Source organism: Streptomyces sp. F63 (genome assembly GCF_018070345.1).
In the GTDB taxonomy this organism is placed as follows: Bacteria; Actinomycetota; Actinomycetes; order Streptomycetales; family Streptomycetaceae; genus Streptomyces.
The window spans coordinates 57,672-107,910 of the sequence record NZ_JAGPXX010000019.1; the positions used below are offsets into that span (position 1 = coordinate 57,672).

Sequence of the window (50,239 nt, forward strand, 5' to 3'; positions counted from 1 at the left end):
ACCGCGGGTCGCGGCCGGGCTCGCCGTACGCCCGGCGGCGCCGGTCGGCGTATCGCACAATGGGCCCATGCCCGTCCCCCTTCTCGACCGCTGGACCGGACTGCTGCGCCGCTGCCAGGAGGGCGCCGGCCCGCATCCGGACCCGCGTCCGTACGGCGAGAACCTGCTCGCCCGCTGGGCCGAGCCGCAGCGGCGCCACCACACCACCGGCCATCTGGCGGCCGTCCTGGACCGGATCGACGAGCTGGCCGGCCACTGCGCGGACCCGGACGCGGTGCGGCTGGCCGCCTGGTTCCACGACGCCGTCTACCGCCCGGACCGCTCGGAGAACGAGGAGCGCAGCGCCCGGCTCGCCGAACTCGCCCTGCCCGAGGCCGGAGTCTCCGCGGCCCGGACGGCGGAGACGGCCCGGCTCGTCCGCCTCACCGTCACCCACGACCCGGCGCCCGGCGACACCAACGGCGAGGTGCTGTGCGACGCGGACCTGGCCGTCCTCGCGGGCCCGCCCGAGCAGTACGCGGCCTACGCGGCGGCCGTCCGCGAGGAGTACGGATTCGTGCCGGACGAGGAGTTCCGTGAGGGGCGCGCCGAGGTGCTGCGGTCCCTGCTCGCGCTGCCGCGCTTGTTCCGCACCCCCGCCGGCGACCGGTGGGAGCGGACCGCCCGGCACAACATGGCCACCGAGCTGGGCCTGCTCACGGGGTGACGGGCGGGCGGGGCACGGCCGGGTCCTCCGGCGGGCCGGCCGTGCCCGTCCCGGGACCCGCGCCGACACCGGTGGTGTCGTCCCGTTCCTCCGCGCGCCGGCTGATCGGCCGTCATGCGCGCACGTCTCCTCGGCGTGTACGTCCCGGGTCCGCCGGTCCCGGCGCCGGGGACGTCCGCGTTCGTGCTCACGGGGTTGACGGTCGGGTCCCGGGGCGCGGGCCTCTCACCGCCTCCACGGGTCGTGGCCGAAGGCCGGGGGCCGGTGGGCAGGGCCGGTGGGCAGCCGGTGGACGGGCCGGTGGACGGGGGCGATGGACCGGGGCGATGGACCGGGGCGGGGCACCCCGTACGGAGCGGAGGGAACGGACCCGAGTGGGGAGCCGCTCACGGGGTGGGACAGCCCCCGGGGAGACCTGCGACACCCGCGTTCCGGGAATGGCACGACCGCCGGCGCTGTTGGTCCGAGTCATGCCAGCCGATCGCTCCCGCATGCCCCTCGCCGTGTACGTCCTGGGACTCTCGGTCTTCGCCCTGGGGACATCCGAGTTCATGCTCACGGGGCTGCTGCCGCCGATCGCGGAGGACATGGACGTCAGCATTCCGAGGGCCGGGCTGCTGATCTCGGCGTTCGCCGTCGGCATGGTCGTCGGCGCGCCACTGCTCGCCATGGCGACGCTCCGGCTCCCCCGCCGGGCCACGCTCATCGCCCTGATCTCCGTCTTCGGACTCGGACAGGTCGCGGGCGCCCTGGCGCCCTCCTACGCATGGCTGTTCGTGTCCCGGGTCGTCAGTGCCCTGGCATGCGCGGGCTTCTGGGCCGTGGGCGCGGCGGTGGCCGTGGCGACCGTCCCGGTGACCGCGCGGGCCCGTGCCATGGCCGTCATGCTCGGCGGGCTGAGCATCGCCAACGTCCTCGGTGTACCGGCCGGGGCGTTCCTGGGCGAGCACTTCGGCTGGCGCTCGGCGTTCTGGGCGGTCGGCGCGGCCTCCGCGGTCGCCCTGGCCGGCGTGATCGCGCTGATCCCCCGCATCCCGCGCCCCCGCGAACTGCCGAGGCTCGGCAGGGAACTGCGCGTCTACCGCGACGGGCAGGTCTGGCTGGCGGTCGTCACCACCGCGCTCGTGGGCGGCGGCGTCTTCTGCTTCTTCAGCTATCTGGCGCCGCTGCTGACGGACGTCGCCGGGCTGGACGCCGGCTGGGTGCCCACGGTGCTCATGCTGTTCGGCTTCGGCGCCCTGCTGGGTACGGCGCTGGGCGGCCGGTTCGCGGACGCCCATCTGTTCGGGGTGCTGCTCAGCGGCGCGGGGGCCTCGCTGGTGCTGCTGACCGCCCTGGGACTCGCCGCGAGCGTGCCGTTCGCGGCGGTGGCCCTCTCGTTCCTGCTGGGCGTCTCGGCCTTCTACACGGCGCCCGCTCTGAACGCCCGGATGTTCGAGGTGGCGGGAGCGGCGCCGACCCTGGCCGGTGCCACCGTCACGGCTGCCTTCAACCTCGGCAACACGGGCGGCCCCTGGCTCGGCGGGACGGTCATCGACGCGGGCTTCGGCTACACGTCGACGGCGTGGGCGGGGGCCGGGCTGACGCTGCTGGCGATCCCGGCGATCGTCCTCGCCGCCCGTACGCGGCGCCGCGGGCCGAGCGCGGTCGTCGCCGGATCCAGCCGGGCCACGGGCGAGGTGAGCCGGGCCCGCTGAACGCGGCGCGGCACCCGCCGGGCGGGCCCGCGCCGCCGCGGCGTGCCACCGCTCACGGCCTGCGGCTCACCTCCCGCCGGCTCACTGTCTGCGGCTTGCTGCCGCGGCACGCTGTCCGCGGCTCGCCTCGTGCGTGTTCGCCGTCTGTCGGGGCTCGGCTCACCTCCTGCCGGCTCACTGTCTGCGGCTGTCTGCGGCCACTGTCTGCGGCTGTCTGCGGCTGTCTGCGGCTCACTGTCTTCTTCTCCGGCGGCTCACCGCCCCGACCGGCCGCCGTGGCTCACCGCCGGGGAGAGGTTCCGTGTGCCCGGGGCGTCGCCTCGGCGGGCCGCCCCTTGGGGCGGCGCAGCCCGGCGGCCGTGAGCCGCCGCACCAGTTCCTTCGAGCCGACCTCCACGGCCCCGAGCGCCACCGCGGCCGGGTAGCGCTCGCTCGGCACGTCGTAGTGGTCACGGTCGAAGGCCCGCCGCGGCGCGCCCAGGCGCTCGGCGAAGGCATGGAGTTCCTCGTAGGACACGTCACTGACCAGGTGCGACCACATCCGCCCGTGCCCCGGCCAGATCGGCGGGTCGATGTAGACGGTCATGCCGCGCGCCCGGCGGTGCCCCGCGCCGGCGGCCGTTCCGCCGGCCGTTCCGCCGGCCGCCCCTCCGGTCCTCCCGCCGTCACCGCCCCGCGCCCCGCTCTCCGTACCGTCACGCCCCGCTCTCCGTACCGTCCTGCTGCCCGCGGCGGGGCCTCCGCCCGCTCCGCCGTCCGGCCCGGCCTCATCTCCCCAGCACCGAGCCGAGCTTGCCGACCGCCGCGACCGAGACCGCCGTCTTGGGGCAGACCCAGTGCGGGTCCGTGCCGAGCTCCGGCTCGATGTCGAGGGCGTGCGGGTCTCCGCTCTGCGTGCAGACGGGGCAGAGCGGCCACCGCCCGTACCGCTCCAGCAGCGCGTCCTGGACGTCCTGGGCGACCAGGCCGATGACGAAACCGGCGCCCTCCGGCCACTGCTCCACCCACCAGCGCCGGTGTGTCACCGAGTCCTCGACGAGGGAGACGACGTCCGCGTCGGCGACCTCGCCGGCCGCCAGGTCGGCGATCACCAGGGCCCGCGCGGCGTGCAGTGCGTGTTCGAGGTCCATGGACTCCATTGTCCCGCCTCCGGCGGTTCGCGCACCGCCACGGCGGGATCCCGCGCCGGAGGTGCCCCCGCGCGCCCCGGGCCGGGGGTTGACGGCACCGAAGCGCTGAAAATACCTTTCAGGAGTGAGCAGTCGCGTGAAGGAAACTTTCACCACTCCGGCGTCCGCCGCGTCCGCCGCGTCCGGCGGGCCCGGCGGGCCCGGCGGGCCCGTCCCCGGGCCCCGCCCGGCGCCCGTGCCGCCCGCTCCGGCCGCGCTCGCCGCGAAGGTCAGGATGCTCGGCCCGACGATGACCCGCTCCATGCAGCGGGTCGCCGAGGCCGTCGCCGGGGACCCGGCCGGCTGCGCCGCGCTCACCGTCACCGGCCTCGCCGAGCGCACCGGCACCAGCGAGGCCACGGTCGTCCGCACGGCCCGCTCCCTCGGCTACCCCGGCTACCGGGACCTGCGCCTGGCCCTCGCCGGCCTCGCCGCCCAGCAGGAGTCCGGTGCCGCCCCGGCCGTCACGGCCGACATCGCCGTGGACGACCCGCTGCCTGACGTCGTCGCCAAACTGGCCCGCGAGGAGCAGCAGTGCCTCGCCGACACCGCGGCCGGGCTCGACGTCACACAGCTCGGCGCGGCCGTCACCGCCCTGGCCGGCGCCCGCCGGATCGACGTCTACGGCATCGGGGCCTCCAACCTCGTCGCACAGGACCTGGCGCAGAAGCTGCTCCGGATCGGGCTGCCGGCCCACGCGCACGCCGATCCGCACCTCGCCATGACGGGCGCGGTGCAACTGCGCGCCGGGGACGCCGCCGTGGCCATCAGCCACTCCGGCCGCACGGTCGACGTCATCGAACCGCTCCGCACCGCCTTCGACCGCGGCGCGACGACCGTCGCCGTCACCGGCCGCCCGGACGGGGAGATCACCCAGTACGCCGACCATGTGCTGACGACCTCCCCGGCCCGGGAGAGCGAGCTGCGCCCGGCGGCGATGTCCAGCCGCACCAGCCAACTGCTGGTCGTGGACTGCCTGTTCATAGGCGTGGCGCAGCGGACCCACGACACCGCCGCGCCCGCTCTGGCCGCCTCGTACGAGGCCCTGGCCCACCGCCACCGCCCCCGCGGCTGACCGGCGGCGGGCCCGGCCCCGCCGCCCTGCGTCCCGCCCGTCCCGCCCGTCCCGTCCGTCCCGCCCGTCCCGTCCGTCCCGCCCGCAGCGTCCGTCCCGCCCGCCGCGCCGTCTCGCTCACCGGCCGCGACTCCAGCCGCACCCGGCGGCCGCACCACCGCATCGTCCGCCCCCCGAGAGAGTGGCAGCCATGCCCCCCACCTCCCCGCCCGGCCCGCCCGGTGCGTCCGGCGCCTCCCGGCCCCCCGAAGACCTCCGCGCCCAGCTCGACACGCTGGCCACCGAGGCGTTCCGCGGTGAACTGGCCGAGATCGACCGGCTGTCCACCCGCGAGATCGCCGAGCTCATGAACCGCGAGGACGCCGGTGTCCCCGCCGCCGTGGCCGCACAGCTCCCGCGGATCGCCGCGGTGGTCGACGCCATCGCCGCGCGGATGGCCCGCGGCGGCCGGCTGGTCTACGCGGGCGCGGGCACGGCCGGGCGCCTCGGTGTCCTGGACGCCAGTGAGTGCCCGCCGACGTTCAACACCGCGCCCGGCCGGGTCGTCGGGCTGATCGCGGGCGGCCCGTCCGCCCTGGTGCACTCCGCCGAGGGTGCCGAGGACGACGCCGGGCGGGCGGCCGCGGACCTCGACGCCCTCGCCCTGACCCCGGAGGACACGGTGGTCGGCGTCTCCGCCTCGGGCCGCACCCCGTACGCCGTCGGCGCCGTGCGGCACGCCCGCTCCCGGGGGGCGCTGACCGTCGGGCTGTCCTGCAACCCGGGCTCGGCCCTCGCGGCCGCCGCCGAGCACGGCATCGAGGTGGTCACCGGGCCGGAGCTGCTGACGGGTTCGACCCGGCTCAAGGCCGGCACCGCGCAGAAGCTGGTCCTCAACATGCTGTCGACGATCACCATGATCCGGCTGGGCAAGACCTACGGAAATCTGATGGTCGACGTCCGGGCCTCGAACGAGAAGCTGCGCGCCCGCTCACGGCGGATCGTGGCGCTCGCCACGGGCGCCGGCGAGGAGGAGATCGAGGCCGCGCTGGCCGCCGCGGACGGTGAGGTGAAGAACGCCGTCCTGATGCTGCTCGGCGGCGTGGACGCCCCCACGGCGGCACGTCTCCTGGCGGATGCGGGCGGGCATCTCCGCACCGCCCTGGAGGCGGCCGCCCGCCTCTGAACCGGCCCCGCCCCGGAGCCCGGAGACGGCGGCAACGCCGGAGGCCCCGCGGTGGCCCGGAAGCTCCGCGGGGCCCGGAGACTCCGCGGGGCCCGGAAACGCCGAAAGGGCGGCACCCCGCGAGGAGTGCCGCCCTCCGTACCGGAGGATCGACGTGACCGGCCGGGGCCGATCAGAAGTCCATGTCACCGCCGGGCATACCGCCCGGAGCGGCCGCGGCGGCCTTCTCCGGCTTGTCGGCGATGACGGCCTCGGTGGTGAGGAACAGCGCGGCGATCGACGCGGCGTTCTGCAGCGCGGAGCGCGTGACCTTCGCCGGGTCGATGACGCCCTCGGCCACCAGGTCGGTGTACTCGCCGGTCGCGGCGTTCAGGCCGTGACCCGGGGTGAGGTTCCGCACCTTCTCGACCACGACGCCGCCCTCGAGACCGGCGTTGACCGCGATCTGCTTGAGCGGGGCCTCCAGCGCCAGCTTGACGGCCTGCGCACCGGTGGCCTCGTCGCCGTCCAGGTCCAGCTTGTCGAAGACGGAGACGGTCTGCAGCAGGGCCACGCCACCACCGGCGACGATGCCCTCCTCGACGGCGGCCTTGGCGTTCCGCACCGCGTCCTCGATGCGGTGCTTGCGCTCCTTCAGCTCGACCTCGGTGGCGGCACCGGCCTTGATGACGGCCACGCCGCCGGCCAGCTTCGCCAGCCGCTCCTGGAGCTTCTCGCGGTCGTAGTCCGAGTCGGAGTTCTCGATCTCGGCGCGGATCTGGTTGACGCGGCCCTGGACCTGCTCGCTGTCGCCGGAGCCGTCGACGATCGTGGTCTCGTCCTTGGTGATGACGACCTTGCGGGCGCGGCCCAGCAGCTCCAGACCGGCGCTCTCCAGCTTGAGGCCGACCTCCTCGGAGATGACGGTGCCACCGGTGAGGATGGCGATGTCGCCGAGCATGGCCTTGCGGCGGTCACCGAAGCCGGGCGCCTTGACCGCGACGGACTTGAAGGTGCCGCGGATCTTGTTGACGACCAGGGTGGAGAGGGCCTCGCCCTCCACGTCCTCGGCGATGATCAGCAGCGGCTTGCCCGACTGCATGACCTTCTCCAGCAGCGGGAGGAGGTCCTTCACCGCGCTGATCTTGGAGTTGACGATCAGGATGTACGGGTCGTCGAGCGACGCCTCCATCCGCTCCATGTCGGTGGCGAAGTAGGCGGAGATGTAGCCCTTGTCGAAGCGCATGCCCTCGGTGAGCTCCAGCTCCAGCCCGAAGGTCTGCGACTCCTCGACGGTGATGACGCCTTCCTTGCCGACCTTGTCCATGGCCTCGGCGATGAGCTCACCGATCTGGGGGTCGCCGGCGGAGATGGAGGCCGTGGAGGCGATCTGCTCCTTGGTCTCGACGTCCTTCGCCTGCTCCAGCAGGGCGGCGGAGACGGCCTCGACGGCCTTCTCGATGCCGCGCTTCAGGGCCATCGGGTTGGCGCCGGCGGCGACGTTGCGGAGGCCCTCGCGGACCAGCGCCTGGGCCAGGACGGTCGCGGTCGTCGTGCCGTCACCGGCGACGTCGTCCGTCTTCTTCGCGACCTCCTTGACCAGCTCGGCGCCGATCTTCTCGTACGGGTCCTCGAGCTCGATCTCCTTGGCGATGGAGACACCGTCGTTGGTGATCGTGGGCGCGCCCCACTTCTTCTCGAGGACGACGTTCCGGCCCTTGGGGCCGAGAGTGACCTTGACGGCGTCGGCGAGCTGGTTCATTCCGCGCTCGAGGCCGCGCCGCGCCTCCTCGTCGAACGCGATGGTCTTGGCCATGTGAAGTGGTCCTCCCAGGACTTCGGGGTCCCCCCGGCCTGCGGCTGGGGGAGGATTTCTCCGGACCGCGCTGGCGCCCGCGACGGACGGCCTGCCGGCCTCGCGGTTCCTTGCCCCGCTTGGCCCGCGGGCCTCACCGACCCGGTCCTTCTGTCACTCTCCGGGGGAGAGTGCTAACGCCAATGATTAGCACTCTCCCCCTTCGAGTGCTAGCGCCCACCGGAGCCGCGGGGCGCGTACGGCTCCCCGCGGCCGGGGCGGGGCGGAGGGGGACGGAGGGGGACGGAGGGGGACGGAGGGGGACGGAGGCGGCGCGGGCACGGCGAAGGGCCCGCGCCCCCCGGTGACGGGGGCGCGGGCCCTTCGCGAGGTTTCGGCCGGTCGGCGCTCAGCCGGCGACGCGGACCATGTCCGCCTGCGGCCCCTTCTGGCCCTGCGAGATCTCGAACTCCACCCGCTGGCCTTCTTCGAGGGTGCGGTAGCCGTCCATCTGGATCGCGCTGTAGTGCACGAAGACGTCCGCACCACCGTCGACCGCGATGAAGCCGTATCCCTTCTCCGCGTTGAACCACTTGACGGTGCCCTGAGCCATTCCTAACTCCCCTATTACTGGCCCTTGCGCAGGACCGCACTCCGCGGACCCGGGTCAGACCTCACGACCCGGCGATCCCTTGGCCGTCGGCATGGGGGGACCACCGGGACGTGTGCGCCGGAACGCGTCGACCGCGGCCGAATGTATCTGCCCAACTGCCCTCTGCAACAGGTCAATCGGACGAGAATTCAGCCGCTACCGGAAAGGAGGTTTCGGAAATTAGCGGATCATCCGGGGCATCTCGGGCCGGACATGGCGGGCCAACGCGACAAATCGCCCCCGTCCTTCGGACACAGGTTGTCGCGTTCTCGTATGCAGTCGGCAGGCGCCGGAAGGGAATCGGACCAACTCTACCGCGCTCAGCGACACGGAATTACCCCCTCCGTTTCTTTGACGGAGGGGGTAATCGCGATGACACAGGGTGGGTCCCACCGGGTGATCCGCTTCCGGATCCCCGGGCGGCCGGCCCCTCAGCCGCCGGCGACCGCCGGGATGATGGAGATGCCCGCGCCGTCCGGCGTGGCCGTCTCCAGGCCCTCGGCGAAGCGGACGTCGTCGTCGTTGACGTAGACGTTGACGAAGCGGCGCAACTTGCCGGTGTCGTCCAGCACGCGGGCGCCGATGCCCTGGTGGTTCTTCTCCAGGTCGGCGAGCACCTCGGCGAGCGTCGCGCCCTCCGCCTCCACCTCGGCCTTACCGCCGGTGTAGGTCCGCAGGATGGTCGGGATTCGGACGGTGACGCTCATGCGAGACCTGCCTCTCGGAACGATGCCAGGGTGGGACGGATGGTGGCGGACGGGCCGGTGGTGGGGGCCACCGCGTCCAGGGTCTTGAGGCCGTCACCGGTGTTGAGCACGACGGTCTCACCGGCCGGGTCGAGCTGACCGGTCTCGATGAGCTTCTTCAGCACGCCGACGGTGACACCGCCCGCGGTCTCCGCGAAGACGCCCTCGGTGCGGGCCAGCAGCTTGATGGCGTCGACGATCTGCTCGTCGTTCACATCCTCGACGGCGCCGCCCGTGCGGCGGGCGATGTCCAGGACGTACGGGCCGTCGGCCGGGTTCCCGATCGCCAGGGACTTGGCGATGGTGTCCGGCTTCACGGGGCGGACCACGTCGTGCCCGTCCTTGAAGGCGCGGGACACCGGGGAGCAGCCCTCGGCCTGGGCGCCGAAGATCTTGTACGGCTTCTCCTCGACCAGGCCGAGGGCGATCAGCTCCTTCAGCCCCTTGTCGATCTTCGTGAGCTGGGAGCCGGAGGCAATCGGAACGACGAGGTTGTCCGGCAGCCGCCAGCCGAGCTGCTCGCAGATCTCGTAGGCCAGGGTCTTGGAACCCTCGCCGTAGTACGGGCGGAGGTTGACGTTGACGAAGCCCCAGCCCTCGCCGGCCGGGTCCCCGATCAGCTCCGAGCAGAAGCGGTTCACGTCGTCGTAGGTGCCCTCGATGCCGACGAGGTCACCGCCGTAGACCGCGGCCATGACGACCTTGCCGGCCTCCAGGTCGTGCGGGATGAAGACGCAGGAGCGGAAGCCGGAGCGGGCCGCCGCGGCGCCCACCGCGCCGGCGAGGTTGCCGGTGGAGGAGCAGGAGAGGGTGGTGAAGCCGAAGGCGCGCGCGGCCTCGACGGCGATGGCCACCACCCGGTCCTTGAAGGAGTGCGTGGGGTTGCCGGAGTCGTCCTTGACGTGCAGCCCGCCGGTGACGCCCAGCTCGCGGGCGAGCCGGTCGGCCTTGATCAGCTTGGTGAAGCCGGGGTTGAGGTTGGGCTTGTCCGCGACGTCCGCCGGCACGGGCAGAAGCGGGGCGTAGCGCCAGATGCTGCCGGGGCCGGCCTCGATCCGCTTGCGCAGCCCCTCCGGGTCACCGGTGGGCAGCTCGTACGCGACCTCCAGCGGGCCGAAACACTCGGCGCAGGCGAAGACGGGGCCGAGCGGGGTGCGGTGGCCGCACTCGCGGCAGGAGAGGGCGGCGGCGGGGCCCAGGTCGACCCCCTCGGACCGCTGGGGATGTCCGGGATTCCCGGTGGCGGAGTCCGCGTTCTCGGTGGTGTCCGTTGTTCCAACGGTGTGCACAGCCATGCAGGCGAGGCCCTTTCTCCTCATCTTCCTCACGACGTACCTCGCCGCGAGCCGGAATTGGCACCTTCCCCACCGGGAGCCTCGCTCCGGACGCTGTGCGTCGGAGACCGAGACCGGCGGGAGGGTTGCCGGGGCTTCAACGGGCCGTTCCCTCTGCCCCTCTGGATGAGCGGTATGGCACCGGGCGGAACCCGGGCGTTTGTGGGCGCCGACCACCCCCGAGATGCGGTGGTCACGCGTGTTGTTCAAGACTGTAACCGAAGGCTCGGACTGTGGAGGAAGGCGTCCGAACCGCGAGATGCGGCACCGCGGGGCGGTGGCATCCCCGATCACGCAGGGAGACGATCACGTGCTGGAAGAGGTGGAGCTCTGGCTGGACCGGCACTCCTGGTCCGCCTCCGAACGTCCGCTCGACACGCTCCGCGCCGCGAAACAGGCGGCCGGAGCCTCCGGGACGGTCAGCGTCGTTCTCCCCGCCCTCAACGAGGCGGCCACGGTCGGGGCAATCGTCGAGACGATACGCGGCGAACTGATGTCCGGGGAGACCCCACTCGTCGACGAGCTCGTCGTCATGGACTCCGGGTCGACGGACGCGACCTCCCGGGTCGCCGCGGAGGCCGGGGCCCGGGTCGTGCACCGCGACTCCGTCCTGCCCCGGATACCGGTCGCGGCCGGCAAGGGAGAGGTGCTGTGGCGGTCACTGCTGGTGACCGAGGGGGAGATCGTCTGCTTCATCGACGCGGACCTGCGGGAGTTCCGCTCCCGGTTCGTCTCCGGCATCGTCGGGCCGCTGCTGACCGATCCCGGCCTGCACCTGGTCAAGGCCATGTACGACCGGCCGATGAGCGGCGGCGGCGAGCGCGGCGGCCGGGTCACGGAGCTGGTGGCGCGCCCGCTGCTCAATCTGCACTGGCCGCAGCTCGCCGGCTTCGTCCAGCCCCTCGGCGGCGAGTACGCGGCCCGCAGGGCACTGCTGGAACGGCTCCCGTTCCCGGTCGGCTACGGCGTCGAGCTGGGCATGCTCGTCGACACGCTGGAGCTGGCCGGGCTCCAGGCGCTCGCCCAGGTCGACGTGGGCGAACGGCACCACCGCAACCAGGACGGCCAGGCGCTCGGGCGGATGGCCGCCACGATCTACAGCACCGCGCAGCGGCGGCTGGAGCGCGGCCATCTCGTGCGCCCCGTGCTGACCCAGTTCGACCGCGGCGCGGACCGGCTCTTCAGCCCCACCGTGCACGAGGTGACGACGGAGGAGCGGCCTCCCATGTGCTCCATCCCCGAGTACACGGCCCGGCGGCGGAGGAGGGCGGCGTGAGGCCCCCGCGGAACCGTGCGCGGGGCGGGCGGCACGGCACACCCGCCGCCGGAACCCGGGCCGCCGGGGAACCGGGCCGAGCGCCGCGGGGCCCGGAGGGCCCCGGACCCGCGCCGGTACGGCCGGCCCCGGGCGCGGGCGTGGGTGCGGGCGTGGGTGCGGGCGTGGCCGTGGGTGCGGCCGTGGCCGTGGCCGTGGGTGCGGGTGCGGGCGTGGGCGGCCCCGGCCCGGTGGTGGCGGCCCGGGTGCGGCGGGCCCCGGTGGCGCCGGTTCCGGTGCCCGTGCCCGTACCGCCCGTGCCCGTACCGCCCGTGCCGGTACCGCCCGTGCCGGTACCGGTGCGCCCCGTACCGGTCCCCGTGCCCGTACCGCCCGCCCGCTCCGGTGCGGCCCGTGCCCGTGCCGCCGGTCCCCCCGGCCCCGGTGCGGCCGGCCCCGCGGCGCTCGGCCGGGGTGCGGGTGCGGCAGGAGCGGGTGGGAGGGGCGGCTTCCGGCCGGACCCGGCCGGGGTGCGGAAACGCACGTTTGAGCGGATCAGTGGCGGGCTAGGCTCGCGTCATGGTCGCTGAGCAGGCAGCCCGCATACTCGTCGCGTCCAACCGCGGCCCCGTTTCGTACACCCTCACCGAGCAGGAACCGCCAGGTCACGGCGGTGACGGCGGGTCGGGGGCGGTGGGTGCCCGGGACCTCGTCGCCAAACGCGGCGGCGGCGGACTCGTGTCCGGGCTCTCGGCGGTCGAGGGCGACGCCGTCTGGGTCTGCGCGGCCCTGGGGGACGGCGACCGCGAGGCCGTCCGCCGCACCGGCGGGCATCTCGACCCGGCCGACACCGGCGGCCAGACGGTACGGATGCTGGACATCGCCCCGGACGTCTTCGCCACCGCGTACAACGGCGTGGCCAACTCGGTGCTGTGGTTCGTGCACCACATGCTGTACCAGACGCCCCTTGAACCGGTGTTCGACGCCGGGTTCCGCCGTCAGTGGGCCGCCTACGAGGCGTACAACGCGGCCTTCGCCGACGCCCTGGCCGAGGAGGCCGCCGAGGGCGCCGCCGTCCTCGTGCAGGACTACCACCTCTGCCTCGTGCCCGGAATGCTCCGCGAACGCCGGCCCGATCTGCGGATCGGCCACTTCTCGCACACCCCCTGGGCCCCGCCGGAGTACTTCCGGCTGCTGCCCGACGACATCGCGCGGCAGTTGCTGCGCGGCATCCTCGGCGCCGACCGCGCCGCCTTCCTCACCCGCCGCTGGGCCGACGCCTTCACCGCCTGCTGCGCCGACCTCCTCGGCGAACCGCCCGCCACCCGGATCGGGGTGCACGGCCTCGGCGCGGACGCCGACTTCCTGCGCGAACGCTCGCGCCGGCCGGACGTCGACGAGCGGCTGGCGGCCCTGCGGGAGCAGATCGGCCCCGGCCGGAAAGTGATCGTCCGCGTCGACCGGACGGAGCTGTCGAAGAACATCGTCCGCGGCCTGCTCGCCTACCGCGAGCTGCTGGCGGAGCACCCCGAGTGGCGCGGGCGCGTGGTGCACGTCGCGTTCGCCTATCCGTCCCGGCAGGATCTCGCCGTCTACCGCGACTACACGGCCGAGGTCGCCCGGGTCGCCGAGGAGATCAACGACACCTTCGGCACGGACGGCTGGCGGCCGGTGATCCTCCACGTCGAGGACGACTTCGCCCGCTCCCTGGCCGCGTACCGGCTCGCGGACGTGGCGCTGGTCAACCCGATCCGGGACGGCATGAACCTCGTCGCCAAGGAGATCCCGCTCGTCTCGGACAAGGGCTGCGCGCTGGTGCTCTCGCGGGAGGCGGGGGCGTACGAGGAGCTCGGCGAGGACGCGGTGACGGTCAACCCGTACGACGTGTCGGGGACGGCGCGGGCACTGGACACCGCGCTGGGCATGAGCACGGCGGAGCGCGCCGAACGCACCAAGCGGCTGGCCGCCGCGGCGTCGTCGCTCCCGCCGCAGCGGTGGTTCCTGGACCAGCTCAACGCGCTGTAGCGCGGGGTGCGCGGGGTGCGCGGGGTGCGCGGGGTTCCGCGCGGCCCGGGTGGCGGTTGTCCGGCATCCGCGGCGCCGTTGTCCCGCGCTGCGCGCGGGTGCGTGCCCTCCCACCCGCCCGTTACCGTCCACCCGCCCGGCAGGCGGAGCAGGGGCGCCCGGCCCGCTGCCCGGGCCACTGGGCACCTGCCGCCCGGGGTCCACCGGTCACCCGCCGGCCGGGACGGCGTCAGCCCTGCTGCCCGGCCAGCGCGGCGGCCAGGGCGTCGAGGAGGTGCACGACCCCCTCCGGACCGTCGACGACCACATCGGCCCGCTCCGCCAGTTCCTCGGCGCCCTCACCGGCGGCGGCCGCACTGCACACCAGCAGCCCGGGCACGCCGTCCGACCTCAGCTCGTCCACCGCCGCGTAGGCCGCGAGATCCCCGAGGTCGTCCCCGGCGTACAGCACCGCGCGGGCCCCGCTCTCCCGTACGTACGCGGACAGCGCGACGCCCTTGTCGACACCGGGCGGACGCAGCTCCAGCACCATCCGGCCGGGTTCGACGATCAGCCCGTGCCGCTCGGCCAGGGCCGTGAGCGGTTCGCGCAGCTGCTCGAAGGCGGCCTGGGGGTCGGCGGCGCGGCGGGTGTGCACCGCCACGGCACGGCCCTTGTCCTCGACCCAGGTGCCGTCCGGGGCCCCGCTGTGTTCGAGCACCCCGGGCAGTCCCGCTCGAACGGCGGCGATGCCCGGGTGCGGGTCCGGGGCGGTCACGGTGGCGCTGACGGCATCCCAGCGCTCGGCGCCGTAGTGGCCGAGCACCACGAGGTGTTCCAGACCGGGGACCCCGCCGAAGCCGCCGTGCCGTACCGCGACACCGGCGGGGCGGCCGGTGATCACGGCCACCGAGCGGACGCGGGGCGCGAGCCGGGCGAGCGCCGGTACGGCACCGGGGTGGGCACGGGCCTGTTCCGGATCGGACACGATCGGCGCGAGGGTGCCGTCGAAGTCGAGCGCCACGACGGCCCGTTCGGGCCGTTCCAGCAGCGCGGCGAGGCCGTCGCGCCCGGCGTCGGTGACAGGGGTCGGCAGGGGGTGCGGATGGCTGCCCATGCGGCCGAGCCTACCGGGGCCGGCGCCACCCCGGTGCCCCGCCTTTCCGGCCGTGCCGGGCCCTCCGCGGGCGCCCCGTACGGGGCGCGGGCCCCGGCCGCGGGCAGGGGGGCGCGGTGGCGCGGGACGCAGTGCCGCGAGGCGTGCTGGCGGAGGACGCGGGGCGTGGCGGCGGGGGACGCGGGCCCCGCCGATGGCCGCGGGGCGCAGTGGCACGGGGCCCGAGGCGTGCTGGCGCGGGACGTGAGGCGTGGTGGTGCGGGGCGCGGTGGCACGGGCCGCGGGGCGCAGTGGCGGGGGACGCGGGCCCAGCCGATGGCCGCGGGGCGCAGTGGCACGGGACCCGAGGCGTGCTGGCACGGGCCGCGGGGCGTGCTGGCGCGGGACGTGAGGCGTGCTGGCGCGGGCCGCGGTGGCGCGGTGGCGCAGGGCGCGGGCGGCGGGTCCCGGGGCGGCCGGCCATGCCCGTCTCCAGCAGGCGGGCAGCGGCCGGTCCCGCGAGAGGACGGCGGCCGGTCCTGCGGGAGGACGGCGGCTGTGTCGGCTCGCACGGGCGCGGCCCGTCGTTCCCCGGCACCGCGACTCCAACGGGAACCGGCAGGGCCTTGGCACCGGCGCCGAGACCTCAGCGGCGCGCGCGCCGTGCCTCGCGAAGCCGGCGGAGGCGGTTCACCGTGACCGGGTCGTGGGCCAGCGCCCGGGGATCGTCGAGCAGGGCGTTGAGGAGCTGGTAATAGCGGACCGGGGAGAGCCCGAGCTGCTCCCGGATCGCCCGTTCCTTCGCGCCGGGCCCCGGCCAGGAGCGGCGTTCGACGGAGAGGACGGCCCGGTCGCGGTCGGTCAGCCCCCGGTCCTCCCGGTCATCGCCGCCCTCCGGCACCACCCCGTCGTCTCCGCTCTCGTTCACGCCGTCCAACATAACCGGCCCCGCCGACGTCCGGCCCGGCCCCGCCGGGCCGGGCCGGGCCGGGGAGCGCCAGGCCGGGGCAGGGCCGGGGCAGGGCCGGGACGGGCCGGGACGGGCCGGGCGGGGCCGGGCGGGCCGGGCCGGGCGGCCGGGCCGGGGCGCGCCGGGCCGGGGCGCCCCGGGCCGGGGCCACCGCGGCGGTGGAGCCTCTCAGCCGGAGGCGTTCTCCGTGGCGAACGCGTCGCGCTGGATCCGGGAGAGCACCCCGGCCGGGTCGCCGTCGCGCTCCACCGCCGAGCCGATCTGCTCCTTGATGGTCCTGCTGACGTAGGCCCACGTCGTCTTGTGCGACGGATAGTGCACGGCCCCGGGCAGCTGGTCGAGGAACTCCCGGAGCGGCTCGTGCTTGTCGTCCGCGCGCATCGCCTCGGAGGCGGAGCGCGTGACCGGCAGCATGTCGTACCGGTCGGCGAACTCGAGCACGTTCGGCTGGCTGTACACGTAGTCGAGGAAGTCGCCGATCTCCTTCCGGTGGCCGTTCTTCTTGAAGGCCATCAGCCAGTCGTTGACGCCCATCGTCGCCTCGGCCGGTCCCGTCCTGCCGGGGAGGGGTGCCGTCCCGAGGTCCACGCCCTCCTTCTCCGCCCGCCGCATCAGTGTCGGATGGCCGTTGAGCATGCCGACCTCCCCCCGGGTGAAGGCGTCGAACGCGTCCTGGCGGTTGAGGGCCGACGGGTCGCCGGGGCCGGTGAGCCCCTTGGTGACCATTTCGTCGCGGAGCCACTCGAACGCCCGGACGTTCTCCTGGGAGTCGAGCGTGTACGAGCCGACGCTGTCGATGAAGGTGCCGCCACCGCTGATCGACCACAGCATCGTCTCGGCCTGCGCCTCCTCCGGGCCGAGGGGAAGCGCGTACGGGATCCGCACGCCGGCGTCCTTCAGCGCCCGCGCGGCGTCCCGCAGTTCGTCCCAGCTCTGCGGCGGCTCCTCGACACCGGCTTCGGCGAGGAGGGTCTTGTTGTAGAAGAACAGCCGGGTGCTGGCGGCGAAGGGCATTCCGTACTGCACCCGGCGGTACTCACCGGCCTCCGCGAGCTTGGGGAGGAAGTCGGCCTGGGTGGGGATGGAGAGGACTTCGTCGGCGCGGTAGAGCTTGTGGCGGTCGGCGTAGCCGGCGTAGGAGCCGATCTGCGCGACGTCCGGCTCCTCGCCGCGCCGCACCATGTCGGCGACTTCCTTGTCGACGTCCGCCCAGCTGTGGACGGTGATGTCGATCGAGACGCCGGGGTGGCTGGACTCGTAGTCCGCCGCGAGCTGATCCCAGTATTTCCGGGAGGTGTTGGCCTCGCTGTCGCCGTAGTCGGCGGCGACCAGGCGGAGGGTGACCTCGTCGCCGGAGCCGCCGCATCCGGAGAGCGTGAGGGTCATGGCCGTCGCGACAGCCGCCGCGAGGATTCCCGAATACCGCCGTCGCACTACCGATACCGCCTTCTGTCGTGCTTCTTCGTCATGGCTGTTCGCCCGGTTCCCGCCGGGTTTCGGCGCCCGGCCGCCATTTCCGGGCCCGGCCGCCGCTGTCCGGGCCGCTCACCGGCCGCCGTCCGGCCGCCGTCGGCCGCTTTCCGGCCCCCGTCCGGCCGCTTCCGGTCCCGGCCGGGCCGGGCCGGGCCGCGACGTTGCGGCTTCGCGCTCCGTTTCACGTCCGGTGCCGGCGGTCCGCCCGGGTTCGGCGGCGCCGCCCGGGTTCTGACGGTTTCTCTCCCGTCCCGCCCGCACCGTTCGCGGCTCTCCCCGCACCCTGCCGGTGAGCTGCCGGTTCTGCCAGATCTCTTCCCGGTGTCTACTCGGTCTCTTCTCACTGTCTTCATGCCGTGCCGATCCGGTGCCCCCCGGCCGCCTCCGCCCCTCGGGGGCGGCCCCGGCTTCCGCGCCGGCGGACGGAACGGGGCACAGCACCCCGAATCAGAGGATCATGTCCGCTATGCGAACGCCTTTACTCTACGAGAGTAAGTGGACTAGACCTGTCGGGCCCATCCGGGCGAGACTGTCCCCGTGAGACATGTCATCGCCCCCACTCCGGCCGGGCACCGGGACGGCAGCCGTTCCCCCCGCACCGGGGCCGCGCATCCCGTCCGCGGCCGGCCCGGCCCCCGGCCCCTCCCCCGCACCGTCCCGGAGGCCCCGGTGAACGCCGCCCTCCGCCCGGGCGCGGGCCCGCCGGACCGCGCCGCCCTCTCCGCGGAGGTCACCGACTGATGGCCACTCAACATGTCTTCGGCGGCGCGCGCATGGTGCTGCCGTCCGGTGTCGTCGAGAACGGACGGCTGGTCGTCGAGGGCACCGTGATCGCGGAGCCCGTCACCGCGGCGCCCCTCCCCGGCGCCATCACCGGCCCCGGCGCCATCACGGGCCCCGCCGCCGGTTCCGCCCTGACCCCGGCCACCCTGGACCTCACCGGTTACTGGATCGTCCCGGGCTTCGTCGACATGCACGTCCACGGCGGCGGCGGAGCCTCCTTCACCACGGGCACCGCCGAGGAGGCACTGGCCGTGGCCGCCGCCCACCGGCGGCACGGCACCACCACCATGGCCGCCTCCACCGTCACGGACCGCTTCGGTACCCTCGCCCGGCAGGCCGCCGTCCTCTCCGAACTGGTCGAGCAGGGCGAGCTGGCGGGGATCCACTTCGAGGGCCCGTTCATCGCCCCCTGCCGCCGCGGCGCCCACGACCCGGCGCTGCTCCGCGACCCCGACCCGGGGGAGGTGAAACGGCTGATCGACGCGGCCCGCGGCACCGCCCGGATGATGACCCTGGCACCCGAACTGCCCGGCGGTCTCGACTCGGTACGGCTCCTCGCCGACCTGGGCGTCATCGCGGCCGTCGGCCACACCGACGCCGGATACGAGGCGACGGCCGAGGCCGTCGACGCGGGCGCCACCGTGGCCACCCATCTCTTCAACGCCATGCCCGGCCTGCACCACCGCACCCCCGGCCCCGTCGCCGCGCTCCTGGAGGACGAGCGGGTCACCGTCGAACTCGTCAACGACGGCGTTCACCTCCACCCGGCCGTCGTCGACCTGGCCTTCCGGCGGGCGGGCGCCGGCCGCGTGGCCTTCATCACCGATGCCATGGCGGCGGCCGGCAAGGGCGACGGCCGCTACCAGCTCGGCGGCCTGGAGGTCGAAGTACGGGACGGCGTGGCCCGGCTGGCGGAGGGCGGCGCCATCGCCGGCTCCACGCTCACCCTCGACACCGCCTTCCGGCGGGCCGTCACCCTCGGTGGCCTTCCCGTCGAGCACGTCGTCCGGGCCCTGTCCGAGAACCCGGCCCGGCTGCTGGGCGTGGCGGACCGCGTCGGCTCCCTGGAGGCGGGCAAGGACGCCGATCTCGTCGTTCTCGACGCGGAGTTCGCGGTGGCCGGCGTCATGCGGCGCGGAGAATGGGTGGTTGAGCCCGAAGTGTGCTGATCCGGCGCCCCGTTGACGTCCCGGCAGCCGTCGTCCAGGCTGCGGCGAGCGGCTCGGGGCACTGGGCCGGCCGCCGCTGTTTTGGCATGATCACCCCCGCACGAGTGAGCGACCGGCTCGACTCGGCGGCCGGGCCCGCCATCCCGCGGCGCGCGCCGCACCCGGAGCAGCGAAGGGGGACCAGGTGATCATCACCGTCACACTCAACACCGCCCTGGACATCACCTACCGCGTCCCCCGTCTCACCCCCGGCACCGCGCACCGGGTCACCGAGACCACGGAACGCCCCGGCGGCACGGGCGTCACCGTGGCCCGGCTGCTCGCCGCCCTCGGCCACTCAACCGTCGTCACCGGCTTCGCGGGCGGCCCCACCGGGGGCGTCCTGCGCCGGCTCCTCGCGGAGCAGAGCGGAGCGGCACGGGACGCGCGAGAACGGCACGGAGCGGCACGGGACGAACCGGAGCGGCACGGTGCGCGGGACGGCGCGCCGCAGCGGTCCAGCACGCCCGCCACGCCCGGTGCTCCCGGCACGCCCGGTGCTCCCGGCCGCGGCCGGATCGAGGACGCGCTCACCCCGGTCTCCGGCGCCACCCGACGGACGATCGGCGTCGCGGACACCAGCACCGGTGACATCACCCGTGTCACGGAGGCCGGCCCGGTCGTCACCCGCGCCGAGTGGGACACCTTCCACAAGACCTTCACCGGACTGCTCCCCGGCGCGGACGCCGTCGCCCTCTGCGGCAGCCTGCCCCCGGGCCTTCCGGTCGGCAGCTACGCCACCCTGGTGCGGGCCGCGCAGGCCGCCGGCGTCCCCGTGCTGCTCGGCACCCACGGCGAACCGCTGCGCCGGGGCATCGCCGCACGGCCCGACCTCGTCGCGACGACCGCCGGGGAGCTCACCGGGCTCACCGGCTTCGCCGAACCCGTACGCGCCGCGCACGAGGCCCGGCGCCGGGGCGCCCGCGCGGTGGCCGCCTCGCTCGGCGGGGAGGGCGTGCTCGTCGCCACGGCGGACGGCGGATGGCGGGCCGCGCCGCCGCGCCCGGCGGGCGGTGATCCCACGCGCGCCTGCGAAGGGGCCGTGGCCGGGCTGCTCTCCGCCCTCGCCGAGGGGCTGCCCTGGCCGGAGCGGCTGACCCGCGCGGTCGCCCTCTCGGCGGCGGCCGCGGCCGCCCCGGGCCCCGGGGAGTTCGACGGCACCGCGTACACGGGCCTCCTGGCGGACATCGAGGCCACCGAGCGTCCGCTCTGACAGCCGGGGTCACCCGCGCCCGCGCACCCACACCGGCGGCTGCGAACCGGCCCGTCCCCGCACCAACCACACCGGCCACCCCGGACCGGGCTCGGGGACGGCCGGACGGCGGGAGGTCCCGGGCCGGGACGGGAGACTCCCGGGCGGGGCACACCCCCGGCGGCGGGGCTCAGTCCTTGACGTGGCCCTCCTTGAGCTGCACCCAGTCGAGGTTGAACTCGCAGCCTTGGCCCTCGCCGCAGGTCAGATCGAGGGTGTTGGTGCCCTTGGTGAGGTTCACGAAGGAGTAGGTGGTGGTCCACCCCTTGTCCCACTCGCCTGCCTTGGCGTTCGCCCAGTTCTTCAGCTCCTGCTCGCGGTCCTTGCCGTTGACGAGGAGCGTGGCCTTGGTGTCCTTGCCGGGCACCCCGTAGCCGATGAAGAAGGTGTACTTGCCCGCCTTGGGCACGTCGACCCGCCACGTGGCCGTCGCACCGGGCTGGTTCATGCCCGCGATGTAGGCCCCGCTCTTGGACCTGGCGCCCTCCACGTCGTTGGCGACGGTCGCACCGCCGGCGGTCTTCATCCCGACCGCGTCGAACTTCTCGGAGGAGAAGGGCTTGGTCTTCTCCCCGCCCTCGTCCTTGCCCTCGTCGGCCGGCTGCTCCTGCTCGCCGCCGCCCGTGGGCGCCGACTGCGAGCTGCCCGCCTCCTGCTTGTCCTCGCCGTCTCCGTCGCCGTTGGTCAGCATCGCGATGACGATGCCGACGACGACCACGGCGACCACGGCGATCGCGCCGATCAGCAGCCCCTGGTTGTTGGGGCCCCGGCCACCGGCACCGCGGCTGCCGCGGCTGCCGTGGCCGGCGGCGGCGCGGCGGGGCGGGGGGCCGCCGGGCAGGGTCTCCGGAGCGGCGTAGGAGGTGCTGGGACTCGGCGCGTAGGCGGCGGTCGGCTGGTCCGCCGGCGCGGCGCCCGCGGCGCCCGGCCCGTAGCCGGGCCGCTGAGGGGCCTGCTGGCCGCCGTACTGGCGTTCCCCGACCCGGTGCACCTGGTTGTACGAGGTGCGGGGGACCCCGGGCTGCGCGGGCCGGCCGTACTGAGCGGCACCGCCGTCGCCCGCCGCGCCGTTCGCTCCCCCGTCACCGCCCTCCGAGCGGTAGAGATAGGCGAACGGGTCGTCGTTCTCGGGCGTGCCCGCGCCGTTGCTGCCGGCCGTCATCCCCTGTCACTCCCCAACTGGTTCCCGGACCACCGGCGCCGCGTCCACAGCGCCTGGACAGCTCTTATCAGCGGCGGGGCGGCCTCGATAAGGCCTGTGCTGTCCGGATGGTCAATGTTCATGATCGCGTTACCTCGGCCCGCGGCCGATCGATCGAGCCTACCCGCTTACCGCGCCCGCTGGTCCCGGTCCGCCGGGGCCGGCCGCGGCGGCGCGGAGCGCACCCGGCAAAACCCCCGTTCGCGGGGGTGCGGCGCCGGGCGGATGTGTCCAGTACCACCCGGACCGGCCCGTTCCGTACCGGGGCGGAGGGGCACCGGGCGGCACCGGAAGAGGCACGGGAACGGCGGCCGGCCGCCGGTGCGGAGGCGGCCCCCGGAGCAGGGAGCCGACCCCCGGAGCAGGGAGCCGGCTCCCGGGCAGGGAGGCGGCCCCCGGGTCACCCCGCGCGGCGGTGGGCGCGGCCCGCGGCCCGGGAGCGCTTCTCCACGTACATCCGCTGGTCGGCGGATTGCAGGACCTCCTCGGCGGACATCCCGCAGCCCGCCCAGCCGATGCCGAAGCTCGCCCCGACCCGCACCGCGCGCCCGTCCACCCGGATCGGCGGAATGATCGCGTTGCGCAGCCGGACGGCCAGGTCCTGGGCGTCCGCACGGCCGAGGCCGTCGGCCAGGACCACGAACTCGTCACCGCCGAGGCGGGCGACCGTGTCGCCGTCCCGTACGCCGTTGGTCAGCCGCCGGGCGACCTCGATGAGCACGGCGTCACCGGTGTGGTGCCCGAAACGGTCGTTGATCGACTTGAAGCCGTCGAGGTCGCAGAAGAGCACCGCCAGCCCCTTGGTGCCGTCGTCCGGCTGGTCCTCGGCGGGGGCGACGGTGTGGGCATGGCTGTCGAAGGCGCTGCTCCCCGGCGGGCCGAAGGGGGCGTCGAAGCCGTCGGTCCGGAAGCCGTTCTCGTCCGTCTCGACGCCCGGGGCCGGCCCGTACGCGCTGCTGACCATGCCGTCCGGCACACCGGCCTCCCCGTCCCGGGACGGGGGGCGGTCGCAGAGGCGGGCGGAGAGCCGGCTGCGCAGCTCGGCGCTGTTGGGCAGGCCGGTGAGGGAGTCGTGGCTGGCGCGGTGGGCGAGCTGCAGCTCGTGCCGCTTGCGCTCCTCGATGTCCTCGACGTGGGTGAGCAGGAAGCGGGGCCCGTCGGCGGCGTCGGCGACGACGGAGTTGCGCAGCGAGACCCAGACGTGGCTGCCGTCGCGCCGCGCGAGCCGCAGCTCGGCCCGGCCGCCCTCGGCGGAGGTGCGGAGCAGCAGCCCGATGTCCTCGGGGTGGACGAGGTCGGAGAAGGAGTAGCGGCGCATGGCGGAGGCGGGACGGCCCAGTAGCCGGCAGAGGGCGTCGTTGGCGCGGAGCAGCCGGCCGTGCTGGTCGCCGCCCATCTCGGCGATGGCCATGCCGCTGGGCGCGTACTCGAACGCCTGCCGGAAGCTCTCCTCGCTGGCGCGCAGGGCCTGCTGTTCGCGCTCCAGCCGGACGAGGGCGCGCTGCATGTTGGCGCGCAGCCGGGCGTTGCTGATGGCGATGGCGGCCTGGAAAGCGTACATCTGCAGGGCCTCGCGGCCCCAGGGGCCGGGCCTGCGGCCGTTGCGGGGCCGGTCGACGGTGATGACGCCGAGGAGGTCGTCGCTGGAGGAGTACATCGGGGCGAGCAGCCGGTCGCCCGGGTGCCACTCGTCGGCGAAGCGCGGCTGGGAGCCGCCGCTGTGCCACTGCGGTACGTCGTCGTCGTCGAGGATCCAGCCCTCGGTGTGCGGTATGAACCGCAGCTCGCCCCAGCGGGTGCCCATGGAGAGGCGGCGCTCCCAGGCGGTGCGCGAGCCGACGCGGCCGGCCATCAGCGCCTCTGCTCCGGCGCTGCCCGCGACCGCGGCGACCACGAGGTCACCGTCGGGCTGGACGAGGTTGACGGCGGCCAGTTCGTAGCCGAGGCCGGTGATGACTCCGTCGGCGACGGCCTGCAGGGTGTCGGCCAGGCTGCGGGCGGTGTTCAGGTCCGCGACGACACGGTGGAGCTGCCGCAGGGTCGCAAGGCGGACGTACGGTTCCGACTCGGCCTCCATCGATTGCACTCCCCGAGACCTCGACAGCAACTCCAGGATCTTGTCGTCTGATTGCCACGGCCACTGAATCACAGCGAGCTGCTCACCCGGTACACAGGGTCAACAATTCCGGCATGCTGTGACTCAAGTCACAAGATCTTTCGGTGTATTGACGCTTGCGCCGGCGCGAACCGCCTGCCCTGCGGTTTCCTTCCTGAACGCAAATCCCCGAAGCGGAATCCGCCCGGCGGCCTAGGTCGCGGGCCGACCCCGGAACGGTCCCCGCGCCCGATGTGGACCCCGGGAACGTCCGGATAGCGTGCGCACGTGCAGCAGACCCCTTCACCCCGCGCAGCGATCATCCCTCATCCTGGAGGGGTGAGTGACGACGAGTTCCGTGCCGCCATGGCCCGCCTGACGGCAGGTGTGGTGCTGGTGACGGCCCACGACCCGGAGGACGGCCCGCGCGGCGAGGACGTGGGCATGACAGCGACGGCGTTCATGTCGGTGTCACTTGACCCGCCGCTCGCGATGGTGAGCGTTCGCAACGACTCCCGCATGGAGGAGCTGCTGGAACGGCAGCCGCTCTGGGCGGCCTCCCTCCTCTCGGAGAGCCAGCGGCAGACAGCCGGGCGATTCGCGATGAAAGGCCGCATCAGCGACAAACTGCTCTTCCGGGACGCGCCGCACACCCGCGGCACGGCCACCGGCGCCCTGCTCGTCGACGGCGCGCTGGCCGCCGTGGAGTGCCGTACGGAGCAGCGCGTCCGGGCGGGGGACCACACCCTGGTGATCGGCCGCGTGATCGGCACCCGGCTGGGACCCGACGACGCCGGGCCGCTCACGTATTTCCGGGGGCGTTACCGGCAACTGGGATGAGACCACCGGCGGCCGAGACGAAAACGCCCGGCGCGCCGGGCCGTGACCGCGCCCGGGAACACCTCCCCGGATTGGCGGTGTTTCCGCGGGGACCGGCCGATTTCACCGGCGCACTGAACGCGGCACAAACCGCAGTGCATTCACCCGTCCGCCCGGATCCCGGCACCGAGCGCGGGCAAACGCATTCCGGCGCGGAAGCCACAAAGGCTTCCACGCCGGAATTGCGTTATTTCACGTTACCGCTGAGTCACGGCGTGGCGACCGGGGTGAGGAGCCCGATGAGCGCGAGCAGCACCTCGTCGCTGGCGCCCGTGGTGACGGTCTCGCTGTCGTCCTCGGCGGCGTAGTTGACGGCGATGTTCTCCTCGCCGATCTGGCAGATGGTCTGGGTCTCACCGGCCTCCTGCTCGAAGTCCCCGGGCGGGAACGGGGCCAGCTGCGCAGTGTTGCCGCAGTTCTGCGCGAGAGCGACCACGTCCTTGATCTTGTAGTCGTAGCCGTCGTTGGCCGCGGCAGACGTCGCGGAGCCCGCGATCATGGCAGCCGCGGCAAGCGACAGGAACGACAGCTTGGCTGTTGTACGCATATTGTTCTCCACTTTCCGCCTTCCCCGTTGGAAGGGCCGATCGAGTTCTATCACTGCCTCAGCAGCTCTTCCGCTTAACCGACACCGGGAAATTCCACATCGATCGGGGACTTCATACGGATGGCCGAAGATCTGCCCGGAGGCGCCCGCCACGCCTACGACACCCTTATCCGGACCGGTAATTGACCATCATCAACAGGCCCTTATCCATGCGGAATTCGGACGGGCGGCCACTGCCGTCCGCCGGCTCCATCGGCCAATCGGCGGAATGCCGTAATTCCCGGCGTGCGGGTTTTCCGGCGCCGTGCGAGCATGCGTCACCACCGGCGCCGCACCGGGGGACGGGCAGCGGGAGCAGGAACGGGACGGGGGGCCGGGGGACGGGACGGGGGGCGGGGGACGGGAACCGGGACGTGGCGGAACGAAGCCCGTGGCGGGGCGGGGAAACGGGGCACGGCCGCGGCGCCGGGGACGCGGTGCGCGTGAGGTCAGTCCCAGCCGCGGCCGCTGCGGCCGCGTTTCGTGTCGCCGCGCTGCTTCTTGGCGCGCAGCCGGCGCTCATTGACGCCGCGCGGGATCTTCGTCTTCCGGCGCGGACGGGGCGGCGGCGCGGTGGCCTCGGCGAGGAGGGAGGCCATCCGGACAGCCGCGGTCTCCCGGTTGCGCCACTGCGAGCGGTGCTCGGAGGCCCGCACGGTGAGCACGCCGTCCGTGAGCCGGCCCGCGAGCCGCTCCAGTGCCCGCTCCTTCCACACCGGTGGCAGCGCGTCCGTCGCCGCCAGGTCGAAGCGGAGCTCCACCTGGCTGTCACTGGTGTTCACATGCTGGCCGCCCGGTCCCGAGGAACGGGAGAAACGCCACGTGAGCTCGGCCTCCGGGAGGGAGACCGAACCGCGGATGACATAGGGACCGGACATATGTGCCATGATCCCGCACCGGGTGCCGGCCGTCACCTCCATTTCACGCCCCGGACGACACCCCGGACAGCGCCTCCCCAGCCGCCGCGGCCCGGGGCCCGCGCCGCCGGACGCGGAACCGTAACGAAGCCGGGGCCGATGGAACCCGGCGGGACCGTCCCGGCGTTGTGGAGGATGACGGTGGCTTCACCTCCGGGCGAAGCCCGACATACTTCAAGGAAAGGGACATCCCATGGCTGTAAGCCTGTCCAAGGGCGGCAACGTATCGCTCACCAAGGAGGCACCGGGCCTGACCGCCGTCACGGTCGGCCTCGGCTGGGACGTCCGCACCACGACCGGCACCGACTTCGACCTCGACGCGAGCGCCATCGCGGTCAACGCGGCCGGCAAGGTCGTCTCCGACAGCCACTTCGTGTTCTTCAACAACAAGGCCACGCCGGACCAGACCATCGTCCACACCGGTGACAACCGCACCGGCGCGGGCGAGGGCGACGACGAGCAGATCAACGTCAACCTCGCCGGGCTCCCCGCCGAGGTCGAGAAGATCGTGTTCCCGGTGTCGGTCTACGACGCCGAGACCCGCAGCCAGAACTTCGGCCAGGTGCGCAACGCCTACATCCGCGTGATCAACCAGGCCGGCGGCACCGAGATCGCCCGCTACGACCTGAGCGAGGACGCCGCGACCGAGACCGCCATGGTCTTCGGTGAGCTGTACCGCAACGGCGCCGAGTGGAAGTTCCGCGCCGTCGGCCAGGGTTACGCCTCCGGCCTCACCGGCATCGCGCAGGACTTCGGCGTGAACGTCTGACCGTCCCGCCCACCGTTTCCGCGTCCGTCCGTGCCGCCACGGCCGCCCTCAGCGGCGGGCGGGTCGGCACGGACAGCCGGAACCGACAGCCGGAACGGACAGCGGCCCCCGGCCGGTTCAGCGGCCCCGGGGGCCGCTTTCGCGTGCGGTCCGCGTCGGGGGTGGGCGCCCTGCGGCTCGGTCCGGCGCCCCGCGCCGCTTCCCCTTCCGCCCGTCCCGGCCATGCGGCTGTTCCGTTCCGCCCGCTCCGCGTACCAGACGCTCCGGTGCCCGCCTCCCGTACGCCCGGCCGGCCGGCCAGCCGGGCGCCGTTCGCCGGGCCGTTGGCCGCCCCTCCCGCCGGGTAGAGGTGAAGGGCGGGGCGGCCGAACGGTGAGAGAGAGGCGGTTACATGGCTCAGGAAGTGCGTGGCGTCGTGGCCCACACCAAGGGGGAACCGGTCCGGGTCGAGACCGTCCTGGTGCCCGACCCGGGGCCCGGTGAGGCGGTGGTGCGGGTGCAGGCGTGCGGGGTCTGCCACACCGATCTCCACTACCGCGACGGCGGGATCAACGACGAGTTCCCGTTCCTCCTCGGGCACGAGGCAGCCGGGATCGTGGAGACGGTGGGCGAGGGCGTCACCGATGTGGCCCCGGGCGACTTCGTGATCCTCAACTGGCGTGCGGTGTGCGGCACATGCCGGTCGTGCAAGCGCGGCCGGCCCTGGCACTGCTTCAACACCCACACCGCCGCACAGCCGCTGACGCTCGCCGACGGCACCGTGCTCACCGCCGCGCTGGGCATCGGCGCCTTCGCCGAGAAGACCCTCGTCGCGGCCGGCCAGTGCACCAAGGTCGACCCCTCCGCCTCCCCCGCCGCCGCCGGGCTGCTCGGCTGCGGCGTCATGGCGGGCCTCGGCGCCGCCCTCAACACCGGCCAGGTGGCGCGCGGTGACACGGTCGCCGTCATCGGCTGCGGCGGGGTCGGAAGCGCCGCCGTCGCGGGCGCCCGGCTGGCCGGCGCCTCGCAGATCATCGCGGTGGATCTGGACGAACGGAAGCTGGAGTGGGCCACCGGCCTCGGCGCCACCCACACCGTGCACGCCGGCACGGCCGACGTCGTCAGGAGCGTCCAGGAACTGACCGGCGGCTTCGGCGCGGACGTCGTCATCGACGCGGTGGGCCGTCCGGAGACCTACCACCAGGCCTTCTACGCCCGCGACCTGGCCGGGACCGTCGTCCTGGTCGGCGTGCCCACACCGGAGATGGTGCTGCAACTGCCGCTGCTCGACGTCTTCGGACGCGGCGGGTCCCTCAAGTCGTCCTGGTACGGGGACTGCCTGCCGGAACGGGACTTCCCGATGCTCATCGACCTCTATCTGCAGGGGCGGCTCGACCTGGACGCGTTCGTCAGCGAGACCATCGGGCTGGACGACGTCGAGGCCGCGTTCGACAAGATGCACCGCGGTGACGTGCTGCGGTCGGTGGTGCTGTTCTGATGGCCGGCTCCCCCGACTCCTCCAGTTCCCCCGGTTCCTCCGGCAGCCCCGGTTCCCCCGGATCCCCCGGATCCCCCGGATCCGGCGCGCTCCCGGCCGGCGGGGTGCGGATCGGCCACCTCGTCACCTCCGGCACCTTCTCCCTGGACGGGTCCACCTGGGAGGTGGACAACAACGTCTGGCTGGTCGGCGACGACCGCGAGGTGTACGTCATCGACGCGGCGCACGATGCGGAGGCCGTCCTCGCCGCGGTCGGCCGCCGCCGCCTGCTCGGGGTGGTCTGCACGCACGGGCACGACGACCACATCGACGCGGCACCCGAAGTGGCGGACCGCACCGGCGCCCCGGTCCTGCTGCACCCGGACGACAGGGTGCTGTGGGAGATGAGGCACCCGGACCGCCGGCCCGACGCGCCCCTCGCCGACGGCGACATCCTCACCGTCGGGGGCACGGAGCTGCGCGTGCTGCACACGCCCGGGCACAGCCCCGGGGCGGTCTGCCTGTACGCGGCCGGGCTGGGCACCGTCTTCTCCGGCGACACCCTCTTCCGGGGCGGGCCGGGCGCCACCGGACGCTCGTACTCCTCGTTCCCGCTGATCATCGACTCGATCCGGGACCGGCTGCTGACCCTGCCGCCGAAAACGGTGGTCCGCACCGGGCACGGCGACTCGACCACGGTGGGGGACGAGGCGCCGCATCTGGAGGAGTGGATCGAGCGGGGGCACTGAGCCGGCGGGCCGGAAGCGGAAAGCCCGGAGAGGAAGCCGGAAGCCGGAGTCCGGGAGTGGCCAAGCGCGGGTCCGGAGTGGCGCGCACCCCGGCCAGTCGGGCGGGGGCGTGTCTCCGGACCCGTTCCGGCCGGGCAAGCGGGGGGAGGACGGGCAGGGCCGGAGCGGACGGGGGCGGGGCGGGGTCCGTGGGCCCGGACGGAACGGTTCGCCGCCGTGGGACCATCGACCATGTGATCGACCTCGGCTACTCCCTCTCCCGCCGCTTCCCGGATCCTCCGCAGACGGACTACCGCACCGCCGATGTGCGGACCCTGCGGCATGATCTGTTCTGCGGTGATGTCTACCTCGCGGACACCAAGGCGGACCGGGAGCTGTCCACAGCCTGGGGATGGGTGCCCGTACTGGACTTCGCCTGGGCCCTGTGCGACATCGTCGAGCAGCTCGACCAGGATCCGCGCGGCAGCCGTTCGCACCGCCGTCACCACGCCGAGCTGGACTTCACCGAGTCCGCGGACCGGCTGCTCTTCGAGCGCCGGTTCGGCTGGGTCGACATCAGCGCCGACTGGCAGCCCGCCGGCGAACCCCCGCTGACCTTCGGTCACCCGGCGCTGCGCCGGGAGGCCCGGGACTTCCTCCAGGACGTCATCGCGGACCTCACGGACCTGCACGAAGGGCTCGCGGACAACCCCGTCGTCTGGGACCTCCTGGCGCGCTTCCCGCGCGTCTGAGTGCGTGTCCGCCCACTCCCGGAGAGCGAGCGGCCGGGGAAGCCCGGGCAGGGCGGGCGCCGGGATCCGCGCCGACCTCGCGGCCCTCGGCCGCCGGCCCGGAGCACCGGGTACCGGGCACCAGCGCCGGCCGTGACCGCCCACCGCATGGCCGCTACGCATGGCCGCTACGCGTTGACACCGATCGTCAGCGTCGCCGCGTAGCCCTCCGCGAGCGAGCCGCCGAGCTGCGTGAGCGTGAGGAGGCCGGAGGCCGAGCCGCCGCCGTCGTAGACGCCGTCGTCGTACAGGTGCGTCTCGGGGGTGGTGTTCTCCCGGTACGGGCCGGCTGCCTGCACGCGGGAGTTGATCTCCGGGTCGAAGTAGAGCTGGCCGGTGTGGACGATCTCGCCGCCCGTGTACGAACCGCCGTCGGGCGTGATGTCCGTGTGCACCCGCAGATGGGTGTGGACCGCACGGGAGGTGTAGTGGCCGGGCCAGACGGAGACCAACTCCACCTGGCCGTTCTCGTCGGTCACCGCCCCGCCGCGGCAGAAGGTGCCGTTGTCCTCCCCGGGATGGCCGTTGCGGCCGACGAAGCCGGAGTACTCCCCGAGGTGGTCGGCGTGCCAGAGCTCGACCAGGGCGCCCGGCAGCGGGGCGCAACCGGCGGACTGGTCGACGACGGTGAGCAGATAGTGCACCGGGAAGCCGGGCCTGTCCTCGCTGATCTCCCGGCGGATCAGTGCGCCGGCCAGCGCGTACGGGCCTTCGGTGACCTCCGCGGTGAGCGAGCAGACGCCCAGGCCGGAGGCATCGCCGGCGGAGGTCTCCACACCGGCGCCGCCGGACGGCCCGCCCCCCGCCGAGGCCATGCCGGCCAGGCCGAGCCCCGTGGCGGCCGCGGCGGCCGAGCCGCCGATGATGACCCGGCGGCGGCTGATCGGGCTCTTGCGCCGGTGCTTGCCCGTGTTCGCCCGCCGGGGGAACGGGAGTTGAGGGGTTTCTGTCATGGGCACGAAAGTAGAGCACACCCGTGAGCGGCGTTCACCGTCCCCCCGGGTTGCGGGCAACGGTACGACCGGACGCCGGTCACGGCCCGGCGTCGGCCACCCCCGGCACGGCACCGGCTCCCTCCGCCGGAGGGGGTAGCGGACGACCCGGCCTCCGTCCCGCCGCGCGGGGTACGGGACGACGCGGAACCCTCAGCCGGGCCACAGCTCGCCGACGGGCACGGGACCGCGGTCGCCGACGGGCGCGAGCCGCGGTTGCGCGCGGGCCCGTGCGGCATTCGCGGGGCACCGCGGACGCCGGGGACCGGACCGCACCGGGATCGGCGCCGGGACGGGCCGCCCACGGACGGGTGCGGAACGGCATGGAGAACGCCGAGCCGGGCGACGGCTCCCCCGCGGACGGTGCGATCCCCCTACGGGCACGTACGACGCCTCACCGCGAAACGCGCGCCCCGGTGACCGGAGCACGTCGCGCGCGCCGGGACCGGCCCGCCGGACGGGATACGGGACGACGCGGACCACTGAGCCGGGCGGCGGTTCGCCGGCGGGCGCGGGCTGCGCGTCAAGGGTGGGCGCGCAGTCCGGCGCCTCGGGGGCGGGCGCGGACCCCGGCGGCCGGACCGGAAACGGGACCGGCGGGGGCGGACGCGGCGGTTCTCACGGCCTGCTCGGCGTAGAGGGCCCCGGCCAGCAACGGCACGCTTCCCGCGGGGCTCAGCGCCTGCTCGCGGAGGTCGACGTCGAAGGCGGCCAGCGCCGCCCGTCCCGCCTCCGCCGCCGCGCCGCCCGCGTCCAGGACGGCGCGGGCGCCCGACTGGACCCGGCGCAGGCCGTGGGGCCCGGCCTCGTACAGCACGGTGGTGTCCTGCAGGGTGGACATGACGGTGAGCAGTGCGTCGAGCCGGGCGCTGGTCTCGTCCGCGCCGGCGTTCCGCGTCGTACGGAGCGCGTCGAGCGCCCGGCGCACGTGCGGCAGACCCGCGCGCGCCTCCCCCCGCGCGCCCGCCGCCCCGTAGCGAACGGAGACCGCCGAACCCCGGGAGGGGCGGAGGGGCGCGCCCCGGTCGCGGTGTACGGCAAGGCGTTTCACCACTGCGCCGAGTTCGCCGGGCGCGGCACCCGGCTCCAGCGCCGATGCCGCCACGAGCAGGCCCAGCACCCAGACCGCCCCGCGGTGGACCCGGGTGCCGCAGGCGGCGCGCCGCACGGTCCATTCCGTGGAGCGGCCGATGGCGCCCAGTTCGGCGCGGAGTTCCGGGGACGGCTCACCGGTTCGGCGCGCGGCCGCGGCCATGGCCGTGAGCCCGGGGGCGAGGGCCCCGGCGGCCCAGCGGAGGGCGCCCGGATCCGGGGTGGCGTGGCGGGCGGCGGAGGCGGGCGCGCGGGCGGCGGGGATACGGGCAGAGGCGGCACGGGGGCGAGCGGCGCGGGAATCAACGGCGCGGGAGCCGAGGTCCCGCACATCGAAGCCCCGGGCGCCGGGGTCCGGGTCGCGTGTATCGGTGAGGTTCGGTTTCGGGGTGAGGTCCACCGCGGCCACGACCGCCCGGATCGCCACCTCCGCGAGCCGTGCGTCCCGCGCGTCCACGAAGCGGCCGCGCCGCCCGCTTCCCCCGGCCGCCGCCCCGGCCGTCGACAGCACCATCGCCCCTCCCGCCCCCGCGCGCCCGGCCCGGCGGGCGTCCACCGGTGACGCGATCTTGAGGGTCGGGCGGGCATCCGGTCAACTCCCCCGTAGCAGAGACCACTTGGGGGCCGGACCTTGTTCTCCGGTCGGGAGCACGGACATTGCGGATTCCCCGGTGGGAACGGTGGAGTGGCCGCACCGCCACGGACCGTGCACCGCCGTACCCGGCAGCCCGAGGCGGGGGCGCGGTGGCCCGGCGACCGGGCAGGGACGGGCGGGGCGCGAAACGGCCCGTGCGCGCCGGCGAGGGCCGGGGCCGGAGGACCCGGAGCACCAGGCCCGAGGATCGGGGCCGCGCTCTTGCCCCGCCCCCGTCCTCCCCGCCTCGTCCTCCCCGGCCCGGGGCTCAGTGGCTGCCGGCCGGGTGTGCCGGGACCCCCCGGGCGCTCCCGGTCCGGCCGGCCACCTCGGCCGAGGCCAGACCGTCCAGGGCCTCGCCGGTCAGGCGGTAGCCCGTCCATTCCCGCATCGGAATCGCGCCCATCGCCTCGTAGAAGTCGATCGACGGCGTGTTCCAGTTCAGCACGGACCACTCCAGGCGCCCGTATCCCCGCTCCGTGCAGATGCGGGCCAACTCGGCGAGCAGGGCCTTGCCGTGGCCCCGGCCGCGTGCCTCCGGACGGACGTACAGGTCCTCGAGGTAGATGCCGTGTACCCCCTGCCAGGTGGAGAAGTTGAGGAACCAGAGCGCGAAGCCCTCCACCACACCGTCCGTCTCCGCGATGTGCGCGTAGGCGGCGGGGCGGTCACCGAAGAGCGCCTCGTGTATGTGCTGCTCGGTGGCGCGCACCTCGTGCCCGGCCTTCTCGTAGACGGCCAGCTCACGGATCATGGCGACGATGGCCGGGACGTCGCCGGCCGTGGCGGTACGAATCATGGGAACCAACCTACGGGCCCCGCCAGCGGGTCACCGGAGCGCCACCGTCCGTCACCGCGGGCGGCCCCTGCCCGCGCTGCCCGGCCGGCCCGCACCGCTCCGGGCGGAGCAGGACCGGGAGACCGGAATCCGGGAGGCGTCCGGCCGCCGGCGGCAGACTGAACCAGGGGCCCGCCAACCACGTCCCACACTCCGTGACTTATCCCCGGGAGGACGCCATCGGACGGCGCACCGACGCGGACGATGTGCCACCCGACGCGGCGGCCGCCACGGCAGACGCCGCTGAGGCCGGTGGTGGTCTCACGGGGCGTGCGGGGCTCGCCGGTCTCGCCGGTCTCCCCGGTGCAGGCACCGGTACCGGACGGAGCCTGCCGGAACAGCGCACGGCGTCGGACGCGCCATCGACGCCGCTCCCGTCGACCGCACCCGCACCCGCGCCCGCGCCCGCACCCACGCCTGAGGCGGCGCCGGAATCCGCACGGGCACCGGAACCCGCGCCGGCACCGGCCTCCTCGGGATCCGCGCCCCCGTCCGGCCCCCCGTCGTCCCCCTCACCCGGCAGCGCCACCATCACCGCCACCGCATCGCACGGGAGCGGACGACACGGACAGCGCGGGCACGGACACGGACACGGACACAGGCACGGGCACGGGCACGGGCACGGGCACGGGCGGGCCCGGGGTCTCGGCCTCCGGCGGGCGGCCGTTCTGTCTCCGGCCGCCGTGGCCCTGCTGCTCGGCCTCTGGGGTATCCGCCGGGAGAACAGCATGTGGCGGGACGAATCGGTGACGTACCAGGTCGCGCATCGTGAACTGCCGGACATCTGGCGGCTCCTGGGCGAGGTGGACGCCGTGCACGGCCTGTACTACCTGTTGATGAAGGCCGTGTTCACCCTCTGGGACGGCGGACTCGTCGCGCTGCGCCTGCCGTCCGTCCTGGCGACGGCGCTCGCCGCCGCCGGCGTCGCCGCCATCGCGCTCCGGTTCGCCGGGGCCCGGGCCGCCGCGTTCGCCGGGACGGCGTTCGCCGTCGTCCCGATGGTGCAGCACTATGCGCAGGAGGGGCGCTCATACGCCCTGGTCTGCGCGGCCGTCGTCTGGGCCTGCCACCTCCTGCTGCGGGGCGTGGAGGGTGGCGGCACCCGGGTCTGGGCGGCGTACGCGGGCACGGTGCTCGTCGCCGCCTGGCTGCACGAGTTCGCCGTCCTGGTGCTGGCCGCCCATGGCGTGACGCTGTTCCGGTCCGCCGCTCCCCCCGCGGCGCGCCGGGCCTGGCTGATCGCCTCGGGGGCCGTCGGTGCGGGGGTCCTGCCGCTGGCCCTGGTGAGCGCCGGGCAGGCGGAACAGCAGCTCGGCTGGCTCAGCCGGCCGGGACTCGGCGCGTGGCTGGCCTACTTGGGGCTGTCCGCGGCGGGCTGGGCCTGCGCGCGAGCCCTGCCGACGACGCCCGCCCGGCGCATGCCGCCAGGCGACCGGGCGCGGAGACCACCGGACCGTACGAAACGGCCGGCGCTGGAGCAGTGGGAGCAGTCGGAGCCACCGAGGGAATCCGAAAGCTCCGGGAAATCCGTGCGCGCCGGGGGATCCATGCCCCCCGGGGGAACCGGACGGGCGACATCCGGCGCCCTTCCGCCACCGCCCCCCGCCGTCCGCCCGGCAGACCTGGCGCTGCCGCTGCTCGTCGTCCCGACCGGGCTGCTGATGACGGTCTCCCTGATCAAGCCGTGGTACGTCGACCGCTACGTCCTCTACGGCACGGCCGGTCTCGCGCTCCTCCTGGGCCTCTGCCTGGACCGCGCCGCGGCCCCGGCGATCCTGGGCCGGCTCCTCCCCCGGCGTCCCGTCCGGATCGTGGCCGTGGCCGGCTGCGCGGCGGGGCTGGCTGCCGTCCTTCTCCCCTGGTCACTTCTGGTCCGTTCCCCGGAGAGCCGCAAGGACGACGTGGTGGCGGTCGCGGAAGCCGTACGGGAAGCGGCGGCCCCCGGTGACGCCGTGCTGTTCATGCCGGCCCGGCGCCGGGAGTGGCTGCTGTCCTTCCCGGACGTCCACGCCGGCGTCGAGGACCTGGCGCTGCGGCAGAGCCCCGCGGCCTCCGCGACCCTCCAGGGCACGGAGCTCCCGGCGGACGAGATACGCCGGCGCGTCCTGGCGGCGGACCGGGTCATCGCCCTCACGGACCCGGAGGGACAGCCGCTCGACGCGTCCCCCGGGGAAGCCGTGAAGCGCGAGGTGCTGCACGCCCACTTCCGCCGGTGCGCCCCGGTCCGGGTACGCGGCGCGCGCATCGTCGTCTACGTGCGCACGGGCGCCTGCGGCGTTCGGGACCGGCCCGGCCGACCGGGCTGACCGCGGCTTCCGCACCGCCTCGGCAGGCCGCACGGCGCGAGGAACGGGGGGAACACAACGAGGCACCCGCCGCCCGACGGGAACCGGGCCGGCTCCCGTCGGGCGGAGCGTCCCGGTCGGGCCGGCGCCCCCGGTCAGTGGAAACGTATGTATCCGTTACGGTCGGAATCCGGGCCGCCCCTGGTGTACGCGTGGACGTCCGACCGGCTGCCCGAGGGCTTGTACAGGTGGATGGTGTCGCGGTCGTTGTTCCACGGGAAAGCGCAGTTGTCGCGGTGGACGACGTTGTACGTGTCGGAGTCGTTGCCGCGTCCACCACGAAGCTTCACGTGGTCGCCGGGCTGCAAGTCGTGATGGGCGGAGAAGGCGAAGCGATTGCCGGCGGCGTCCTTGACCGCGTAGTTCTTGAGGTTGATCGTCGCCCTGGACGAGTAGTTCTTGATCGTCAGGTACGCGTCGCGGGTGTTGCCGGAGACGGGCGGAGCCGCGCCTCCCCCGGCGTGGCGGAGGCCCAGGATTGCGCACGCAGTACCGGCTCCCGTCACAGTCGCTCATCCATGAGGAAATCCAGACATCAACAGTCGGGAAACGCACGCGAGGGGCTGCATCCGAACCGGTGGGTATCGACGGCCTCCCCCTCCCCGTGACCATGCGGGGATGCGGCCATCTGCGGAATCTTGTACGGGCTTGGGGCGACGTCCATGTCGTCGACCGCCTGCCGGGCGGCAACCGCAATGAGGTCCTGGAGGTGCGACGCGGCGTCGAGAGGCTGGTGGCGCGGCGCAGCAGAAGAGAGCCTGCGGCCCTCGCCTGGGAACTGGATCTGCTGGAGTATCTGGACGGCCACGGGTTCACAGTCCCTGCCGTGGTGCCCGCCATGGACGGCCGCCGCCACGTCGACGGTGCCGTGGTCCAGCGCTGGTTGGACGGCGGCCCACCGGGTCCCGGGGACTGGCCGGCCGTCACGGCCGAACTGCGGCGGCTGCACGCCCTCACCCGGGGGTGGCCCCAACGACCCGGTTTCCGTTCGACCAGGGATCTCCTCCACCGCGACCGCGGCGGCGACATCGACCTGACCGCCATGCCGGATGAGGCCGTGGTGGCCTGCCGCAACGCCTGGCGGAAGCTGGAGGCCACCCCGTCGGCCGTCGTGCACGGCGATCCGGCCGCCGCGAACATCCGCGTCACCGGACACGGCATCGGATTCCTCGACTGGGACGAGGCCCGCGTCGACCACACCGACCTCGACCTGGTCGGCCTGGCCGTCCTGCCCGTCGAGACCCTGCCACCGCACCGACTGGCCCGGGCCCGGGCCGCCATCCACGCCTGGGAGGCCGCGAACGCCTGGCTCATCGAGCCCGCGTACGCACGCAAGCGCCTTGCGCAACTGACCTCGGGCGCGGGCAGAGTTCCCTGAACCGGAGGAACGGACGAACGGACCACGGCAGGCCGCCCAGGGGTGACGTCGAGCCGAAACCGACTGAGCCCCGCCGGGCTGTTCACCGCCCCCGCAGGATCCGCGCCCACTGAGCTCGGCGCCTGATCGCAGCCGGAGGGGCAGGCACCGACCTCACACGTACAGAACGCGTACGCCCGCCGGGGCATCACCTGGCGGGCAGTGATCAACTGGTCCCTGACCAGCACTGGAAGTCAGAGCCGACTGTCGGGTTCGAACCGACGACCTTCGCTTTACAAGAGCGGTGCTCTACCAGCTGAGCTAAGTCGGCGTTGCGCGTGGTCGCGCGAAAGCGGCTCCACTGTACACAGAGGGCCACTGCGCGGGCCACGCCATGGGGGGCGCGGCGGCCGGCTGCGCGGGCCCCGGCCTCCGGCACGGCGTGTATCGGGGCAGATTCCGGCGTCTCTGTGGAGGCCGGACGGGTTCGGTCGAGGGCCGCGCGGGCTTCGGCCGGTGGCCGAAAGAGCTCGGGCGGGGACCCGGCCGGGACCAGCCCGGGACCAGCCCGGGGCCGGGCAGGGGCCGGGCAGGGGCCGGGCAGGGGCCGGGCAGGGGCCGGGCAGGGGCCGGGCAGGGGCCGGGCAGGGGCCGGGCAGGGGCCGGGCAGGGGCCGGGCAGGGGCCGGGCGGGCTTGCGGGAGTGGTCGCTCTCCGAGGGCCGGGATCTTTCGCAACCCAATCGGTACTGACAAAGCCTCGCCCTACGGATAGCGTCAAGCCAGCGGTCCGCGGTCTCGCGGGCCCCACATCACCTTTACTCGGATCGTCCGGCACGTTCCTGCCGGTGAAGGGACACATCACCATGGCTACGGTCACGTTCGACAACGCCACGCGCATCTATCCGGGCTCGGAGAAGGCGGCGGTCGACAAGCTCAACATCGACATCCAGGACGGCGAATTCCTCGTCCTCGTCGGCCCCTCCGGCTGCGGAAAGTCCACCTCCCTGCGGATGCTGGCCGGCCTGGAGGACGTCAACAGCGGCGCGATCCGCATCGGTGAGCGCGACGTCACCCACCTCCCGCCGAAGGACCGGGACATCGCCATGGTGTTCCAGAACTACGCGCTCTACCCGCACATGACCGTCGCCGACAACATGGGCTTCGCGCTCAAGATCGCCGGCGTCAACAAGGCGGAGATCCGCAAGAAGGTCGAGGACGCCGCCAAGATCCTCGACCTCACCGAGTACCTGGGCCGTAAGCCGAAGGCGCTCTCCGGCGGTCAGCGGCAGCGTGTGGCGATGGGCCGCGCCATCGTGCGCGAGCCGCAGGTGTTCCTCATGGACGAGCCGCTGTCGAACCTCGACGCCAAGCTCCGCGTCTCCACCCGCACCCAGATCGCGGGTCTGCAGCGCCGCCTCGGCATCACCACGGTCTACGTCACCCACGACCAGGTCGAGGCCATGACCATGGGCGACCGGGTGGCGGTCCTCAAGGACGGTCTGCTCCAGCAGGTCGACTCCCCGCGCAACATGTACGACCGCCCGGCCAACCTCTTCGTCGCCGGCTTCATCGGCTCCCCCGCGATGAACCTCATCGAGGTGCCCATCACCGACGGTGGTGTCAAGTTCGGCAACAGCGTCGTGCCGGTCTCGCGCGAGGCCCTGAGCGCCGCGTCCGCCCACGGCGACCGTACGGTGACCGTCGGCGTGCGCCCCGAGCACTTCACCGTCGTCGAGAGCAACGGTGGTGCCGCCCAGTCGCTCTCCAAGGAGTCGGAGGCCGCCCCCGCCGGACTCGCGGTGGACGTGAACGTCATCGAGGAGACCGGTGCCGACGGCTACATCTACGGCACCGTGGATGTCGGCGGCGCGTCCAAGGACCTCGTCGTCCGGGTCAGCAGCCGCGCGGTTCCGGAGAAGGGTTCCACGGTCCACGTCGTGCCCAGCCCGGGCGAGATTCACGTCTTCGCGACCTCCACCGGCGAGCGCCTCGCCGACTGAGTTCCGCCCGCCCCGGCTGCTCGACGGCGGCGGTGCCGTACCCCCGGCGGGTGCGGCACCGCCGCCGTTTTTCCGCATACGGGCCCGGGTGCGCGGGAGTTGATCCAGTCGGCCGGGGAGGGCGCGGCGGAAGACGTACGGACGGCCAACGGCGGCAGCGGACGTCAACCGGGAGCGGGCGGGCTCGCCGGTCCGTCACTCACCGGAGTGACCAATTGTCACCATGTCATCGCTCCCGGCTACCATCGCGGCGTGAACACCGTAGCCAGCCGAATCGGCCGCAGTCTCGCCCTCGTTCTGCCCGTCGTGCTCGTCCTCTCCGGCACGCTCGCCGTCACGCGCGTCGCCTGGTCGACCTCCGAGCCGGAGTCCGTGCTCGCCGCCTCCTCGGCGCGGGCGTCCAGCGCCGCCGCGCCGCGTGCCGCCCACGAACTGCTACGCGACCGGCTCGTCGCCGAACTCCGGGAGCGGGATCCGGGCGTGGCGCTCACCACCCTCCAGGAGGAGGTCAACCGGCGCCCGTCGCTGGCCGCGCACTGCGTCTCCCTCGCGCGGGCGCTCGGGCGCGCGGCCGTCGCCAAGTACGGGCCGCGCGGAGCGCAGAAGTTCTCCCGGCCGGTGTGCGACACGGCGTTCGCCTCCGGCGTGGCCCAGCAGGCGCACCGGGGACGCTGAGCCGAGCGGTCCGGCCGTCCGCGCCGGCCGCGCCCGCACCGGCCGCGCCCGCGCCGGCCGCGCAGGGCCCGCCCCCGCAGGCCGGTCCGAGGCGGGGCCGGGAGCCCGGTCCGGGCCGGGAGCCCGGTCCGGGCGGCGTCGCGGACCGGGCGGTCCAGCAGGCGCCCCCGTGAGCATCCGTCAACGGCACCCCGCGCCCAGGACATTCCCCGGGCGCGGCCGTGTACCGTCGGCCCCTTCGGCGCCTCGCCTATCGTGCGCCTCATGACTCACCCCACCCAAGCCGTGCTCCTGGCCGGCGGCCAGGGGACACGGCTGCGTCCGTACACCGACGACCGGCCCAAGCCCATGGTCGAGATCCCCGGCACCGGGACACCGATCATCGGCCACCAACTGGACTGGCTCGCCGACGAGGGCGTCACGGACGTGGTCGTCGCCTGCGGCCATCTCGCCGAGGTCCTCCAGGACTGGCTGACCGCCGCCGCCGGCCGGCTTCCGCTGCGCGTCACCACCGTCGTCGAGAAGGAACCGCTGGGCCGCGGCGGCGGACTCAAGTACGCCGCCGGCTCGCTCCCCCACCCGGACCGGCCCTGGTACGCCGCCAACGCGGACATCTGGACGCGCTTCCCGCTCCGTGACATGGCCGCCTTCCACCAGGAGCGCGACGCCGAGGCCACCCTCGCGCTGGCCCGGCCGCGCATCCCCTGGGGTGTGGTCGAGACCGACGCGTTCGGGCACGTCCTCGACTTCATCGAGGCTCCCCCGTCGCCCTACCCCGTCAACGCCGGGGTCTACGTCTTCTCTCCCTCCTTCGCCGCCCTCCTGCCGGATCGGGGCGACCACGAGCGGACCACCTTCCCCCGGCTCGCCCGGCAGCGGCGGCTGGCCGGCTATCCGCTGCCGCAGGGCGTGTACTGGCGCGCCATCGACACGGCGAAGGACCTGGAGAAGGCCGCGGAGGAACTGGCCACCGTACGCAAGGCCGCCCCCGGCGGAGGCCGCGCGTAACGTGCGGTTGGCCACCAGCCGTCGCCCACAGCGCACCGCCTGCCCGCCCGCTGCCGCTCCTGCCGGCTTGGAGCAGCGAACGGCTCCGCACACCGGAACGGCTCACCGTCTTCGTGACGGTGAGCCGTTGGCCGGTGCGGGGCCGGCGCCGGTGACGCCGCTTGTCCTACCGCGTCGGCCGCCTGCGTGATCAGCCCAGCAGGCCGCCCAGTGCTCCGCGGCCACCGCCCGATGTCCCTCCACCGGATCCGCCACCACCCGCCGAGCCGCCGCCCGCACCGCCGCCGGCGCCGCCCGACGCGTCACCGCCGTCCGGGCCCGTGTCCGGCGCGCCTCCGCTGCTGCCCGCCGAGGAGGGGCCGGTCGTCCCCGCGGCCGGCGGTTCCGGAGCGAACGTCGGCTGCGGTGGCGCCTCCTGGCTGCCCTCCGTCGCCCCTTGTGTGGGCTGCGCGTGGTCGTCCCCGCTCTCGGCCGCGTCCGCGGAGTCCCGCGCCGACGGTGAGGTGGAGGGGTCCGTCGCCCGGTCGTCCTCCCGGGTGCCCGGGCCTTCCGTCGCCCCGCCCTCCGCTCGGCTCTCCTCCGCGGAGCGGTCCGGCAGCGGTGAACCGGGCAGATGATTGCGCGGGGTCTCGCCGGGGCCGCTGGGCACGGTCGTCAGATCCGTGGACCGGACCGCTCCGCCCAGCATCGCCCCGGTGACCAGTGACCCTCCCACGGCGATGGCCGCCATCACCGAACCGCGCCGCAGCACCCGCCCGCGCAACTCCCGGACGTCCACCCGCGGGCCCAGCCGCCGCCAGGCCTCGCTCGCCAGCCGGCCGTCCAGGGAGTAGACCGGTGCCCCCGCGATGATCAGCGGGCTCCAGGCGGCGAGATACAGCATGTCCGGCGCCTCGTAACCGACCGCACCGCGCCAGCTGACGGTCAGCAGCAGGGCGGCCGACACCAGGGCACCGACGGACGCGGCGAGCCGCTGCCAGAGGCCGCAGACGGTCAGCACCCCCACCACGATCTGCAGGAACGCCACCGTCAGCCCGGAGCCGACCGGGTGCGCCAGCGCGAAGTCGTGCAGCGGGGCCGCGACGCCGGAGGGCTCCAGTGTGCGCAGCCGGTTGACGAGCGAGCCGCGCTCCCCGCCGTCGAAGTAGACGGGGTCGCAGAGCTTGCCCATCCCCGCGTAGACGGAGATGAAGCCGAGGAGGATGCGCAGCGGCAGCAGGACGACACCCAGGTTCATGCGGCGGCCGGGGTAGTACGCGTGCCGGACCGTGCCGGCGCCGCCCGGCCGGTGCCCGTCGCCCGGCTCCTCCTCGCCGGGGGCGTGGGCGTCGTCCTCGTGGTGTTGTCCCGGCGTGCCGTACCGGTCGGTGTGCACGCCGTACGGGGTGGTGTCGTCGAGGGCGAGGGGGTCCCGGTCCCAAGAGCCGTACGGGGCGGGCGAGGTGCGCGGGCCCGGGGGGGCGTCCGCTGCACCGTCCGGGCCGTACGGATCGTCCGGGCCGTACGGATCGTCCGAGCGCTTCGGCGGGCGGTGGCCGTACGGCAGCGGGTACGGCGGTGTCGGCGGTCCGTGGTCGGATGCGCCGGGCGCCGGCTCCGTGCCGCCCGGCGGCCCGCCCGGCAGCCGGGGGACGCGCTGTCCGTGAGCGGTCGGCCGAGGCCGGGTGTGGTCCCCGGGACGGATACCGGGGAGGAGTTGAGTGGTGTCGTCGGGTCCGCTCCGGCCGCCCGGGCTCCGGCCGTCCCCCGGGGCCGGCCCGGTCGTGTCGAGGAGGCGCGTGGGGACCCCGCCCGCGTAGTGGTGGCCGGTGAGGCCGGCGCCCGCGAGGCCGGCGGCGGGGTGGTGCGCGGCCCGGGAGCGCCGCGCTCCGGAGGTCTCCGCAGGCTCCGTGGCGCGGCCGCTCCGCACCGCCGGAGCCCTGTTCCCCGCCGCGGGGACGGAGCCGGCCGCGGGGACCGGGGTCACGCGCGTGAAGCGGGCCGGGGCCGGCACCCGCAGGCGGGTCGGCGGCGCGGCGAGCTGCACCCGGAAGCTGGCCTGGTTGACGGCGACCTGAGCCGGGTCGCACGGCACCTTCACCGTGCTCCACGGCGGCTCTTCGTCGAAGCCCTGCGAGCGTCCCCCGGGAGGACGGTGTGTTGTGGTCTCCACACTCATCTAACCGAGTGACGGCCGGTTAAGACACTGCCGCCGCCGCCCTGATCTGTCCGAGACCCGTCAAGATCCTTCAGGGGCTCGACCGGCGGGAACGGCAGCCAACCGGCCCCGTCCGGCGGGCAGTCGGCCCCCGGAACGGGTCGCCGCACACCGGTCAGGCCCGGCGGCTCGCCGCCTCGTACAGGACCACTCCCGCCGCCACACCGGCGTTGAGGGACTCCGCACCGCCCGGCATCGGGATGCGCACCAGCAAGTCGCAGGTCTCGCCCACCAGCCGGGACAGGCCCTTCCCCTCGCTGCCGATCACGATCACGACCGGGCCGTCGAGCACCTCGACCTCGCCGAGCTCCGTATCACCGTCGCCGGACAGGCCCACGACCATGAGTCCGGCCTTCTGGTACGACTCCAGCACCCGCGTCATGTTCGCGGCGCGCGCCACCGGCGTACGGGCCGCGGTACCCGCCGACGTCTTCCAGGCCCCGGCGGTCATTCCGGCCGCGCGCCGCTCCGGCACGACGACGCCGTGGCCCCCGAAGGCGGAGACCGAGCGGACGATGGCGCCCAGGTTGCGCGGGTCGGTGATGCCGTCGAGGACGACGATCAGCGGGTCCTCGCCGGCGTCCTGCGCCGCGGCGAGCAGGTCGTCCGGGTGCGCGTAGTCGTACGGCGGGACCTGGAGGACGAGGCCCTGGTGGTTGAGGCCGTTCGTCATCCGGTCGAGCTCGGGGCGCGGCGCCTCCATGAGGTTCATGCCGCTCTCGGTGGCGAGCTGGATCGCCTCGCGCACGCGCTCGTCGCTGTCGATGTACTGCTGGACGTAGAGGGTGTTGGCGGGCACGCCCTCGCGCAGCGCCTCGGCGACCGAGTTGCGGCCGACGACCAGCTCATTGGTGCCCTTGGGGCCGCCGCGCCGGGGTGCGGGACGGCGGGCGGCCTGCTTGGCCCTGGCGTTGGCGATGCGGTTCTTCACATGCCCCTTGCGGGCGGACGCGGGCGGGGTCGGGCCCCTGCCCTCCAGTCCCTTGCGGCGCTGCCCGCCGCTGCCGACCTGCTGGCCCTTCTTGTTGCTGGTGCGACGGTTCCTGCGCTGGCTGTTGCCGGCCATGGTTCACCTGGTCTTTCCTCGGCCGTCCTGGCGACTGCCTGCTCGGATGCGTGTGTACGTCAGTACGCGGGTGTGGTGGTGCGTGGTGCGTGGTGCGTGCGTGGTGCCTGTGTGGTGCCTGTGTGGTGCGTGCGGCGCCGCGCGGTTGCCCGGGCGCTGCGGGGCGGATGGTGGCGGGTGGTGGCGGTGCGCACAGGGTGGCCGTGCGCGGTGCGCCCCCTCCAGCATGCCAAGAGCCGTGCGAAGCCCCTCCGGCGGACCGGGTCCCTCCGGCGGACCGGGTGTCCGTCAGCGGGAGCCGAGGCTCCAGCGGGGGCCCGACGGGGTGTCCTCAATGCTGAGACCGGACTCCTGGAGCCGGTCCCGGATGGCGTCGGCGGTCGCGTAGTCCTTGCGGGACCGGGCGGCCTGCCGCTGTTCGAGCACCAGGTGGACGAGGGAGTCCACCACGCCGTGCAGATCGGCGGCCGACTCCGCCGCGCCGCCCGCGCCCGCCCCGGACCACCGGGGGGCCAGCGGGTCGAGACCCAGCACACCGAGCATCGCACGGAGCTCGGCGAGCCGGGCGGCCACCGCCTCCTTGTCACCGTCGGCCAGCGCGGTGTTGCCGTTGCGGACGGTGGTGTGGACGATGGCGAGGGCCTGCGGCACGCCCAGGTCGTCGTCCATCGCCTCGGCGAAGTCCCCCGGCACCTCGGCGGCCGGCTCGACCGGGCCGCCGGCCAGCTCCACCGCACGCTGCACGAAGCCCTCGATCCGCCCGAAGGCCGCCTCCGCCTCCTGCAGCGCCTCCTCGGCGTATTCGATGGTGGAGCGGTAGTGCGGGGTGCCGAGGTAGTAACGGAGCACGATGGGGCGCCAGCGCTTGACCATCTCGGAGACCAGCACCGAGTTGCCCAGCGACTTGGACATCTTCTCGCCGCTCATCGTCACCCAGGCGTTGTGCGCCCAGTACCCGGCGAAGTCGTCGCCGTACGCCTTGGCCTGGGCGATCTCGTTCTCGTGGTGCGGAAAGACGAGGTCGACTCCGCCGCCGTGGATGTCGAAGGCCTCGCCGAGGTACTTGTGGGCCATGGCCGAGCACTCCAGGTGCCAGCCGGGGCGGCCGGGGCCCCACGGGGTCTCCCAGCTCGGCTCGCCGGGCTTGGCGGCCTTCCACATGGCGAAGTCGCGGGGGTCGCGCTTGCCCGTCTCGCCCTCGCCGGAGGGCTGGAGGAGGTTGTCCAACTGCTGGTTGGAGAGCGCGAGATAGCCCTCGAAGCTGCGGACGTCGAAGTAGACGTTGCCGTCGGCCGCGTAGGCGTGGCCCCGGTCGATGAGGCCGCGCATCATCTCGATCATCTCGGGGATGTGACCGGTGGCGCGGGGCTCGTAGGTCGGGGCGAGGCAGCCGAGGGCGTCGTACGCGGCGTTGAAGGCCCGCTCGTTGCGGTAGCCGATCGACCACCAGGGCTCGCCGGACTCCGCCGCCTTGGTGATGATCTTGTCGTCGATGTCGGTGACGTTGCGGATGAACGTCACCTCGTAGCCGCGGTACTCCAGCCAGCGGCGCATGATGTCGAAGTTGAGCCCCGAGCGGACGTGCCCGATGTGCGGGGGCGCCTGTACGGTCGCGCCGCACAGGTAGATCGAGACCCGGCCCGGGCTGAGCGGGGTGAAGTCACGGATCTGCCGGGCGCCGGTGTCGTACAGCCGAATAGTCACCCGCCCAGGGTACTGAGTTTTCCCGGTCCTTCCGGACGGGCTCCGCGGACCGCGGGACGGCCCCGCGGTCCGCGGTCCGCCGTTCCTCCCGGCGCGACGGACGGGCCGCACGGGCCGGGGACTTCCCCGGCCCTCCCGGCCCGTCCGTCGGCTCAGAGCCCGCCGGCGACCTTGCGGGGTGTGACGCGGACGACGATCCGGGGCCCGTCCTCGCCGGCCGCGGGGTTGAACTCGGCGTACCGCTTGCCGGTGTACTTGAGCGACAGTTCGTCGATCAGCTCCGGGCCGCCCTCCTCCGTGATGGACACCTCGCCGCGGATCTCGCCGTAGCGGTACGGGTCCTCCGGGTGGGTGACCAGCACACTGATCCGCGGGTCGCGGCGGAGGTTCTTCTCCTTGCGGCGGCCGACGGTCGTCGAGATCAGCACGTCGTCGCCGTCACGCTTCACCCAGACCACGGAGACCTGCGGGCTGCCGTCGGGCTGGACCGTGGCCACGGACGCGAAGACGGGGGAGTCGAGGACCTGCTTGAGTTCGTCGGAGAGTGCGGTCGGCACCGGGTTTCCTTCCCTCGGGACGTACGGATGTACGGACGTGCGGGGCACACACCCGGCCCCCCGGAGGCCGCACGGCCCCGTGCACGGGCGCGGGCCCGCGGCTGCGGGCGGGCCGGCCGGACGGCGGCGGGAGGCCGCCACCGCTGCCCCTTCCCGCTGATGCCTTCCCGGGCCCGTGCACGGAACACATGGCGGCCCGGAGGAGGCATCCGTCCGGCGGCAGCCGGGAACGCCGCGGGACGCCGGGACGCCGCCGGTTCAGCCCGCGTCCGGGAACACCAGGGCCGTGGCCAGGGCGGCCAGCCCTTCGGCGCGGCCCGTCAGCCCGAGGCCGTCCGTCGTCGTCCCGGAGACGGAGACCGGTGCGCCGACCGCGGCGGAGAGCACCTTCTGGGCCTCCTCCCGCCGTTGGCCGATCTTCGGCCGTACGCCGATGACCTGAATCGCCACATTGCCGATGCCGAAACCCGCTCCCCGGACGATCCGGGCCGCCTCGCCCAGCAGCGTCAGGCCGGAGGCGCCGGACCACTCGGGCCGCCCGGTGCCGAAGTGGGTGCCGAGATCGCCGAGTCCGGCCGCGGAGAAGAGGGCGTCGCAGGCCGCGTGGGCGGCGACGTCGCCGTCGGAGTGCCCGGCGAGGCCGTCCCCGGCGTCCTCCCAGAGCAGGCCGGCGCACCACAGTTCGCGGCCGGCCTCGAAGGCGTGCACGTCGGTGCCCACACCGACCAGCGGCAGCCGGAAGGCCGGGGGTCCGGGGGCCGCGGGGCCGGGCGTCGTCGGATCAGTAGCCATCGGTGGCCCTCCTGCGGGCGAGTACGGCCTCGGCGAGCACGAGGTCCAGCGGGCGCGTCACCTTGAACGCCTCCTCGTGGCCGGGCACGACCACGACCGGCAGCCCGAGCCGTTCGACCAGCCCGGCGTCGTCCGTCGCGCCCTCGCCCTCGGGTGCGCTCTTCTCGTGGGCGCGGGCGAGGGTCTCTCGGTCGAAGCCCTGCGGGGTCTGCACGGCGCGCAGCCGGACACGCTCGGGCGTGCCGAGAACGGTTTCCGGACCGCCGTCGGCGCGGGGCTCGACCTCCTTGACGGTGTCGGCGAGCGGCAGCGCCGGTACGACGGCGGGTGCGCCGCCCCGTACGGCGGCCGCGACGGCGTCGACGGTCTCCACGGGCACGAGCGGGCGCGCCGCGTCGTGGACGAGGACGTCGGTGATGCCGGCGGGCAGCGCGGCGAGGCCGAGGCTCACGGATTCCTGGCGGGTGGAGCCGCCCGGGACCACCGCGACCTCGGTGGTGCCGGCCGGCACGTGGTCGTCGAGGAGGGTGCGCACCTCGGCGGCGCCGTCGGGCGGTGCGACCACGACGACCAGCGAGACGGCGCGCGAGCGGGCCATGGCGCGGACGGCGTGGACGAGCATCGGGGTGCCGCCCAGGGTCCGCAGCGCCTTGGGGGCACCCGGTCCGAGGCGTACGCCGCGACCGGCCGCGGGGATGATCGCGGCGGTGCGGCGCGGGGGCCGCGCCGGCCCGGCCTCCGTGTGCGGGTCCGGGCCGGGGTGGAGGCCCGGGCCGGGGTGGAATGGGGTGGCGGGAGAAGTCGTTGAAGAGGACATCGGATTAGCGTTCAGGTTTGCTTCCTCGGCCGACGTGGGTATGGCCACAGCGTGCCAGGCTCGGCGCCTCGGTCGGTCCCTTCCGTGACAGCCCGACCGGGGAGCCTGCCCGGGCCCGGCACGCCTTGAGCGGTCCGGAGGCGCCGGGCGATCGGGCCGGTGGCGCGGCGGGGGTTCTCTTCCCGGGCTGGGTCCTGTGACTGTGGGGCTGGTGTGCACCCCCGGTTGCGGGAGGTACTGCGGAGCCGTCCGAAACCCGGGGCGCACGCCCGGAAGCGGACGATCAGCGAAAGACGGCAACGGCCCGCGGGGCTGGGCCGGAGGGGGCGAGCATGCCGCAGCGCCCGGCGACGGACCGACGTCACCCGGGCACCACGGCATTGCTGTTCCGCTGCTGCCGGGGGTTGCGCATCACCGGCTGACGCGCCTCCCTGCCGACGGGAGCGGCCCCGTTTCAGGAGGCTCAGGAGGCAAGGACCTCGTCGAGCAGAGCCTCGGCCTTGTCCTCGTTCGTGTTCTCCGCGAGAGCGAGCTCGCTCACCAGGATCTGGCGGGCCTTGGCGAGCATCCTCTTCTCACCGGCGGAGAGTCCGCGCTCACGCTCACGGCGCCAGAGGTCGCGAACGACCTCGGCGACCTTGATCACGTCGCCGGACGCGAGCTTCTCGAGATTTGCCTTGTAGCGTCGGGACCAGTTGGTCGGTTCTTCCGCGTAGGGTGCGCGCAGCACCTCGAAGACCCGGTCCAGCCCGTCCTGGCCGACCACGTCGCGTACACCGACGAACTCCGCGTTGTCCGCCGGAACGCGGACCGTCAGATCGCCCTGGGCGACCTTCAGCACCAAGTAGGTCTTGTCCACGCCTTTGATCTGGCGAGTTTCGATGGCCTCGATCAGCGCGGCCCCGTGATGGGGATAGACCACGGTGTCGCCAACCTTGAACGTCATGTGACAGGTACCCCTTCCGTGGCTATCCAGAGTAACACGGGAACGTGGTGTTCTGAATGGCGTTTTCGCAGGTCAGGGCGCATCTCCGGGCTTGACAACACGGCCCGGGACGTGCTGCGGAGGGCCCGGGAAAGCGGGTATTCGCAGGTCGGGACGGCTCTCCGGGTGGCGCGAAACCCCTCGGCCGCACGCCCCCGACCTTCTTCCGATCCGGCGGAACATCCCGAAATGTCGGAATCCGGGTGGAGGATTTCCGCTACTCCGTTCAGCTCCGGGGCCCGCTCCCGGCCGGTTTCGGAATTGATCGGCGAAGGACCACCGCACGCCCCGGCGCGCCACGGGCCGCCCGAATTCCGGACCACCGCACATTCACCGCCGATAACCGCGGCGACGAGGTGCGGGAACGGTATTCGGCAGCGCCGCAGGTGGCCCCCGGTTCCGGGCTGCTCGGTCGCGGGAGCGGGTCGGGTGCGGCAGCGAAGGGGCGGATCGGTAATCTGGCCCCGCTGACACACCCCGGGCGGCCCTGGCGCCGCCCCCGCCGTCCATCCGCGTCCGGGCGAAGCCGTTCGGCCGCCGTAGCTCGTCCTAGGAGAAGCCGCCGCCGTGAGCCGCAGCCTTCGACGCGGCATCCTCGCCGCCACCACCGTCGCGATCTCGCTCCTCACCGTCTCCGCGTGCGGGGCCGGGAACGAGGCCGGCACGAACCAAGTCAGTCCCGACAACGCCAGTGCGTCCGTCGGCAAGATCAAAATTCAGAACGTCAATGTGATCACCCAGGCGGAGGGCTCCGAGGGGCCGGCCGTCGTCTCGGCCAAGATCTTCAATACCGGTGGCACCGCCCAGACCCTCGAGTCCGTGACGGTCTCCCGGCAGGACGTCAAGGCCGAACTGTCCCCCGCCAAGGGCTCCGGCCCGGTGACCGTCCCGGCCCACGGCTCGGTGATCCTGTCGGGCAAGGGCAATGCCGCCGCGGAACTCGAGAGCCCGGAGGTCGAGGAGGGCGGCGTCACGCCGGTGGTCTTCACACTCAGCGGCACCGGCGACATCAAGGTCGACGCCGTGGTCATGCCCGCGGACGGCTACTTCGAGCGCTTCGGCCCGAGCGCACAGCCGACGCAGTCGCCCACGGCCACGCCGAGCAAGTCGCCGGAGGACACCGAGAGCCCGTCGGAGTCCGAGACCGCCACGGAGTCCCCCGCCGGCGACGAGAACGCGGGCGCCGGCACCCGGGAGGACGTCGCCAACGGAGACGAGGAGCCGCAGGGCGCCGCGGGTCACTGATCCGTACGGCGCGGGGCGCCGGCCCCACGGCGACCCGTACGGCACGGGTTCCGGCCGCCCGCAACGGCATCCCCGCCGGCGGGCGCCGGCCGGGAACCGCCGCGGGGGCCCCCCCCCCCCCCATGTGCGGGGTGGCGGGGCGCCCCGGCGGGT

General features: G+C 74.1%; 44 protein-coding genes, 1 tRNA gene and 1 riboswitch. Of the genes, 20 read left to right on the forward strand and 25 right to left on the reverse strand.

The window, feature by feature from the left end; translation table 11 throughout:
• Positions 1-67: 67 nt before the first annotated feature.
• Positions 68-706, forward strand: coding sequence for a hypothetical protein (locus tag KBZ10_RS19335; protein ID WP_210988911.1), 639 nt, complete (start codon positions 68-70; stop codon positions 704-706).
• Between the two features lie 491 nt (positions 707-1,197).
• The gene (locus KBZ10_RS19340) at positions 1,198-2,403 is read left to right on the forward strand and encodes a Cmx/CmrA family chloramphenicol efflux MFS transporter (RefSeq protein WP_210988912.1); all 1,206 of its coding nucleotides are present in this window, start codon (positions 1,198-1,200) and stop codon (positions 2,401-2,403) included.
• 280 nt (positions 2,404-2,683) lie between these two features.
• On the opposite strand, the gene KBZ10_RS19345 is transcribed toward KBZ10_RS19340, so the two are convergent.
• A complete protein-coding gene (locus tag KBZ10_RS19345) occupies positions 2,684-2,989 on the reverse strand; it encodes a DUF4031 domain-containing protein (protein ID WP_210988913.1) in 306 nt (101 codons plus the stop codon).
• A 181-nt stretch (positions 2,990-3,170) separates the two neighbouring features.
• Positions 3,171-3,542, reverse strand: coding sequence for a hypothetical protein (locus tag KBZ10_RS19350; RefSeq protein ID WP_210988914.1), 372 nt, complete (start codon positions 3,540-3,542; stop codon positions 3,171-3,173).
• 115 nt (positions 3,543-3,657) lie between these two features.
• On the opposite strand from KBZ10_RS19350, the gene KBZ10_RS19355 reads away from it, so the two are divergent.
• Together KBZ10_RS19355 and murQ are read left to right on the forward strand one after the other, a co-directional pair.
• Positions 3,658-4,647, forward strand: a complete 990-nt coding sequence (locus KBZ10_RS19355) for a MurR/RpiR family transcriptional regulator (protein WP_374223373.1) — start codon at positions 3,658-3,660, stop codon at positions 4,645-4,647.
• 190 nt (positions 4,648-4,837) lie between these two features.
• Positions 4,838-5,812: an N-acetylmuramic acid 6-phosphate etherase gene (gene murQ / locus KBZ10_RS19360; RefSeq protein WP_210988915.1), complete on the forward strand. Its 975-nt coding sequence runs from the start codon at positions 4,838-4,840 to the stop codon at positions 5,810-5,812.
• Between the two features lie 172 nt (positions 5,813-5,984).
• Here the strand turns inward: murQ and groL are convergent, their stop codons facing one another.
• The 4 genes from groL to thrC all read right to left on the reverse strand — a co-directional run bounded on the left by groL (position 5,985) and on the right by thrC (position 10,279).
• Positions 5,985-7,607 (reverse strand): chaperonin GroEL, encoded by a 1,623-nt coding sequence (gene groL, locus KBZ10_RS19365; RefSeq protein WP_210988916.1) that lies wholly within the window; start codon positions 7,605-7,607, stop codon positions 5,985-5,987.
• A 388-nt stretch (positions 7,608-7,995) separates the two neighbouring features.
• On the reverse strand, positions 7,996-8,199 hold the full coding sequence (locus tag KBZ10_RS19370; RefSeq protein WP_003986833.1) for a cold-shock protein: 204 nt from the start codon (positions 8,197-8,199) through the stop codon (positions 7,996-7,998).
• Between the two features lie 470 nt (positions 8,200-8,669).
• Complete coding sequence (locus KBZ10_RS19375) at positions 8,670-8,945, reverse strand: MoaD/ThiS family protein (protein WP_030546151.1); 276 nt, start codon at positions 8,943-8,945, stop codon at positions 8,670-8,672.
• On the reverse strand, positions 8,942-10,279 hold the full coding sequence (gene thrC / locus KBZ10_RS19380; RefSeq protein ID WP_247702635.1) for a threonine synthase: 1,338 nt from the start codon (positions 10,277-10,279) through the stop codon (positions 8,942-8,944). The genes KBZ10_RS19375 and thrC overlap by 4 nt, the downstream gene beginning before the upstream one ends.
• A 17-nt stretch (positions 10,280-10,296) precedes the next feature.
• Positions 10,297-10,451, reverse strand: a riboswitch (SAM riboswitch).
• 177 nt (positions 10,452-10,628) lie between these two features.
• Between thrC and KBZ10_RS19385 the strand changes: the two genes are divergently transcribed.
• Together KBZ10_RS19385 and KBZ10_RS19390 are read left to right on the forward strand one after the other, a co-directional pair.
• Positions 10,629-11,594 (forward strand): glucosyl-3-phosphoglycerate synthase, encoded by a 966-nt coding sequence (locus tag KBZ10_RS19385; RefSeq protein WP_210988918.1) that lies wholly within the window; start codon positions 10,629-10,631, stop codon positions 11,592-11,594.
• A 558-nt stretch (positions 11,595-12,152) separates the two neighbouring features.
• Positions 12,153-13,598, forward strand: coding sequence for a trehalose-6-phosphate synthase (locus tag KBZ10_RS19390; protein ID WP_210988919.1), 1,446 nt, complete (start codon positions 12,153-12,155; stop codon positions 13,596-13,598).
• A 229-nt stretch (positions 13,599-13,827) separates the two neighbouring features.
• On the opposite strand, the gene otsB is transcribed toward KBZ10_RS19390, so the two are convergent.
• The 3 genes from otsB to KBZ10_RS19405 all read right to left on the reverse strand — a co-directional run bounded on the left by otsB (position 13,828) and on the right by KBZ10_RS19405 (position 17,029).
• The gene (gene otsB / locus KBZ10_RS19395; protein WP_210988920.1) at positions 13,828-14,694 is read right to left on the reverse strand and encodes a trehalose-phosphatase; all 867 of its coding nucleotides are present in this window, start codon (positions 14,692-14,694) and stop codon (positions 13,828-13,830) included.
• A gap of 625 nt (positions 14,695-15,319) precedes the next feature.
• A complete protein-coding gene (locus KBZ10_RS19400) occupies positions 15,320-15,601 on the reverse strand; it encodes a DUF3263 domain-containing protein (protein WP_210988921.1) in 282 nt (93 codons plus the stop codon).
• 210 nt (positions 15,602-15,811) lie between these two features.
• Positions 15,812-17,029 (reverse strand): extracellular solute-binding protein, encoded by a 1,218-nt coding sequence (locus KBZ10_RS19405; RefSeq protein WP_247702637.1) that lies wholly within the window; start codon positions 17,027-17,029, stop codon positions 15,812-15,814.
• 624 nt (positions 17,030-17,653) lie between these two features.
• Between KBZ10_RS19405 and KBZ10_RS19410 the strand changes: the two genes are divergently transcribed.
• The 3 genes from KBZ10_RS19410 to KBZ10_RS19425 all read left to right on the forward strand — a co-directional run bounded on the left by KBZ10_RS19410 (position 17,654) and on the right by KBZ10_RS19425 (position 20,320).
• Positions 17,654-17,857 carry a hypothetical protein gene (locus KBZ10_RS19410; protein WP_210988923.1) on the forward strand — a complete coding sequence of 68 codons (204 nt, stop codon included), beginning with the start codon at positions 17,654-17,656 and terminating at the stop codon, positions 17,855-17,857.
• Complete coding sequence (nagA, locus tag KBZ10_RS19415; protein WP_210988924.1) at positions 17,857-19,068, forward strand: N-acetylglucosamine-6-phosphate deacetylase; 1,212 nt, start codon at positions 17,857-17,859, stop codon at positions 19,066-19,068. The genes KBZ10_RS19410 and nagA overlap by 1 nt, the downstream gene beginning before the upstream one ends.
• Positions 19,069-19,252: 184 nt before the next feature.
• Complete coding sequence (locus tag KBZ10_RS19425; protein WP_307847511.1) at positions 19,253-20,320, forward strand: PfkB family carbohydrate kinase; 1,068 nt, start codon at positions 19,253-19,255, stop codon at positions 20,318-20,320.
• A gap of 169 nt (positions 20,321-20,489) precedes the next feature.
• Here the strand turns inward: KBZ10_RS19425 and KBZ10_RS19430 are convergent, their stop codons facing one another.
• Positions 20,490-21,521, reverse strand: a complete 1,032-nt coding sequence (locus KBZ10_RS19430; RefSeq protein WP_210988925.1) for a carbohydrate-binding protein — start codon at positions 21,519-21,521, stop codon at positions 20,490-20,492.
• Between the two features lie 439 nt (positions 21,522-21,960).
• Positions 21,961-23,637, reverse strand: a complete 1,677-nt coding sequence (gene cdgB, locus KBZ10_RS19435) for a diguanylate cyclase CdgB (RefSeq protein WP_210988926.1) — start codon at positions 23,635-23,637, stop codon at positions 21,961-21,963.
• A gap of 306 nt (positions 23,638-23,943) precedes the next feature.
• On the opposite strand from cdgB, the gene KBZ10_RS19440 reads away from it, so the two are divergent.
• The gene (locus KBZ10_RS19440) at positions 23,944-24,495 is read left to right on the forward strand and encodes a flavin reductase family protein (RefSeq protein WP_307847512.1); all 552 of its coding nucleotides are present in this window, start codon (positions 23,944-23,946) and stop codon (positions 24,493-24,495) included.
• 247 nt (positions 24,496-24,742) lie between these two features.
• On the opposite strand, the gene KBZ10_RS19445 is transcribed toward KBZ10_RS19440, so the two are convergent.
• Positions 24,743-25,081 (reverse strand): hypothetical protein, encoded by a 339-nt coding sequence (locus KBZ10_RS19445; protein WP_210988927.1) that lies wholly within the window; start codon positions 25,079-25,081, stop codon positions 24,743-24,745.
• A gap of 488 nt (positions 25,082-25,569) precedes the next feature.
• A complete protein-coding gene (gene arfB / locus KBZ10_RS19450; RefSeq protein WP_210988928.1) occupies positions 25,570-25,998 on the reverse strand; it encodes an alternative ribosome rescue aminoacyl-tRNA hydrolase ArfB in 429 nt (142 codons plus the stop codon).
• Positions 25,999-26,230: 232 nt separating this feature from the next.
• On the opposite strand from arfB, the gene KBZ10_RS19455 reads away from it, so the two are divergent.
• From KBZ10_RS19455 to KBZ10_RS19470, 4 genes are all read left to right on the forward strand, one after another.
• The gene (locus tag KBZ10_RS19455; RefSeq protein ID WP_210988929.1) at positions 26,231-26,806 is read left to right on the forward strand and encodes a TerD family protein; all 576 of its coding nucleotides are present in this window, start codon (positions 26,231-26,233) and stop codon (positions 26,804-26,806) included.
• Positions 26,807-27,197: 391 nt separating this feature from the next.
• Entirely contained in the window at positions 27,198-28,283 is a 1,086-nt protein-coding gene (locus KBZ10_RS19460) for an S-(hydroxymethyl)mycothiol dehydrogenase (protein ID WP_210988930.1), read from the forward strand.
• A complete protein-coding gene (locus KBZ10_RS19465; protein ID WP_210988931.1) occupies positions 28,283-29,011 on the forward strand; it encodes an MBL fold metallo-hydrolase in 729 nt (242 codons plus the stop codon). Before KBZ10_RS19460 ends, KBZ10_RS19465 begins: the two co-directional genes overlap by 1 nt.
• A 233-nt stretch (positions 29,012-29,244) precedes the next feature.
• Positions 29,245-29,742 (forward strand): hypothetical protein, encoded by a 498-nt coding sequence (locus KBZ10_RS19470; RefSeq protein WP_210988932.1) that lies wholly within the window; start codon positions 29,245-29,247, stop codon positions 29,740-29,742.
• Between the two features lie 167 nt (positions 29,743-29,909).
• On the opposite strand, the gene KBZ10_RS19475 is transcribed toward KBZ10_RS19470, so the two are convergent.
• The 3 genes from KBZ10_RS19475 to KBZ10_RS19485 form a co-directional block, all read right to left on the reverse strand.
• Complete coding sequence (locus KBZ10_RS19475) at positions 29,910-30,734, reverse strand: intradiol ring-cleavage dioxygenase (protein ID WP_210988933.1); 825 nt, start codon at positions 30,732-30,734, stop codon at positions 29,910-29,912.
• 562 nt (positions 30,735-31,296) lie between these two features.
• Positions 31,297-32,379, reverse strand: a complete 1,083-nt coding sequence (locus KBZ10_RS19480; protein ID WP_210988934.1) for a triphosphoribosyl-dephospho-CoA synthase — start codon at positions 32,377-32,379, stop codon at positions 31,297-31,299.
• A 388-nt stretch (positions 32,380-32,767) separates the two neighbouring features.
• Positions 32,768-33,298, reverse strand: a complete 531-nt coding sequence (locus tag KBZ10_RS19485) for a GNAT family N-acetyltransferase (protein WP_210988935.1) — start codon at positions 33,296-33,298, stop codon at positions 32,768-32,770.
• 722 nt (positions 33,299-34,020) lie between these two features.
• Here KBZ10_RS19485 and KBZ10_RS29605 point away from each other — a divergent pair.
• Entirely contained in the window at positions 34,021-35,643 is a 1,623-nt protein-coding gene (locus KBZ10_RS29605) for a glycosyltransferase family 39 protein (RefSeq protein WP_307847513.1), read from the forward strand.
• A gap of 134 nt (positions 35,644-35,777) precedes the next feature.
• Here the strand turns inward: KBZ10_RS29605 and KBZ10_RS19495 are convergent, their stop codons facing one another.
• On the reverse strand, positions 35,778-36,161 hold the full coding sequence (locus KBZ10_RS19495) for a lamin tail domain-containing protein (protein WP_307847517.1): 384 nt from the start codon (positions 36,159-36,161) through the stop codon (positions 35,778-35,780).
• A 98-nt stretch (positions 36,162-36,259) separates the two neighbouring features.
• Between KBZ10_RS19495 and KBZ10_RS19500 the strand changes: the two genes are divergently transcribed.
• Positions 36,260-37,060, forward strand: coding sequence for a phosphotransferase enzyme family protein (locus KBZ10_RS19500; RefSeq protein ID WP_210988937.1), 801 nt, complete (start codon positions 36,260-36,262; stop codon positions 37,058-37,060).
• A 237-nt stretch (positions 37,061-37,297) separates the two neighbouring features.
• Here KBZ10_RS19500 and KBZ10_RS19505 read toward each other — a convergent pair.
• A tRNA-Thr gene (locus tag KBZ10_RS19505) sits at positions 37,298-37,370 on the reverse strand.
• A gap of 533 nt (positions 37,371-37,903) precedes the next feature.
• On the opposite strand from KBZ10_RS19505, the gene KBZ10_RS19510 reads away from it, so the two are divergent.
• From KBZ10_RS19510 to KBZ10_RS19520, 3 genes are all read left to right on the forward strand, one after another.
• Entirely contained in the window at positions 37,904-39,040 is a 1,137-nt protein-coding gene (locus KBZ10_RS19510) for an ABC transporter ATP-binding protein (RefSeq protein WP_210988938.1), read from the forward strand.
• 252 nt (positions 39,041-39,292) lie between these two features.
• Positions 39,293-39,715: a hypothetical protein gene (locus KBZ10_RS19515; protein ID WP_210988939.1), complete on the forward strand. Its 423-nt coding sequence runs from the start codon at positions 39,293-39,295 to the stop codon at positions 39,713-39,715.
• Positions 39,716-39,979: 264 nt separating this feature from the next.
• Positions 39,980-40,723: a nucleotidyltransferase family protein gene (locus KBZ10_RS19520; RefSeq protein WP_210988940.1), complete on the forward strand. Its 744-nt coding sequence runs from the start codon at positions 39,980-39,982 to the stop codon at positions 40,721-40,723.
• 190 nt (positions 40,724-40,913) lie between these two features.
• Here KBZ10_RS19520 and KBZ10_RS19525 read toward each other — a convergent pair whose 3' ends face one another.
• The 7 genes from KBZ10_RS19525 to KBZ10_RS19555 form a co-directional block, all read right to left on the reverse strand.
• On the reverse strand, positions 40,914-42,881 hold the full coding sequence (locus KBZ10_RS19525; protein WP_210988941.1) for a DoxX family protein: 1,968 nt from the start codon (positions 42,879-42,881) through the stop codon (positions 40,914-40,916).
• Between the two features lie 154 nt (positions 42,882-43,035).
• Positions 43,036-43,986 carry a 23S rRNA (guanosine(2251)-2'-O)-methyltransferase RlmB gene (gene rlmB, locus KBZ10_RS19530; protein ID WP_210988942.1) on the reverse strand — a complete coding sequence of 317 codons (951 nt, stop codon included), beginning with the start codon at positions 43,984-43,986 and terminating at the stop codon, positions 43,036-43,038.
• Between the two features lie 288 nt (positions 43,987-44,274).
• The gene (cysS, locus tag KBZ10_RS19535) at positions 44,275-45,690 is read right to left on the reverse strand and encodes a cysteine--tRNA ligase (RefSeq protein ID WP_210988943.1); all 1,416 of its coding nucleotides are present in this window, start codon (positions 45,688-45,690) and stop codon (positions 44,275-44,277) included.
• A 152-nt stretch (positions 45,691-45,842) separates the two neighbouring features.
• Positions 45,843-46,247 (reverse strand): PPOX class F420-dependent oxidoreductase, encoded by a 405-nt coding sequence (locus KBZ10_RS19540; protein ID WP_210988944.1) that lies wholly within the window; start codon positions 46,245-46,247, stop codon positions 45,843-45,845.
• 258 nt (positions 46,248-46,505) lie between these two features.
• The gene (gene ispF, locus KBZ10_RS19545; protein ID WP_210988945.1) at positions 46,506-47,039 is read right to left on the reverse strand and encodes a 2-C-methyl-D-erythritol 2,4-cyclodiphosphate synthase; all 534 of its coding nucleotides are present in this window, start codon (positions 47,037-47,039) and stop codon (positions 46,506-46,508) included.
• Positions 47,029-47,856, reverse strand: a complete 828-nt coding sequence (ispD, locus tag KBZ10_RS19550) for a 2-C-methyl-D-erythritol 4-phosphate cytidylyltransferase (protein WP_210988946.1) — start codon at positions 47,854-47,856, stop codon at positions 47,029-47,031. The genes ispF and ispD overlap by 11 nt, the downstream gene beginning before the upstream one ends.
• Before the next feature lie 463 nt (positions 47,857-48,319).
• A complete protein-coding gene (locus tag KBZ10_RS19555; protein WP_003953493.1) occupies positions 48,320-48,802 on the reverse strand; it encodes a CarD family transcriptional regulator in 483 nt (160 codons plus the stop codon).
• Between the two features lie 606 nt (positions 48,803-49,408).
• Between KBZ10_RS19555 and KBZ10_RS19560 the strand changes: the two genes are divergently transcribed.
• Positions 49,409-50,086: a DUF461 domain-containing protein gene (locus tag KBZ10_RS19560; RefSeq protein ID WP_210988947.1), complete on the forward strand. Its 678-nt coding sequence runs from the start codon at positions 49,409-49,411 to the stop codon at positions 50,084-50,086.
• Positions 50,087-50,239: the final 153 nt, after the last annotated feature.

Coding starts and splice junctions, on each gene's coding strand:
- KBZ10_RS19335 (WP_210988911.1), top strand. CDS start 68: ATGCCCGTCCCCCTTCTCGACCGCTGGACCGGACTGCTGCGCCGCTGC.
- KBZ10_RS19340 (WP_210988912.1), top strand. CDS start 1,198: ATGCCCCTCGCCGTGTACGTCCTGGGACTCTCGGTCTTCGCCCTGGGG.
- KBZ10_RS19345 (WP_210988913.1), bottom strand. CDS start 2,989: ATGACCGTCTACATCGACCCGCCGATCTGGCCGGGGCACGGGCGGATG.
- KBZ10_RS19350 (WP_210988914.1), bottom strand. CDS start 3,542: ATGGAGTCCATGGACCTCGAACACGCACTGCACGCCGCGCGGGCCCTG.
- murQ (WP_210988915.1), top strand. CDS start 4,838: ATGCCCCCCACCTCCCCGCCCGGCCCGCCCGGTGCGTCCGGCGCCTCC.
- groL (WP_210988916.1), bottom strand. CDS start 7,607: ATGGCCAAGACCATCGCGTTCGACGAGGAGGCGCGGCGCGGCCTCGAG.
- KBZ10_RS19370 (WP_003986833.1), bottom strand. CDS start 8,199: ATGGCTCAGGGCACCGTCAAGTGGTTCAACGCGGAGAAGGGATACGGC.
- KBZ10_RS19375 (WP_030546151.1), bottom strand. CDS start 8,945: ATGAGCGTCACCGTCCGAATCCCGACCATCCTGCGGACCTACACCGGC.
- thrC (WP_247702635.1), bottom strand. CDS start 10,279: ATGGCTGTGCACACCGTTGGAACAACGGACACCACCGAGAACGCGGAC.
- KBZ10_RS19390 (WP_210988919.1), top strand. CDS start 12,153: ATGGTCGCTGAGCAGGCAGCCCGCATACTCGTCGCGTCCAACCGCGGC.
- otsB (WP_210988920.1), bottom strand. CDS start 14,694: ATGGGCAGCCATCCGCACCCCCTGCCGACCCCTGTCACCGACGCCGGG.
- KBZ10_RS19405 (WP_247702637.1), bottom strand. CDS start 17,029: ATGACCCTCACGCTCTCCGGATGCGGCGGCTCCGGCGACGAGGTCACC.
- nagA (WP_210988924.1), top strand. CDS start 17,857: ATGGCCACTCAACATGTCTTCGGCGGCGCGCGCATGGTGCTGCCGTCC.
- KBZ10_RS19430 (WP_210988925.1), bottom strand. CDS start 21,521: ATGACGGCCGGCAGCAACGGCGCGGGCACGCCCGAGAACGACGACCCG.
- cdgB (WP_210988926.1), bottom strand. CDS start 23,637: ATGGAGGCCGAGTCGGAACCGTACGTCCGCCTTGCGACCCTGCGGCAG.
- KBZ10_RS19445 (WP_210988927.1), bottom strand. CDS start 25,081: ATGCGTACAACAGCCAAGCTGTCGTTCCTGTCGCTTGCCGCGGCTGCC.
- arfB (WP_210988928.1), bottom strand. CDS start 25,998: ATGTCCGGTCCCTATGTCATCCGCGGTTCGGTCTCCCTCCCGGAGGCC.
- KBZ10_RS19455 (WP_210988929.1), top strand. CDS start 26,231: ATGGCTGTAAGCCTGTCCAAGGGCGGCAACGTATCGCTCACCAAGGAG.
- KBZ10_RS19460 (WP_210988930.1), top strand. CDS start 27,198: ATGGCTCAGGAAGTGCGTGGCGTCGTGGCCCACACCAAGGGGGAACCG.
- KBZ10_RS19465 (WP_210988931.1), top strand. CDS start 28,283: ATGGCCGGCTCCCCCGACTCCTCCAGTTCCCCCGGTTCCTCCGGCAGC.
- KBZ10_RS19475 (WP_210988933.1), bottom strand. CDS start 30,734: ATGACAGAAACCCCTCAACTCCCGTTCCCCCGGCGGGCGAACACGGGC.
- KBZ10_RS19480 (WP_210988934.1), bottom strand. CDS start 32,379: ATGGTGCTGTCGACGGCCGGGGCGGCGGCCGGGGGAAGCGGGCGGCGC.
- KBZ10_RS19485 (WP_210988935.1), bottom strand. CDS start 33,298: ATGATTCGTACCGCCACGGCCGGCGACGTCCCGGCCATCGTCGCCATG.
- KBZ10_RS19510 (WP_210988938.1), top strand. CDS start 37,904: ATGGCTACGGTCACGTTCGACAACGCCACGCGCATCTATCCGGGCTCG.
- KBZ10_RS19520 (WP_210988940.1), top strand. CDS start 39,980: ATGACTCACCCCACCCAAGCCGTGCTCCTGGCCGGCGGCCAGGGGACA.
- KBZ10_RS19525 (WP_210988941.1), bottom strand. CDS start 42,881: ATGAGTGTGGAGACCACAACACACCGTCCTCCCGGGGGACGCTCGCAG.
- rlmB (WP_210988942.1), bottom strand. CDS start 43,986: ATGGCCGGCAACAGCCAGCGCAGGAACCGTCGCACCAGCAACAAGAAG.
- ispF (WP_210988945.1), bottom strand. CDS start 47,039: ATGGCTACTGATCCGACGACGCCCGGCCCCGCGGCCCCCGGACCCCCG.
- ispD (WP_210988946.1), bottom strand. CDS start 47,856: ATGTCCTCTTCAACGACTTCTCCCGCCACCCCATTCCACCCCGGCCCG.
- KBZ10_RS19555 (WP_003953493.1), bottom strand. CDS start 48,802: ATGACGTTCAAGGTTGGCGACACCGTGGTCTATCCCCATCACGGGGCC.